Source organism: Cupriavidus yeoncheonensis, from assembly GCF_905397275.1.
In the GTDB taxonomy this organism is placed as follows: Bacteria; Pseudomonadota; Gammaproteobacteria; order Burkholderiales; family Burkholderiaceae; genus Cupriavidus; species Cupriavidus yeoncheonensis.
Window position 1 is genome coordinate 1 of record NZ_CAJPUY010000021.1, and the last position, 55,549, is coordinate 55,549.

The window sequence follows — 55,549 nt, forward strand, 5'->3', positions numbered from 1 at the left end:
CTCCGCGCCGATGATAGTGCGGATTACCCGTGTGAAAGTAGGTCATCGCCAGGCTCTTACAATGCAAAACCCCTCGACAGCGTGTGCTGCGAGGGGTTTTTGCTTTGTGGCTTCCCCCAAGTGCCGGGAAACGCCGTGTGCACCGCAGCGTCTTCGGCTGTTCTGAGGAGGCCCGTCAGGTCGTCTCCAGCGGCCTGCAGAGCCCCGATACGCGCCTCCCTATAGGGTGAGAACGCAGAAATTCAAACTGTGTTTGTGGGTTGCCATAGTCGGCGTCAGATCGCCTGGCAGTGGCCAGCTCGATGGTCCGGTCGATACACTCCGCAACGGAAAGTGCTTGACAGGCGAGGCGAGAGGTCCCATAATCGATAGTTCTCTGCGGAGAGGTGCCCGAGTGGCTAAAGGGGGCAGACTGTAAATCTGTTGGCTTACGCCTACGCTGGTTCGAATCCAGCCCTCTCCACCAGAATGCAAGACAGTGACCGGCTATCAGGCCGGTGAAGCAGAAAGAACCGGGCGGGTGTAGCTCAATGGTAGAGCAGAAGCCTTCCAAGCTTATGACGAGGGTTCGATTCCCTTCACCCGCTCCAAATCGCGTGGTTGCTGTCGACAAGTAGTACGTCTAGTTTTGCCCATGTGGCTCAGTGGTAGAGCACTCCCTTGGTAAGGGAGAGGTCGGCAGTTCGATCCTGCCCATGGGCACCAAATACCGCACTGGCAATATCGCTGCCGACACAGGAGTCGTGAAATGGCAAAGGAAAAGTTCGAGCGGACTAAGCCGCACGTGAACGTTGGTACGATTGGTCACGTTGACCATGGCAAGACCACGCTGACCGCAGCGATCGCCACGGTGCTGGCAGCCAAGTTTGGCGGTGCCGCCAAGAAGTACGACGAAATCGACGCAGCGCCGGAAGAGAAGGCACGCGGTATTACCATCAATACCGCCCACGTCGAGTACGAAACGGCCAACCGCCACTACGCGCACGTTGACTGCCCGGGCCACGCCGACTATGTGAAGAACATGATCACGGGTGCCGCCCAGATGGACGGCGCGATCCTGGTTTGCTCGGCCGCTGACGGCCCGATGCCGCAAACGCGCGAGCACATCCTGCTGGCCCGTCAGGTTGGCGTGCCGTACATCATCGTGTTCCTGAACAAGTGCGACATGGTGGACGACGCTGAACTGCTCGAGCTGGTCGAGATGGAAGTTCGCGAGCTGCTGTCGAAGTACGACTTCCCGGGCGACGACACCCCGATCATCAAGGGTTCGGCCAAGCTGGCGCTGGAAGGCGACAAGGGCGAACTGGGCGAAGTGGCCATCATGAACCTGGCCGACGCCCTGGACACCTACATCCCGACGCCGGAGCGCGCCGTGGACGGTACGTTCCTGATGCCGGTGGAAGACGTGTTCTCGATCTCGGGTCGCGGCACCGTGGTGACCGGCCGTATCGAGCGTGGCGTGGTCAAGGTCGGCGAAGAAATCGAAATCGTTGGTATCAAGCCGACGGTCAAGACCACCTGCACCGGCGTGGAAATGTTCCGCAAGCTGCTGGACCAGGGCCAGGCTGGCGACAACGTCGGTCTGCTGCTGCGCGGCACCAAGCGTGAAGACGTCGAGCGCGGCCAAGTGCTGTGCAAGCCGGGTTCGATCAAGCCGCACACCCACTTCACCGGCGAGGTGTACATTCTGTCGAAGGACGAAGGTGGCCGTCACACCCCGTTCTTCAACAACTACCGCCCGCAGTTCTACTTCCGTACCACCGACGTGACCGGCTCGATCGAGCTGCCGGCGGACAAGGAAATGGTGATGCCGGGTGACAACGTGTCGATCACCGTCAAGCTGATCGCCCCGATCGCCATGGAAGAAGGCCTGCGCTTCGCTATCCGCGAAGGTGGCCGTACCGTCGGCGCCGGTGTCGTGGCAAAGATCCTCGACTAAGCACGCAGCATCAGGCGAACGCGGCACCAACCGGTCGCGTTCGTTGCCAGAGGGGTTGGCTTCATTGCTGACCTCGCAGTAGTTTTAGGGGTATAGCTCAACTGGCAGAGCGTCGGTCTCCAAAACCGAAGGTTGGGGGTTCGATTCCCTCTGCCCCTGCCAAATCAATCAGCCGCGTCGCGAAAATCCTTCGTGACGCGGCTTAGTCTCGTTTGCGAAACATGGCCAATCCCAATGTCGAAACCGTAAACGCCAACAGCGGCAAGTGGTTGCTTGGCGTCGCGGTCATGCTTGTGGTTGCCGGCGTCATCGGTTTCTATGCACTGGCACAGCAACCGTCTTATGTACGTGGCGCCGCGCTGTTCGCAGGTATCGCGCTGGGCGTTGTCGTTGCGCTGGTGTCGGTGCCGGGTAAGGATTTCATTGGCTTCGCCAAGGAATCGTACCGGGAAGTTCGCAAGGTCGTCTGGCCGACGCGCAAGGAAGCCGGACAAATGACAGGTCTGGTGTTCGCCTTCGTCGTGGTCATGGCCTTGTTCCTGTGGTCGGCAGACAAGCTCATCGAGTGGGTCATCTTTTCGCTCGTACTGGGCTGGAAATAAGAGGTAGCGCATGACGGATAACGCCCAGCAGGAAAACATCGCCGCGGAATCGCCTTCGTCGAAGAAGCGCTGGTATGTCGTGCACGCATACTCCGGTATGGAGAAGAGCGTGCAGCGCGCGCTGCAGGAGCGCATCGAGCGCGCCGAGATGCAGGACAAGTTTGGCCGCATCCTGGTGCCTTCGGAAGAAGTCGTGGAAATCAAGGGTGGCCACAAGTCGGTCACCGAGCGTCGTTTCTTCCCGGGCTATGTCCTGGTCGAGATGGAAATGACCGACGAAACCTGGCACCTGGTGAAGAACACCAGCAAAGTGACCGGTTTCGTGGGTGGTGCCCGCAACCGCCCGAGCCCGATCTCGCAGCGCGAGGTCGACAAGATCATGACCCAGATGCAGGAAGGGGTCGAGAAGCCGCGTCCCAAGACGCTGTTCGAAGTGGGCGAAATGGTGCGCGTCAAGGACGGTCCGTTCACCGACTTCAACGGCAACGTGGAAGAAGTGAACTACGAGAAATCGCGCCTGCGCGTTTCGGTCACGATCTTCGGGCGCGCCACACCGGTCGAACTCGAGTTCGGTCAGGTCGAGAAGGTGTAAGGAATTTGCTGGTTGCCCGCGGCAAAGCGAGCAACCAGCAAAGGCACAGCCAAGCGGCTGAGCCAAGAGGAGCGTGAGGCCGCGCAGACAGTGCGGCGACAGCGCGTTACGACTCAACAGGATCATCTCCGTGAAACGGAGTGATCTGGATTGGAGTAGAGATGGCCAAGAAGATCATTGGCTTTATCAAGCTGCAGATTCCGGCTGGTAAGGCAAATCCCTCCCCGCCCGTTGGTCCCGCACTGGGTCAGCGCGGTCTGAACATCATGGAGTTCTGCAAGGCGTTCAACGCCCAGACCCAGGGTATGGAACCCGGTCTGCCGGTGCCGGTGGTGATTACCGCCTTCGCCGACAAGAGCTTCACCTTCGTGATGAAGTCGCCGCCCGCGACCGTGCTGATCAAGAAGGCCGCCGGCATCACCAAGGGTTCGCCGAAGCCGCACACCGACAAGGTCGGCAAGATCACCCGCGCCCAGGCTGAAGAAATCGCCAAGGCCAAGAACGCTGACCTGACCGCCGCCGATCTGGACGCCGCCGTGCGTACCATCGCCGGTTCGGCTCGTTCGATGGGCATCACCGTGGAGGGTCTGTAAATGGCTAAGGTTTCCAAGCGCGTCGCTGCCAACAAGGCAAAGATCGAGCGTACCAAGTTCTACCCGATCGACGAGGCCCTGGGCCTGGTGAAGGGCTGCGCCTCGGCGAAGTTCGACGAGTCGATCGACGTGGCCGTGCAACTGGGCATCGATGCCAAGAAGTCGGACCAGGTGGTTCGCGGCTCCGTGGTGCTGCCTGCCGGTACCGGCAAGTCGGTGCGCGTGGCTGTGTTCGCCCAGGGCGACAAGGCCGAGGCCGCCAAGGCCGCCGGTGCCGACATCGTTGGCATGGAAGACCTGGCTGAGCAAGTCAAGGCCGGTAACCTGAACTTCGACGTCGTGATCGCTTCGCCGGACACGATGCGTATCGTCGGTACGCTGGGTCAGATCCTGGGCCCGCGCGGCCTGATGCCGAACCCGAAGGTTGGCACCGTGACCCCGGACGTCGCCCAGGCTGTGAAGAACGCCAAGGCCGGTCAGGTTCAGTTCCGCGTCGACAAGGCCGGCATCATCCACGCCACCATCGGTCGTCGTTCGTTTGAAGACACCGCTCTGAAGAGCAACCTGGCAGCACTGCTGGACGCTCTGGTCAAGGCCAAGCCGGCTACGAGCAAGGGCGTGTACCTGCGCAAGATCGCTGTGTCGTCGACCATGGGTGTTGGCGTGCGTGTCGAGCAGGCTTCGCTGTCGGCCTGAGCTGACGGCACTCGGTTGACCGGAACCCGATAACGCCGGTCAGCGAAAGAATAGAAGGTTCCTGCCGACGGCAGGAACTGTCTCCGGACCGCAAGGAATGGAGCAAGGCTTTGGGCAGTGGTGCCCGCCGCAGGCGCAAGCCCCCGGCAGGTATTGCTGGTTATCAAAGACCGCTGGTGTCCGCGCTGCTGTTGTCAGGGAGCGTGGGCTTAATCGGACGGTACGTGCGCGTCGGGGCAACCCATCGCGACGATCTCCGGCCCGCCAGCGCAGATGGCGCACCCGAAGGGATTGATGAAGCCGGGCCAGACCCGGGTGATTCGGGCCAATCGGTCGCCGTTCGTATGGACTGATGCGCGTCGCAAGACAAGCATCGTTTTGGAGCTAAACCGTGCCACTCAATATTGAAGATAAGAAGGCCGTCGTTGCTGAGGTTTCGGCGCAAGTCGCCAAAGCCCAGACCATCGTCGTCGCCGAATATCGCGGCATCGCGGTTGGCGATCTGACCAAGCTGCGTGCTACCGCCCGCCAGCAAGGCGTCTACCTGCGCGTTCTGAAGAACACGCTGGCCCGCCGCGCTGTGGAAGGTACGCCGTTTGCTGGCCTCGCAGAGCAAATGACCGGTCCGCTGATCTACGGTATTTCCGAAGATGCAGTGGCCTCGGCCAAGGTTCTCAACGACTTTGCCAAGACCAACGACAAGCTGGTCCTGCGCGCTGGGTCGTATGACGGCCGTGTGCTCGATGCTGCCGCCGTCAAGGCGCTGGCCTCGATCCCGAGCCGCGACGAACTGATTGCTCAGCTGCTTGGCGTAATGCAGGCACCGGTGTCGGGCTTTGCCCGTCTGCTGGCCGCCCTGGCTGCCAAGAAGAGCGAAGGCGCTCCCGCGGAAGCGGAAGCCCCGGCTGCTTAAGGCTGCGTACAGATCGGGCATACCGATCGCAATACCGATACCGAATCAAATTTAGGAGTAATCCAAATGGCAATCACTAAAGACGACATCCTGGAAGCCGTTGGCGCGATGTCCGTGATGGAACTGAACGACCTGGTCAAGGCGTTCGAAGAGAAGTTTGGCGTGTCCGCCGCTGCTATGGCCGTGGCTGCTGCCCCGGGCGCTGGCGGTGCTGCTGCTGCCGAAGAACAGACCGAGTTCAACGTGATCCTGGCCGAAGTCGGCGCTAACAAGGTTGGCGTGATCAAGGCCGTTCGCGAAATCACCGGTCTGGGCCTGAAGGAAGCCAAGGACCTGGTCGATGGCGCACCGAAGGCCGTCAAGGAAGGCGTGGACAAGGCTGCTGCTGCCGAAGCCAAGAAGAAGCTGGAAGACGCTGGCGCGAAGGTCGACGTCAAGTAATGCATGTCTCGCGTGCCTTTTCGGCACGCGAACGGGGCTGGCAAAGGGAAACTCCCGGCGCCAGCCTTTTTGCGCTTGTGCGAGTGTGTTTGATCGTCCACTCGCCGCAGTGAAATGTGATGTACGGGTTGCGTGAGCCGGGATAAATCCCCGATGTCTCAGCAGACGCCAAACATCAGTGGCAAACTAACGTGTTGCTGCTGATGTTTGTCTTCTGAACCGACTGCAGAAGACAAGTTTGGTCGGGTGTCCCCCGGGCGAGTGCAGGCTTTGCGCCGATGCATTGACCACACCGCCCGCAGCGTGCGGACACCGTCAGCCAGAGGTTGGTAGCGGCCAACCGCCAAATCCCCTCCCAGTCGCTGAACACCTCAGGCGCGGCCAGGTCCAGCTGCCCTGCGATGATTCGGAGATCCCATGGCGTACAGCTTCACCGAAAAGAAGCGCATTCGCAAATCCTTTGCGAAGCGCGCGACGGTTCATCAGGTTCCATTCCTGCTCGCAACCCAGATTGAATCCTACACCCAGTTCTTGCAAGCGGAAACGCCGACCGCGCGTCGCAAGACCGAAGGCCTGCAGGCCGCTTTCAACGCGATTTTCCCGATTGCCTCCCATAACGGGCTTGCCCGTATGGAGTTTGTCTCGTATCACCTGTCTAACCCGCCGTTCGACGTCAAGGAATGCCAGCAGCGTGGCCTGACGTTCCACTCGGCCCTGCGCGCGAAGGTTCGCCTGATCATCAACGATCGCGAGAACCCGGGCAAGGTGAAGGAAGTGAAGGAGCAGGAAGTCTACATGGGCGAAATCCCGCTCATGACTTCCACCGGTTCGTTTGTGATCAACGGCACCGAGCGTGTCATCGTGTCGCAGCTGCACCGCTCGCCGGGCGTGTTCTTCGAGCACGACAAGGGCAAGACCCACAGCTCGGGCAAGCTGCTGTTCTCTGCTCGTATCATTCCCTACCGCGGTTCGTGGCTGGACTTCGAGTTCGACCCGAAGGACATCCTGTACTTCCGCGTCGACCGCCGCCGCAAGATGCCGGTGACGATCCTGCTGAAGTCGATCGGCCTGACGCCGGAGCAGATCCTCGCGCACTTCTTCGTGTTCGACAACTTCACGCTGCAGTCGGAAGGCGCGCAGCTGGAGTTCGTGCCCGAGCGCCTGCGCGGTGAAGTCGCGCGCTTCGACATCGCCGACAAGAACGGCCGTGTCGTGGTCGAGAAGGACAAGCGCATCAACGCCAAGCACATCCGTGACCTGGACTCGGCCGGCACCAAGCTGATCAGCGTGCCGGAAGACTACCTGGTGGGCCGCGTGCTGGCGAAGAACATCATCGACCCGGATACCGGCGAGGTGATCGCCAACGCCAACGACGAACTGACCGAGACGGTCCTCGAAAACCTGCGTGAAGCCGGCGTCAAGCAGATCCAGACGCTGTACACGAACGACCTGGACCAGGGCCCGTACATGTCGCAGACCCTGCGCGTGGACGAGACCGCCGACCAGACCGCTGCGCGTATCGCGATCTACCGCATGATGCGCCCGGGCGAACCGCCGACCGAAGACGCCGTGGAAGCGCTGTTCCAGCGCCTGTTCTACAGCGAAGAGTCGTATGACCTGTCGCGCGTTGGCCGCATGAAGGTCAACAGCCGTCTGTCGCGCCCGAGCGGCGAGGGCAGCATGGTGCTGCAGGACGAGGACATCCTCGAGACCATCAAGATCCTGGTCAACCTGCGCAACGGCAAGGGCGAGGTCGATGACATCGACCACTTGGGCAACCGCCGCGTGCGTTGCGTCGGCGAACTGGCGGAGAACCAGTTCCGTGCCGGCCTGTCGCGCGTGGAGCGCGCCGTCAAGGAGCGTCTGGGCCAGGCCGAGACCGAGAACCTGATGCCGCACGACCTGATCAACTCGAAGCCGATCTCGTCGGCGATCCGCGAGTTCTTCGGTTCGTCGCAGCTGTCGCAGTTCATGGACCAGACCAACCCGCTGTCCGAGATCACGCACAAGCGCCGTGTCTCCGCACTGGGCCCGGGCGGCCTGACGCGCGAGCGCGCGGGCTTTGAAGTCCGCGACGTGCACCCGACCCACTATGGCCGCGTGTGCCCGATCGAAACGCCGGAAGGTCCGAACATTGGCCTGATCAACTCGCTGGCACTGTACGCCCGCCTGAACGAGTACGGTTTCCTGGAAACCCCGTACCGCAAGGTCGAGAACAGCAAGCTGACCGACCAGGTCGACTACCTGTCGGCGATCGAGGAAGGCAAGTACGTGGTGGCCCAGGCTAACGCGACCGTCGATGCCGAAGGCAACCTCACCGACGAACTGGTGTCGTCGCGTGAAGGCTCCGAGCGGGAAACCCGCATGGTGACGCCGGACCGCGTGCAGTACATCGACGTGGCGCCGTCGCAGATCGTGTCGGCCGCTGCCTCGCTGGTGCCGTTCCTGGAACACGATGACGCGAACCGTGCACTGATGGGCGCCAACATGCAGCGCCAGGCCGTGCCTTGCCTGCGTCCGGACAAGCCGCTGGTCGGCACCGGCATCGAGCGCACCGTTGCGGTCGACTCGGGTACGGCCGTGCAGGCGATGCGTGGCGGCGTGGTCGACTACGTCGACGCGATGCGTATCGTGATCCGCGTGAACGACGACGAAGCCGTGGCCGGTGAAGTCGGCGTGGACATCTACAACCTGATCAAGTACACGCGTTCGAACCAGAACACGAACATCAACCAGCGTCCGATGGTCAAGGTGGGCGACCACGTGGCACGCGGCGACGTGGTGGCCGATGGCGCCTCGACCGACTTGGGCGAGCTCGCGCTCGGCCAGAACATGCTGGTCGCGTTCATGCCCTGGAACGGCTACAACTTCGAGGATTCGATCCTGATCTCGGAGCGCGTGGTGGCTGAAGACCGCTATACCTCGATCCACATCGAGGAACTGTCGGTCGTTGCCCGCGACACCAAGCTCGGACCTGAAGAAATCACGCGCGACATCTCGAACCTGGCCGAAGCCCAGCTGGCTCGCCTGGACGAGTCGGGCATCACCTACATCGGCGCCGAAGTCGAAGCCGGCGACGTGCTGGTGGGCAAGGTCACGCCGAAGGGCGAGACCCAGCTGACGCCGGAAGAGAAGCTGCTGCGCGCAATCTTCGGCGAGAAGGCTTCGGACGTGAAGGACACCTCGCTGCGCGTGCCGTCGGGCATGAGCGGCATCGTGATCGACGTCCAGGTCTTCACCCGCGAAGGCGTGACCCGCGACAAGCGTGCCCAGTCGATCATCGACGACGAACTGAAGCGCTACCGTCTGGACCTGAACGACCAGCTGCGTATCGTGGAAGGCGACGCTTTCCAGCGTCTGGAGCGTCTGCTCGTTGACAAGACTGTCAACGGCGGTCCGAAGAAGCTGGCCAAGGGTGCGAAGCTGACCAAGGAATACCTGGCGGACATCGACAAGTACCACTGGTTCGACATTCGTCCGGCCGACGAGGAAGTCGCTGCCCAGCTGGAAGCCGTCAAGGAAGCCATCGAGCAGAAGCGCCACGAGTTCGACCTGGCCTTCGAAGAGAAGCGCAAGAAGCTCACGCAGGGCGACGAACTGCCGCCGGGCGTGATCAAGATGGTCAAGGTGTACCTGGCCGTCAAGCGCCGCCTGCAGCCTGGCGACAAGATGGCAGGCCGTCACGGCAACAAGGGCGTCGTGTCCAAGATCACCCCGATCGAAGACATGCCCTACATGGCCGACGGTACTCCCGCCGACATCGTGCTGAACCCGCTGGGCGTGCCTTCGCGGATGAACGTGGGCCAGATTCTCGAGACGCACCTGGGCTGGGCCGCACGCGGTCTCGGCGAGCGCATCGGCAACATGCTGAAGGCGCAAGCCAAGGCAGCCGAATTGCGCAAGCTGCTCACGCAGATCTACAACGAGAGCGGCAAGGTCGAAGACCTCGATAGCCTGTCGGATTCGGAAGTCCTGGAACTGGCCGAGAACCTGAAGAAGGGCGTGCCGTTCGCGACGCCGGTGTTCGATGGTGCGCATGAGGACGAGATCCGCCGCATGCTGGACCTCGCCTACCCGGAAGAGATCGCGAAGGAGAAGGGCCTGACCGCTTCCAAGCAGCAGGTCACGCTGTTCGACGGCCGCACCGGTGAAGCGTTCGAGCGTCCGGTCACGCTGGGCGTGATGCACATGCTGAAGCTGCACCACCTGGTCGACGACAAGATGCACGCGCGTTCGACCGGCCCGTACTCGCTCGTCACGCAGCAGCCGCTGGGTGGTAAGGCGCAGTTCGGTGGTCAGCGTTTCGGTGAGATGGAAGTGTGGGCGCTGGAAGCGTACGGCGCATCGTACGTGCTGCAGGAAATGCTGACCGTCAAGTCCGATGACGTGAACGGCCGTACCAAGGTGTACGAAAACATCGTCAAGGGCGAGCACTCGATCGATGCCGGCATGCCGGAATCGTTCAACGTGCTGGTGAAGGAAATCCGCTCGCTGGGTATCGACATCGACCTCGATCGCTACTGATCGAGACGATCGGGCGCCGGCCACGGCGGGCGCCCACCAGCGCAGGATTTCCCACAGGATTGAATGCCGCTACTCCGGACAGACTCCGGAGCAGCGGCGAAACAAGGAGTTGCAATGAAAGCATTGCTCGATCTCTTTAAGCAGGTACAGCAGGAAGAGCAGTTCGACGCGATCAAGATCGGCCTGGCATCGCCCGACAAGATCCGTTCGTGGTCGTATGGCGAAGTGAAGAAGCCGGAAACGATCAACTACCGTACGTTCAAGCCGGAACGCGACGGCCTCTTCTGCGCCAAGATCTTCGGCCCGATCAAGGACTACGAGTGCCTGTGCGGCAAGTACAAGCGCCTGAAGCACCGCGGCGTCATCTGCGAGAAGTGCGGCGTTGAAGTGACGCTGGCCAAGGTGCGCCGCGAGCGCATGGGTCACATCGAACTGGCCGCACCGACCGCGCACATCTGGTTCCTGAAGTCGCTGCCGTCGCGTCTGGGCATGGTCCTGGACATGACGCTGCGCGACATCGAGCGCGTGCTGTACTTCGAGGCATTCGTGGTGCTCGAACCTGGCATGACCCCGCTCAAGAAGAGCCAGATCATGTCGGAAGACGACTACCTGGCGAAGTGCGACGAGTACGGCGAGGGCGAGTTCGTCGCCATGATGGGTGCCGAGGGCATCCGTGAACTGCTGCGCGGCATCGACATCGAGAAGCAGATCGAACAGATCCGCGCCGAACTGCAGGCCACCGGCTCCGAAGCCAAGATCAAGAAGTTTGCCAAGCGCCTGAAGGTGCTCGAGGCCTTCCAGCGTTCGGGCATCAAGCCCGAGTGGATGATCCTCGAAGTGCTGCCGGTGCTCCCGCCCGAGCTGCGCCCGCTGGTGCCGCTGGACGGCGGCCGCTTCGCGACCTCGGACCTGAACGACCTGTATCGCCGCGTCATCAACCGTAACAACCGCCTGAAGCGCCTGCTGGAGCTGAAGGCGCCTGAGATCATCGTGCGCAACGAAAAGCGCATGCTGCAGGAAGCGGTTGACTCGCTGCTGGACAACGGCCGTCGCGGCAAGGCGATGACCGGCGCCAACAAGCGTCCGCTGAAGTCCCTGGCCGAAATGATCAAGGGCAAGGGCGGCCGTTTCCGTCAGAACCTGCTGGGCAAGCGCGTCGACTACTCGGGCCGTTCGGTCATCGTGGTGGGCCCGACGCTCAAGCTGCACCAGTGCGGTCTGCCCAAGCTGATGGCGCTCGAGCTGTTCAAGCCGTTCATCTTCCACAAGCTGGAAACGATGGGCATCGCCACCACGATCAAGGCGGCGAAGAAGGAAGTCGAAAGCCAGACGCCGGTGGTGTGGGACATCCTCGAAGAGGTGATCCGCGAGCACCCGGTGATGCTGAACCGCGCGCCGACGCTGCACCGCCTGGGCATTCAGGCGTTCGAGCCGGTGCTGATCGAAGGCAAGGCCATCCAGCTGCACCCGCTGGTCTGCGCGGCGTTCAACGCCGACTTCGACGGTGACCAGATGGCTGTTCACGTCCCGCTGTCGCTGGAAGCGCAGATGGAAGCCCGCACCCTGATGCTGGCCTCCAACAACGTGCTGTTCCCGGCCAACGGTGACCCGTCGATCGTGCCGTCGCAAGACGTGGTGCTGGGTCTGTACTACACGACCCGGGACAAGATCAACGGCAAGGGCGAGGGCATGACCTTTGCCGACATCAGCGAAGTGATCCGCGCCTACGAGAACAAGGAAGTCGAACTGGCTTCCCGCGTGAACGTGCGTATCACCGAGTATGAGCTGGTCGACAAGGACGCCGAGGGCGACGCGCGTTTCGCGCCGAAGACCACGCTGCAGGCGACCACGGTCGGCCGCTCGATCCTGTCGGAGATCCTGCCGAAGGGGCTGCCGTTCTCGGTGCTGAACAAGCCGCTGAAGAAGAAGGAAATCTCGCGCCTGATCAACACCGCGTTCCGCAAGTGCGGCCTGCGCGAGACCGTGATCTTTGCCGACAAGCTGCTGCAGTCGGGCTTCCGCCTGGCTACGCGTGCCGGTATCTCGATCGCGATCGACGACATGCTGGTGCCCCCGCTGAAGGAGAAGATCATCTCCGAGGCCTCGGCCAAGGTGAAGGAATACGACAAGCAGTACATGTCGGGTCTGGTGACGGACCAGGAGCGTTACAACAACGTCGTGGACATCTGGGGCGCCGCCGGCGACCAGGTGGGCAAGGCGATGATGGAGCAGCTCCAGCACGAAGACGTGGTCGACCGCAACGGCAACACCGTCAAGCAGGAGTCGTTCAACTCCATCTACATGATGGCCGACTCTGGCGCACGGGGTTCCGCCGCGCAGATCCGCCAGCTTGCCGGTATGCGTGGCCTGATGGCCAAGCCGGATGGCTCGATCATTGAAACGCCGATTACGGCGAATTTCCGTGAAGGCCTGAACGTTCTGCAGTACTTCATCTCGACCCACGGCGCACGTAAGGGCCTGGCCGATACGGCACTGAAGACCGCGAACTCGGGTTACCTGACCCGTCGTCTGGTCGACGTGACGCAGGATCTGGTCGTGGTGGAAGATGATTGCGGCACCTCCAACGGCGTGGCCATGAAGGCCCTGGTCGAAGGCGGTGAAGTGATCGAAGCCCTGCGCGACCGTATTCTGGGCCGTGTGACCGTGGCCGACGTGGTGAACCCTGAAACCCAGGAAACCGCGATCGAAACCGGCACGCTGCTGGACGAAGACCTGGTCGACCTGATCGACGCTCTTGGCGTGGACGAAGTCAAGGTGCGCACTCCGCTGTCGTGCGATACGCGCTACGGCCTGTGCGGCAAGTGCTATGGCCGCGACCTGGGCCGCGGCGTACTGGTGAACTCCGGCGAAGCGGTTGGCGTGATTGCCGCCCAGTCGATCGGCGAGCCGGGCACGCAGCTGACCATGCGTACGTTCCACATCGGTGGTGCGGCATCGCGTGCGGCAGTGGCGTCGAGCGTGGAAGCGAAGGCAACCGGTACCGTGCGTTTCACGGCGACCATGCGCTATGTGACCAATGCGAAGGGCGAGCTGATCGTCATCTCGCGTTCGGGCGAGGCGCTGATCACCGACGACCATGGCCGCGAGCGCGAGCGCCACAAGATCCCGTACGGCGCCACGCTGCTGGTGCAGGACGGCCAGGCCATCAAGGCTGGCACGCAGCTGGCCACGTGGGACGCGCTGACGCGCCCGATCGTTTCGGAATACACCGGTACGACCAAGTTCGAGAACGTCGAAGAAGGCGTGACCGTCGCCAAGCAGATGGACGAAGTCACCGGCCTGTCGACCCTCGTGGTGATCGACGCCAAGCGCCGCACGGCTGCCACCAAGGGCATTCGCCCGCAGGTGAAGCTGCTCGACGCGAACGGCCAGGAAGTCAAGATCCCGGGCACGGACCACTCCGTGACCATCGGCTTCCAGGTTGGCGCGCTGATTACCGTGAAGGACGGCCAGCAGGTTCACGTCGGTGAAGTGCTCGCACGTATCCCGACCGAATCGCAGAAGACCCGCGACATTACCGGTGGTCTGCCGCGCGTGGCCGAGCTGTTCGAGGCGCGTTCGCCGAAGGACGCCGCCGTGCTGGCGGAAGTCACCGGCACGACCTCGTTCGGCAAGGACACGAAGGGCAAGCAGCGCCTGGTCATCACCGACCTGGACGGCAATGCCCACGAGTTCCTGATCGCGAAGGAAAAGCAGGTGCTGGTGCACGACGGCCAGGTGGTGAACAAGGGCGAAATGATCGTGGAAGGTCCGGCGGATCCGCACGACATCCTGCGCCTGAAGGGCATCGAAGAGCTGGCGCACTACATCGTGGACGAAGTCCAGGACGTGTACCGTCTGCAGGGCGTGAAGATCAACGACAAGCACATCGAGGTGATCGTTCGCCAGATGCTGCGTCGTGTTCAGGTCGCCGACGTGGGCGACACCAAGTTCATCCCGGGTGAACAGGTGGAGCGTTCGGAACTGCTTGACGAGAACGATCGCGTGATCGCCGAAGGCAAGCGTCCGGCGACCTACGAGAACCTGCTGCTGGGTATTACCAAGGCGTCGCTGTCGACCGACAGCTTCATCTCGGCGGCATCGTTCCAGGAAACCACGCGCGTGCTGACCGAAGCCGCGATCATGGGCAAGACCGACGACCTGCGTGGTCTGAAGGAAAACGTGATCGTGGGCCGTCTGATCCCGGCCGGTACCGGCCTGGCCTACCACCGTGCCCGCAAGGCACGCGAGGCTGCCGAACGCGAACGCGCCCAGGCGATCTCCGAAGAAGAGCAGTCGCTCTTCATCGAGCCGCCGCCGGTGGTGCAGGCGACGACCGAGGGTGAAGGCGACAACGTCTGATCCATGCAGTAGCGCTCCGCCGCCAAGGCGGACAGGAAGCCCGGCTGATCCAGCCGGGCTTTTTTTTTGTCTGCGATCCGGTGTGACCGCCTGGTAACAGGGTCACCGGAAGCCTGCGCCGCCGTGGCCGTTGCAGTGCGGCATAAAGAAACCGGCACAGTCGCGGCTGCCGGCCATCTGCCGGGCACTCGCTGACCTATAGTTTTAGCACCCCGGATAACTGTCGCGATGATCGCGTCGGAGGTTGCAATCATGACCATGGCTACCACGCTGGCGAGCTGCCTGGACAAGAGGCAGGCCCAGTTCGACACCGTTCGTCATCCGTATAGCCTCAGCAGCATGGCCACTGCCCACGCCGCGCATATTCCCGGCGATCGCCTGGCCAAGACGGTGCTGCTGGAAGACGAAAAGGGCTACGTCGCCGCCGTGATCCCTTCTACCCACCACCTGAAGCTGTCGGAAATCTGCGAGCAGACCGGCCGCAAGCTGTCGCTGGCGCACGAGGATGGCGTGCGCGAAGTCTTCAGGGACTGCGACCTCGGCGCGATTCCGCCGGTTGCCATGGCGTACGGCACGCAGACCTGGCTCGACGACAGCCTGCTCGCGCATTCGGACGTCTACTTTGAGGCGGGCGACCACCAGGAACTGGTGCACATGAGCACCGAGCAGTTCATGGCGCTGATGGCCGACGCGCGGCGCGGGCACTTCGCGCATCGCATGATGTAGACCGGCATCACGCCCTGACGGCCCAGGCGGCCGGCGCTTGCCGGCCGCTTTGCTTTGCGGCATCGCGACACACGTAAGAAACTTCGGACTCTTGGTCCGGCAAGGACGGTCAGCGGCGTTCTTAGTGGTATGGTTACGGCTTTTCCGGCTTCAGCAATTCCGTTGTCCATGTCGCAAGCACTGGCGATCCTCAAGGATGTCTTCGGCTACCACGCCTTCCGGGGACGCCAGGGCGAAATCATCGATCATGTCGCATCGGGTGGCGATTGCCTGGTGCTGATGCCGACCGGCGGCGGCAAGTCGCTGTGCTACCAGATCCCGGCGCTGCTGCGGCAGCGTGCCGGCGAGGGCGTCGGCATCGTGGTGTCGCCCCTGATCGCGCTGATGCAGGACCAGGTCGCGGCGCTGACCGAAGCCGGCGTGCGCGCCTGCGTGCTCAATTCCACGCTGACGGGGTCAGAGGCTTCCGCGGTCGAGCGCGACCTGCTGGCGGGCCGGCTGGAGGTTCTCTACGTCGCGCCGGAGCGTCTGATGACGCCGCGCTTCCTCGACCTGCTTGAGCGCACGCGTGTCGGACTGTTCGCGATCGACGAGGCGCACTGCGTGTCGCAGTGGGGCCATGATTTCCGGCCCGAATACATCCAGCTGTCGGTGCTGCACGAGCGTTTCCCGCACGTGCCGCGCATCGCGCTGACCGCCACGGCCGACGCGGTGACGCGCGACGAGATCATCGAACGCCTGGCGCTTGATGACGCACGTGTCTTCGTCTCCAGCTTCGACCGCCCGAATATCCGCTACCGGATCGTCGAGAAGGACAATGCCCGGCAGCAGTTGCTGGCCTTCATCAAGGCCGAGCACACGGCCGCCGATGGCACGCATGACAGCGGCATCGTCTATTGCCTGTCGCGCAAGAAGGTGGAGGACACCGCCGAGTGGCTGCGGGGCCACGGCGTCAATGCGCTGCCCTATCACGCCGGCATGGACGCGGCCACGCGACAGCGTCACCAGGCGCGCTTTCGTGAAGAGGAAGGCGTGGTGATGGTCGCTACCATCGCTTTCGGCATGGGCATCGACAAGCCGGACGTACGTTTCGTCGCTCACCTGGACCTGCCCAAGAGCATGGAGGGCTACTACCAGGAAACCGGTCGCGCCGGCCGTGACGGGCTGCCGGCCAATGCCTGGATGGCCTATGGTCTCGGCGACGTGGTGCAGCAAAAGCGCATGATCGACGAATCCGAGGCCGACGATGCCTTCAAGCGCGTGTCATCGTCGAAGCTCGATGCGTTGCTGGGATTGTGCGAGACCGCGGGCTGTCGGCGCGTGCGCATCCTGGCCTACTTCGACGAGGCCAGCGAACCCTGCGGCAATTGCGATACCTGCCTGGAGCCGCCTGCCACCTGGGACGGCACGCGCGAGGCGCAGATGGCGCTGTCGTGCGTCTACCGCACGGGCCAGGCCAGCCGGCTGCACTTCGGTGCCACCCACCTGATCGACGTGCTGCGTGGCAATGCCTCGGAAAAGATCAAGCAGTGGGGCCATGACAAGGTCTCGACCTTCGGCATCGGCAAGGACCGCACGGTCCATGAATGGCACACCGTCTTTCGCCAGTTGATCGCCCAGGGTTTGCTGGTGATCGATCATGGCGGCCACGGCGCGCTGCTGCTGGGGGAGGGCGCGCGCGACGTGCTCAAGGGGGGGCGGCAGATCATCCTGCGCCGGCAGGCGATGAAGCCAGGCAAGTCCGGCGAACGCGCCGCGCGTGGCACCCGCACCGACCACACCGCGGACATGGACGCCGACACGCTGGCCAACTGGGAAGCGCTGCGCCGGTGGCGCACCGAGGCTGCGCGCGAGCACGGCGTGCCGGCCTACGTCATCTTCCACGATGCCACGCTGGCCGAACTGGCCCGGACCGCGCCAGACTCACTGGCGGCCATGGAAGGCATTCCCGGGATTGGCGCATCCAAGCTCGAGCGCTACGGCCAGGCCATCGTCGACACCCTGAGCAGGGTCTAGGCACATCGGGTGACACGTCGGGTATACGGCTTGACCGTATACGATTCCGCTGCTACCATGCCAGATTCGAGTTTTTGGCTTTGGATTTCGCTCGCCCGTCGGATATGTGGACTTTGATCCGCAGCCGGCAAGCCTTCCGGATGACTTCTTGCAGTCCGGCGGCGGCAGATGCGGGATCCGGGTGCCGGCTCGCGCTCTTTGGAATGCTGTTACCGCACAGTCCCCTCCCTTGAGCGCCCGCTCACCTCTCCCGCCCAAAACCCGTAGTTGCCTCTTTCCCCGGTCCTGCCGGCGTGAGGGGTGTTTTTCGTAAAACCAAGCTGGATTGAACAATGCCAACTATCAACCAACTGGTTCGCAAGCCGCGCGTCTCTGAAGTCATCAAGAGCAAGAGCCCGGCACTTGAGAACTGCCCGCAGCGTCGCGGCGTGTGCACCCGCGTGTACACCACGACGCCGAAGAAGCCGAACTCGGCACTGCGTAAGGTCGCCAAGGTGCGCCTGACCAACGGTTTCGAAGTGATTTCGTACATCGGCGGTGAAGGCCACAACCTGCAGGAACACTCGGTCGTGCTGATCCGCGGCGGCCGTGTGAAGGATCTGCCGGGTGTGCGTTACCACATCGTCCGTGGCTCGCTGGACCTGCAAGGCGTGAAGGACCGCAAGCAGGCCCGTTCGAAGTACGGTGCGAAGCGTCCGAAGGCTGCCTAAGCTTTCAGAGCAAGCAACAAGCGATGGCCGCAGGCGATGTTCGTCATGCAGCTGTCAACAGGCGGCGGTACAACGGAGCGTTTTTGTGCACCGTGCCGTCGAGTAAGTGGTCACCCGGCGAATTTGCTGCAAATGAATGCAAGCTAGTTGGTGGCCGGAGAGCGGGAACAATTGACCGCGCTCTCAACTGAATCTAAAGGAAAAAAGATGCCACGTCGTCGTGAAGTCCCCAAGCGGGATGTTCTGCCTGATCCGAAGTTCGGTAACGTTGAAGTTGCCAAGTTCATGAACGTGCTGATGCTGGACGGCAAGAAGTCGGTTGCCGAACGTATCGTGTACGGCGCGTTCGACCAGATCGAAAAGAAGGCAGGCAAGGCCCCCATCGAAGTGTTTTCCGTTGCGATCAACAACGTGAAGCCGGTGGTGGAAGTGAAGAGCCGTCGCGTGGGCGGCGCCAACTATCAGGTTCCGGTCGAAGTCCGTCCGTCGCGTCGTTTGGCATTGGCGATGCGTTGGTTGCGCGAGGCCGCGAAGAAACGCAGCGAGAAGTCGATGGCGCTGCGCCTGGCAGGTGAGCTGCTGGAAGCATCGGAAGGCCGTGGCGGCGCGATGAAGAAGCGCGACGAAGTGCACCGCATGGCCGAAGCCAACAAGGCGTTCTCGCATTTCCGCTTCTAAAGCGCGCGAAAACACTGTTGGTTGCCGGGCGGGCTGTGTTTGTACACATCTCGCCCGTTTGTGTTAAGGGCGCGCGGCATGAGATGCCGGCGCCTCATGGACGAATAGAGGATTAAAGTGGCTCGTAAGACTCCTATTGAGCGTTACCGTAACATCGGTATTTCGGCTCACATTGACGCGGGTAAAACCACCACGACCGAGCGGATCCTGTTCTACACCGGTGTGAACCACAAGATCGGTGAAGTGCATGATGGCGCGGCCACCATGGACTGGATGGAGCAGGAGCAGGAGCGCGGCATCACGATCACGTCTGCTGCGACCACTGCCTTCTGGAAGGGAATGGGCGGCAACTACCCCGAGCACCGCTTCAACATCATCGACACCCCGGGCCACGTGGACTTCACCATCGAGGTGGAGCGTTCCATGCGCGTGCTGGACGGCGCGTGCATGGTGTACTGCGCCGTGGGTGGTGTGCAGCCGCAGTCTGAAACCGTCTGGCGTCAGGCCAACAAGTACGGCGTGCCGCGTCTGGCATTCGTCAACAAGATGGACCGTACCGGCGCGAACTTCTTCAAGGTCTACGACCAGCTGAAGACCCGCCTGAAGGCCAACCCGGTGCCCGTGGTGGTGCCGATCGGCGCCGAAGACGGCTTCCAGGGCGTCGTCGATCTGCTGGAAATGAAGGCGATCATTTGGGACGAAGCCAGCCAGGGCGTGAAGTTCGAGTACCAGGACATCCCGGCCGAGCTGCAAGCCACCGCTGACGAATGGCGCGAGAAGATGGTCGAGTCCGCCGCCGAAGCCAGCGAAGAGCTGATGGAAAAGTACCTGGGCGGCGAAGAGCTGACCCGCGCCGAGATCGTCAAGGCGCTGCGTGACCGTACCATCGCCTGCGAAATCCAGCCGATGCTGTGCGGCACCGCGTTCAAGAACAAGGGCGTGCAGCGCATGCTCGACGCCGTGATCGACTTCCTGCCGTCGCCGGTCGACATTCCGCCGGTTACGGGCACGGACGAGGACGACAGCGAGAAGAAGCTCGAGCGCAAGGCTGATGACAACGAAAAGTTCTCGGCACTGGCGTTCAAGATCATGACCGACCCGTTCGTTGGCCAGCTGATCTTCTTCCGCGTCTACTCGGGCAAGATCAATTCGGGCGACACCGTGTACAACCCGGTCAAGAGCAAGAAGGAACGCCTCGGCCGTATTCTGCAGATGCACGCCAACCAGCGCGAAGAAATCAAGGAAGTGCTGGCCGGCGACATCGCCGCTGCGGTGGGCCTGAAGGATGCCACCACGGGCGATACGCTGTGCGATCCGGCTGCCCCGATTGTGCTCGAGCGCATGGTGTTCCCGGAGCCGGTGATCTCGCAGGCTGTCGAGCCGAAGACCAAGGCTGACCAGGAAAAGATGGGCATCGCCCTGAACCGCCTGGCCGCTGAAGATCCGTCGTTCCGCGTGCGTACCGATGAAGAATCGGGTCAGACCATCATTTCGGGCATGGGCGAGCTCCACCTCGAAATTCTGGTCGACCGCATGAAGCGCGAATTCGGCGTGGAAGCCAACATCGGCGCGCCGCAGGTGGCCTACCGCGAAACCATTCGCAAGACGGCCGAAGGCGTCGAAGGCAAGTTCGTCAAGCAGTCGGGCGGCCGCGGCCAGTACGGTCACGCCGTGATCACGCTGGAACCGCAAGAGCCGGGCAAGGGCTTCGAGTTCATCGACGCCATCAAGGGCGGTGTGATTCCTCGCGAATACATCCCGGCGGTCGAAAAGGGTATCGTCGACACGCTGCCGAACGGTATTCTGGCTGGCTTCCCGGTGGTGGACGTGAAGGTCACGCTTACGTTCGGTTCGTACCACGACGTGGACTCGAACGAAAACGCGTTCCGCATGGCCGGCTCGATGGCTTTCAAGGAAGCCATGCGCAAGGCCAGCCCGGTTCTGCTCGAGCCGATGATGGCCGTGGAAGTGGAAACGCCGGAAGACTACACGGGTACCGTGATGGGCGACCTGTCGTCCCGCCGCGGCATCGTGCAGGGCATGGACGACATGGTGGGCGGCGGCAAGATCATCAAGGCCGAAGTCCCGCTGTCGGAGATGTTCGGTTATTCCACGTCGCTGCGCTCGGCCACGCAAGGCCGCGCCACGTACACCATGGAATTCAAGCACTACGCTGAGGCACCGAAGAACATCGCCGAAGCCGTGATGACGGCCAAGGGCAAGTAATTGGAAGTTTGCCGCCGCGCCAGCCGGTGCGGCGGCGCGATGAAACAACAAGATTGCATTCCTATCAGGAGCTGAAAAATGGCAAAGGAAAAGTTCGAGCGGACTAAGCCGCACGTGAACGTTGGTACGATTGGTCACGTTGACCATGGCAAGACCACGCTGACCGCAGCGATCGCCACGGTGCTGGCAGCCAAGTTTGGCGGTGCCGCCAAGAAGTACGACGAAATCGACGCAGCGCCGGAAGAGAAGGCACGCGGTATTACCATCAATACCGCCCACGTCGAGTACGAAACGGCCAACCGCCACTACGCGCACGTTGACTGCCCGGGCCACGCCGACTATGTGAAGAACATGATCACGGGTGCCGCCCAGATGGACGGCGCGATCCTGGTTTGCTCGGCCGCTGACGGCCCGATGCCGCAAACGCGCGAGCACATCCTGCTGGCCCGTCAGGTTGGCGTGCCGTACATCATCGTGTTCCTGAACAAGTGCGACATGGTGGACGACGCTGAACTGCTCGAGCTGGTCGAGATGGAAGTTCGCGAGCTGCTGTCGAAGTACGACTTCCCGGGCGACGACACCCCGATCATCAAGGGTTCGGCCAAGCTGGCGCTGGAAGGCGACAAGGGCGAACTGGGCGAAGTGGCCATCATGAACCTGGCCGACGCCCTGGACACCTACATCCCGACGCCGGAGCGCGCCGTGGACGGTACGTTCCTGATGCCGGTGGAAGACGTGTTCTCGATCTCGGGTCGCGGCACCGTGGTGACCGGCCGTATCGAGCGTGGCGTGGTCAAGGTCGGCGAAGAAATCGAAATCGTTGGTATCAAGCCGACGGTCAAGACCACCTGCACCGGCGTGGAAATGTTCCGCAAGCTGCTGGACCAGGGCCAGGCTGGCGACAACGTCGGTCTGCTGCTGCGCGGCACCAAGCGTGAAGACGTCGAGCGCGGCCAAGTGCTGTGCAAGCCGGGTTCGATCAAGCCGCACACCCACTTCACCGGCGAGGTGTACATTCTGTCGAAGGACGAAGGTGGCCGTCACACCCCGTTCTTCAACAACTACCGCCCGCAGTTCTACTTCCGTACCACCGACGTGACCGGCTCGATCGAGCTGCCGGCGGACAAGGAAATGGTGATGCCGGGTGACAACGTGTCGATCACCGTCAAGCTGATCGCCCCGATCGCCATGGAAGAAGGCCTGCGCTTCGCTATCCGCGAAGGTGGCCGTACCGTCGGCGCCGGTGTCGTGGCAAAGATCCTCGACTAAGCAACTTCCTGGGACATGCCCGTGGGCATGTCCCCTTTGAACCGGGCACATTGCCCATCGCTCTTTTAAGGAAATATCATGCAGAACCAGAAGATCCGTATCCGCCTGAAGGCTTTCGACTATCGCCTGATTGACCAGTCGGCTGCCGAAATCGTGGATACCGCCAAGCGTACCGGCGCGATCGTCAAGGGCCCGGTGCCCCTGCCGACCCGCATCCAGCGCTTTGACATCCTGCGTTCGCCGCACGTCAACAAGACCAGCCGCGATCAGTTCGAGATCCGCACCCACCAGCGCCTGATGGACATCGTCGACCCGACCGACAAGACCGTTGACGCGCTGATGAAGCTCGACCTGCCGGCAGGCGTGGATGTCGAGATCAAGGTGTAATCATGCTTCGGGCCGCGCCAGCGGCCTGCTGCAGGAAGAAACGGCGAACTTCGGTTCGCCGTTTTTGTTTTGCGGCTGACAGACGCGCCTCGCGTGGGTCAGCCTCGCCCGCGCCGCCGCAAGGTCTCGGCCTCGTCGAGCGCGCGGAGCCGGTAGGCGACCACCTGCTGATCGTTGGGGCCGTCGAAGACGTCGCGGCATCAGACGGCGAACCGCTGGTGTTTTACGGCGGGGATTTCGTTCGCCTCGCGGCCTGAACGGAGTGCATCGGCGGCTATCGCGCCGCCGAAAGTCTGCTTCGCGCCGCAATTTGCCCGGATGCTGTGGTTGAAGGCGCAACTCCAGGCGGAATTCGGCAATTCATGTTGCCCTTTCCAAAGCACTGGGCTATAGTGTAAGGCTACCCGTTTCTCCGGGTGGTGGGTTGGCCGTTTTGGCCTCGCGCAGTCTTTTTAGCGCAACCCGACAGCGCAACTGCGCAAACACAGTTTTCGTGTATCAATCAGCCCCGGCCAATCGCAGCTGGGAATGGAGCAAACCATGAGCCTTGGCCTTGTAGGTCGCAAGGTTGGCATGACCCGTATTTTCACGGACGACGGTGATTCGATTCCCGTTACCGTGGTCGAGGTCGGCGACAACCGCGTGACGCAAATCAAGACGGACGAGACCGACGGTTACACCGCCGTTCAAGTCACCTTCGGCGCCCGACGCGCAAGCCGCGTTACCAAGCCGCTGGCGGGTCATCTCGCCAAAGCCGGCGTGGAAGCTGGCGAAATCATCCGCGAATTCCGTATCGATGCAGCCAAGGCTGCCGAACTGCAAGCTGGCGGTTCGCTGTCGGTCGACCTGTTCGAAGTCGGTCAGAAGATCGACGTGCAGGGCGTGTCCATCGGTAAGGGCTACGCCGGTACCATCAAGCGCTATCACTTCGCCTCCGGCCGTGCCTCCCACGGTAACTCGCGCTCGCACAACGTGCCGGGCTCGATCGGTATGGCGCAGGATCCGGGCCGCGTGTTCCCGGGCAAGCGCATGACCGGTCACCTGGGCGATGTCACCCGCACCGTGCAGAACCTGGAGATCGCCAAGATCGACGCAGAGCGCAAGCTGCTGCTGGTCAAGGGCGCGATCCCCGGCTCCAAGGGCGGCAAGGTCATCGTTACCCCGGCCGTCAAGGCCAAAGCCAAAGCTTAAGGAGCGCATGTAATGGAACTCAAGCTCCTCCAGGACAATGGCCAGATCGGCGCGGGCGTAGACGCTTCGCCCGAAGTGTTCGGCCGTGACTACAACGAGGCCCTCGTTCACCAGATCGTCGTCGCTTACCAGGCCAACGCTCGCAGCGGTAACCGTAAGCAGAAGGATCGTGAAGAGGTCAAGCACACGACCAAGAAGCCGTGGCGCCAGAAGGGTACGGGCCGTGCTCGTGCCGGTATGTCTTCCTCGCCGCTGTGGCGCGGGGGCGGCCGTATCTTCCCGAATTCGCCGGAAGAGAACTTCACCCAGAAGGTCAACAAGAAGATGTTCCGTGCCGGCATGCGCTCGATTTACTCGCAGCTCGCACGTGAAGGCCGTATCAATGTGGTGGACGGTTTCACCGTCGACGCGCCCAAGACCAAGCTCTTGGCCGACAAGTTCAAGGCCATGGGCCTGGACTCGGTGCTGATCATCACCGACAGCCTCGACGAAAACCTCTACCTGGCTTCGCGCAACCTGCCGCACGTGGCAGTTGTCGAGCCGCGCCAGGCTGACCCGCTGTCGCTCGTGCACTACAAGAAGGTGCTGGTGACCAAGGCAGCCGTCGCGCAGATCGAGGAGTTGCTGAAATGACGCAAGTAGCCAAGAACGATCATCGTTTGATGCAGGTGCTGCTCGCGCCGGTGGTTTCCGAAAAGGCAACCCTGGTCGCCGACAAGAACGAACAAGTCGTGTTCGAAGTGGCTCGCGATGCCAACAAGGCAGAAGTGAAGGCCGCCGTCGAACTGCTGTTCAAGGTCGAGGTGCAGTCCGTTCAGATCCTGAACCAGAAGGGCAAGCAAAAGCGCTTTGGCCGTTTCATGGGGCGTCGCAACCACGTGAAGAAGGCCTACGTTTCGCTGAAGCCGGGTCAGGAAATCAATTTTGAAGCGGAGGCCAAGTAATCATGGCACTCGTCAAGACCAAGCCGACTTCCCCGGGTCGTCGCTCGATGGTGAAGGTGGTCAACAAGGACCTTCACAAGGGCGCTCCCCACGCTCCGCTGCTGGAAAAGCAATTCCAGAAGTCGGGTCGTAACAACAATGGTCATATCACCACCCGCCACAAGGGCGGTGGTCATAAGCACCACTACCGCGTGGTCGACTTCAAGCGCAACGACAAGGACGGCATCGCCGCCAAGGTCGAGCGCCTGGAATACGATCCGAACCGCAGCGCGAACATTGCGCTGGTGCTCTTCGCCGACGGCGAGCGCCGCTACATCATCGCCACCAAGGGCATGGTTGCTGGCCAGGCGCTGCTGAACGGCGCGGAAGCCCCGATCAAGGCTGGCAACAACCTGCCGATCCGCAACATTCCGGTTGGTACCACGATCAACAACGTGGAAATCCTGCCGGGCAAGGGCGCCCAGATCGCCCGTGCTGCTGGCGGTTCCGCCGTGCTGCTGGCTCGCGAAGGCCTGTACGCTCAGGTGCGTCTGCGCTCCGGTGAAGTGCGTCGTGTGCACATCGAGTGCCGCGCCACCATCGGTGAAGTGGGCAACGAAGAGCACAGCCTGCGCGTCATCGGCAAGGCCGGTGCGACCCGTTGGCGCGGTATCCGCCCGACGGTCCGCGGCGTTGTGATGAACCCGGTCGACCACCCGCACGGTGGTGGCGAGGGCAAGACCGCTGCCGGTCGCGATCCTGTGTCGCCGTGGGGTACCCCGGCCAAGGGCTACCGCACCCGCAGCAACAAGCGCACGGACAGCATGATCGTCCAGAAGCGCCACAAGCGCTAATCGGTAGGTAGGAGCTAAAGATATGACTCGTTCCGCTAAAAAGGGTCCGTTCTGCGACGCCCACCTGCTGAAGAAGGTGGAAACGGCCGCAGGCGGCAAGGACAAGAAGCCCATCAAGACGTGGTCGCGCCGCTCGACCATCATGCCGGAATTCATTGGCCTGACGATCGCCGTGCACAACGGCCGTCAACACGTGCCGGTGTATGTCACGGAAAACATGGTTGGCCACAAGCTCGGCGAATTTGCGCTCACCCGCACGTTCAAGGGCCACGCGGCTGACAAGAAAGCGAAGAGGTAAGGTGCCATCATGGAAGTGAAAGCGATTCATCGCGGTGCCCGCATCTCCGCCCAGAAGACGCGCCTGGTCGCTGACCAGATCCGTGGTCTGCCGATCGAGCGCGCGCTCAATGTCCTGGCTTTCAGCCCGAAGAAGGCTGCTGGGATCGTGAAGAAGGTGGTCGAATCGGCCATCGCCAACGCCGAGCACAACGAAGGCGCCGACATCGACGAACTGAAGGTCAAATCGATCTTCGTCGACAAGGCAACCTCGCTCAAGCGCTTCACGGCACGGGCAAAGGGCCGCGGCAACCGTATCGAGAAACAAACTTGTCACATCACTGTGACGCTCGGCAACTAAGGAGTCACGATGGGACAGAAGATTCATCCGACTGGCTTCCGTCTGGCCGTCAGCCGTAACTGGGCTTCGCGTTGGTACGCCAACAATACGAAGTTCGCCGGCATGCTGAAAGAAGACATCGAGGTTCGCGAGTTTCTGAAGAAGAAGCTCAAGAACGCATCGGTTGGCCGCGTGGTCATCGAGCGTCCGGCCCGCAATGCCCGTATCACCATTTACAGCTCGCGTCCGGGCGTGGTGATCGGCAAGAAGGGTGAGGACATCGAACTGCTGAAGGCTGAACTGCAGCGTCGCATGGGCGTGCCCGTGCACGTGAACATCGAGGAAATCCGCAAGCCGGAAACCGATGCTCAGCTGATCGCCGATTCGATCACCCAGCAGCTCGAGCGCCGCATCATGTTCCGCCGCGCCATGAAGCGCGCCATGCAGAACGCGATGCGTCTTGGCGCCCAGGGCATCAAGATCATGAGCTCGGGTCGTCTGAACGGTATCGAAATCGCACGTACCGAGTGGTACCGCGAAGGCCGTGTGCCCCTGCACACCCTGCGCGCCGACATCGACTACGGCTTCTCCGAGGCAGAAACCACCTACGGCATCATCGGTGTCAAGGTGTGGGTCTACAAGGGTGATCACCTCGGCCGCAATGACGCGCCGGTGGTGGAAGAGCCGCAAGACGACCGTCGTCGTCGTCCGGGTCGTCCGGAAGGCCGCCGCCGTGAAGGCGAAGGCCGCCCGGGTGGCAACCGTCGCGGTGGCGCCGGTGCCGGTCGCCGCGCTGCGCCTGGCGCAGATGCGAAGAGTGGAGAATAACGATGCTGCAACCGAAGCGCAGAAAATACCGCAAGGAGCAGAAAGGCCGCAACACGGGTAAAGCTACCCGTGGCAACGCCGTGTCTTTCGGCGAATTCGGCCTGAAGGCCATGGGCCGTGGCCGCCTGACGGCTCGCCAGATCGAGTCGGCACGTCGTGCGATGACCCGTCACATCAAGCGTGGCGGCCGCATCTGGATCCGGATTTTCCCGGACAAGCCGATCTCGAAGAAGCCCGCCGAAGTCCGTATGGGTAACGGTAAGGGCAATCCGGAGTACTACGTGGCTGAAATCCAGCCGGGCAAGATGCTCTACGAGATGGATGGTGTGAGCGAAGATCTGGCACGTGAGGCGTTCCGCCTCGCGGCTGCCAAGCTGCCGATCGCCACCAATTTCGTGGTGCGCCAGGTCGGGACGTAAGGAGAGCAGGGATGAAAGCATCCGAACTTCGCGGCAAGGACGCCGCAGGCCTGAATCAGGAGCTCTCCGAGCTGCTGAAGGCCCAATTTAGCCTGCGCATGCAAAAGGCAACCCAACAGCTGCAGAACACCAGCCAGCTGAAGAAGGTTCGCAAGGACATCGCGCGAGTGCAAACCGTGCTGACTGAGAAGGCCAACGCGAAATGACTGAAGCTGCAAAAACGGAAACGTCGCTTCGCCGCACCCTTGTCGGTCGTGTGGTAAGCGACAAGATGGACAAGACCGTTACGGTCTTGGTTGAAAACCGCGTCAAGCATCCTCTGTACGGCAAGTACGTGCTGCGTTCCAAGAAGTACCACGCACACGACGAAGCCAACCAGTACAAGGAAGGCGACAAGGTCGAAATCCAGGAAGGCCGTCCGCTGTCGCGGACCAAGTCCTGGGTGGTTTCCCGGCTGGTAGAGGCTGCACGCGTCATCTAAGAACAACAGGTTCTTAGCTTGACTTGCAAGTCCAGGATTATGTGGTTATAATCCTGGACTTCCGCTTTATTGCGTTCGCCTTAGTTGTACCACCCGGGCGGACCTGTTGAGCGAGCCAGGGCCAGGTGGCCTCGACGTCTGTCGGGAGTGCCAGGTTCCTACCGACTCAAAGTTGATCAACCCATACGGAGCTGGCGCAAAGCCGGAGCCGACGGGACCAAGACTGACCGACGGGCGTTTTTTGCACCTGGCGGATTAAGTTGGGAAGACAAACACCATGATTCAGACAGAAAGCCGGCTCGAAGTGGCCGATAACACTGGTGCGCGCGAAGTGCTGTGCATCAAAGTGCTGGGTGGGTCCAAGCGCCGCTACGCGAGCGTGGGCGACATCATCAAGGTGACCGTCAAGGACGCAGCGCCGCGCGGTCGCGTGAAGAAGGGCGACATCTACAACGCCGTTGTCGTGCGTACTGCCAAGGGCGTTCGCCGCGCGGACGGTTCGCTCGTCAAGTTCGACAGCAATGCCGCCGTCCTGCTGAACAACAAGCTCGAGCCGATCGGCACCCGTATCTTCGGGCCGGTGACTCGTGAACTCCGTACCGAGCGCTTCATGAAGATCGTGTCGCTCGCTCCGGAAGTGCTGTAAGGAGCCGCCATGAACAAGATTCGCAAGGGCGACGAAGTCATCGTCCTGACCGGCAAGGACAAGGGCAAGCGCGGTACCGTGCAAGCCGTGCTTGGCGACAAGGTTGCAGTGGAAGGCGTGAACGTTGCGAAGAAGCACGCCCGCCCGAACCCGATGCTGGGCACCACCGGTGGTGTGGTCGACAAGGTCATGCCGCTGCATATTTCCAACGTTGCGCTCGTGGATGCCAATGGCAAGCCGTCGCGCGTCGGCATCAAGGTGGAAGACGGCAAGCGTGTGCGCGTGCTGAAGACCACCGGCGCCGTCGTGGCAGCTTGATTCTGGGCACGTTTAGGAGTTGAGCATGGCAGCACGTCTGCAAGAGTTCTACAAAGATAAGGTTGTGCCGAAGCTGATCGAACAGTTCGGTTACAAGTCGGTCATGGAAGTGCCGCGTATCACCAAGATCACCCTGAACATGGGCCTTGGCGAAGCGATCAATGACAAGAAGATCATTGAAAATGCTGTCGGCGACCTGACCAAGATCGCTGGTCAGAAGCCCGTGGTGACGAAGGCCAAGAAGGCCATCGCCGGCTTCAAGATCCGCCAGGGCTATCCCATCGGTGCGATGGTGACCCTGCGTGGCGAGCGCATGTTCGAATTCCTCGATCGTTTCGTCACCGTGGCCCTGCCGCGCGTGCGTGACTTCCGTGGTGTGTCGGGCCGTTCGTTCGACGGTCGTGGCAACTACAACATCGGTGTGAAAGAGCAGATCATTTTCCCCGAAATCGAGTACGACAAGATCGACGCACTGCGTGGTCTGAACATCAGCATCACGACGACGGCAAAGAACGATGAGGAAGCGAAGGCGCTGCTCGGCGCGTTCAAGTTCCCGTTCCGCAATTAAGGGGTAACCGTGGCTAAACTGGCTCTGATTGAACGTGAGAAGAAGCGCGCCAAGCTGGTGGCGAAGTATGCCGCCAAGCGCGCCAACCTCAAGGCCATTATTGACGACCAAGAAAAGTCGGAAGAAGAGCGTTACAGCGCGCGTCTCGAGCTGCAACAGCTCCCGCGCAACGCGAACCCGACCCGCCAGCGTAACCGCTGCGCGATCACCGGTCGTCCCCGCGGTACCTTCCGCAAGTTTGGCCTGGCGCGTAACAAGATCCGCGAAATCGCCTTCAAGGGCGAAATCCCGGGTCTGACGAAAGCCAGCTGGTAATTACGCACAGGCTACAGGAGAAACAGTATGAGCATGAGCGATCCTATCGCCGATATGCTGACGCGCATCCGCAACGCCCAGGGCGTGCAGAAAGCGTCGGTTGTCATGCCGTCGTCGAAGCTGAAAGTGGCAATCGCCAAGGTCCTCAAGGACGAAGGCTACATCGACGACTACGCCGTCCAGGAAGATGGCGGCAAGGCACAACTGAGCATCGGCCTGAAGTACTACGCCGGCCGTCCGGTCATCGAGCGCATCGAACGCGTCTCGAAGCCCGGCCTGCGCGTGTACAAGGGCCGCAGCGACATCCCGCAAGTGATGAACGGCCTCGGTGTGGCGATCATCTCGACCCCGCAGGGTCTGATGACCGACCGCAAGGCTCGCGCAACTGGCGTGGGCGGCGAAGTTCTCTGCTACGTCGCTTAAGGAGAGAACATGTCCCGTGTAGGTAAGGCTCCCATCGCGCTGCCCAAAGGCGCGGAAGTGAACGTGGCGGCTGGCGTGCTCTCCATCAAGGGTCCGCTGGGTACGCTGTCGCAGCCGATTCACAGCCTGGTCAAGGTCAATGTCGAAAACGACACGCTGACCTTCGCGCCGGCTGACGAATCGCGTGAAGCAAACGCCCTGCAAGGCACCATGCGCGCCCTGGCGGCGAACATGGTCAAGGGTGTGACCACCGGTTTCGAGCGCAAGCTGAACCTCGTTGGCGTGGGCTATCGTGCCCAGCTGCAAGGCGCTGCGCTGAAGCTCCAGCTTGGTTTCTCGCACGACGTGATCCATGAGATGCCGGAAGGCGTGAAGGCGGAAACGCCGACGCAGACCGAGATCATCATCAAGGGTGCGGACAAGCAGAAAGTCGGTCAGGTTGCCGCGGAAGTTCGCGCGTACCGTCCGCCTGAGCCCTATAAGGGCAAGGGTGTTCGCTACAGCGACGAGCGCGTCATCCTGAAGGAAACCAAGAAGAAGTAAGGGGTGCAATGATGAACAAGAAAGACGCTCGTTTGCGCCGTGCACGTCAGACCCGCGCCAAGATCGCGGAGATGAAAGTCAATCGTCTGACCGTGTTCCGTACGAATTCGCATATTTACGCCCAGGTCTTCTCGGAGTGCGGCACCAAGGTGCTGGCTTCGGCTTCGACCGCCGAGGTGGAAGTGCGCAAGGAACTGGATGGCAAAGGCGCTACCGCCGCTGCCGCTACCGCGGTTGGCAAGCGCATCGCCGAAAAGGCGAAGGCTGCCGGCGTGGAAACCGTCGCGTTCGATCGCGCCGGCTTCCGTTTCCATGGCCGCGTGAAGGCCCTGGCAGACGCCGCCCGCGAAGCCGGCCTGAAGTTCTAAGCGCATAAAGAGAGATACGTCATGGCAAAGATGCAAGCAAAAGTCCAACAGGACGAACGCGACGACGGCCTCCGCGAGAAGATGATCTCGGTCAACCGTGTCACCAAGGTGGTGAAGGGTGGCCGGATTCTCGGTTTCGCTGCGCTGACCGTGGTTGGTGACGGCGATGGCCGCATCGGCATGGGCAAGGGCAAGGCCAAGGAAGTGCCGGTGGCAGTTCAGAAGGCAATGGACGAAGCCCGTCGCAAGATGGTCAAGGTCTCGCTGAAGAACGGCACGCTGCAACACGAAGTCGTTGGCAAGCACGGCGCCGCCAAGGTGCTGATGATGCCCGCGAAGGAAGGTACCGGCGTGATCGCCGGCGGCCCGATGCGCGCGATCTTCGAAGTGATGGGCGTCACCAACGTGGTGACCAAGTCGCACGGCTCCACCAACCCGTACAACATGGTTCGCGCCACGCTGGACGGCCTTCAGAAGATGAGCACGCCGGGCGAAATCGCCGCCAAGCGTGGCAAGTCGGTCGAAGACATCCTGGGTTAAGGTGAACGCAATGTCGCAGAAAACCGTAAAAGTGCAACTCGTGCGCAGCCTGATCGGCACGCGCGAGGATCATCGCGCCACTGTGCGTGGTCTGGGCCTGCGCCGCATCAACTCGGTGTCGGAGCTGCAGGACACGCCCGCCGTGCGCGGCATGATCAACAAGGTCTCGTACCTGGTCAAGGTTCTGGCCTGATACCGGGACTTCGGAGAGCAAGATGCAACTGAACAACCTGAAACCGGCCGCCGGTTCGAAGCACGCCAAGCGTCGCGTCGGCCGCGGTATCGGCTCCGGCCTGGGCAAGACTGCCGGTCGCGGTCACAAGGGTCAGAAGTCGCGTTCGGGCGGCTTCCACAAGGTGGGCTTCGAAGGCGGTCAAATGCCGCTGTACCGTCGTCTGCCGAAGCGCGGCTTCACGTCGCTGACCAAGGCCTTCACGGCCGAAGTCTCGCTGCGTGACATCGAGCGCCTGGAAGCGACCGAAGTCGACCTGCTGGTCCTGAAGCAAGCTGGCCTGGTAGGCGAGCTGATCAAGAGCGCCAAGGTCATCAAGGCCGGTGAACTGACCCGCAAGGTGTCGATCAAGGGTCTGGGCGCCACTGCTGGCGCCAAGGCAGCGATCGAAGCCGCCGGCGGCCAGATCGCAGCCTGACAGGCATTTATCGCAGCATAGGCAGTTATAGTCGGAGCATCGTTTGGCCACGGCGAAACCCAATGCAAGCGCGCAAGCCAGGAACACGGCTAAGTACGGCGACCTCAAGCGCCGGCTGATGTTCCTGGTGATGGCCCTGATCGTTTACCGCATCGGCGCACATATTCCGGTGCCGGGCATCGATCCGGACCAGCTCGCGAAGCTTTTCCAGAGTCAGTCGGGTGGCATCCTCGGGATGTTCAACCTGTTCTCGGGCGGGGCGCTGTCGCGCTTTACCGTCTTCGCGCTCGGCATCATGCCGTACATCTCGGCGTCGATCATCATGCAATTGCTGACGATCGTGCTGCCGCAGCTGGAGTCGCTGAAGAAGGAAGGGCAGGCAGGGCAGCGCAAGATCACGCAATACACGCGTTACGGCACCGTGGTTCTGGCCACGTTCCAGGCGCTGTCGATTGCGGTCGCACTGGAGTCGCAGCCAGGGCTGGTAATCGATCCGGGCCTGATGTTCCGGGCTACGGCGGTGATCACGCTGGTGACCGGCACGATGTTCCTGATGTGGCTGGGTGAGCAGATCACTGAACGTGGTCTGGGCAACGGCATCTCGATCATCATTTTCGGCGGTATCGCGGCGGGCCTGCCCAACGCGATCGGCGGACTGTTTGAACTGGTCCGCACGGGTTCCATGAGCATCATCGCGTCGATCTTCATCGTCGCGATCGTGATCGCTGTGACCTTCGCCGTGGTGTTTGTCGAGCGTGGCCAGCGCAAGATCCTGGTGAACTATGCCAAGCGTCAGGTCGGCAACAAGGTGTACGGCGGTCAGTCGTCGCACCTGCCGCTGAAGCTGAACATGGCAGGGGTGATTCCGCCGATCTTCGCATCGTCGATCATCCTGTTCCCGGCGACGATTGCGGGCTGGTTCACGTCCCAGTCGACGGGCGCGGTTGGCAGGTTCATCAAGGACCTGGCTGCCACGCTGTCGCCGGGCCAGCCGGTCTACATCCTGCTGTACGCTGCTGCGATTGTATTTTTCTGCTTCTTCTATACGGCTCTGGTGTACAACAGTCGTGAAGTGGCGGACAACCTGAAGAAAAGCGGTGCCTTCATTCCGGGCATTCGTCCGGGCGAGCAGACGACGCGCTACATCGACAAGATTCTGGTGCGTCTGACGCTGGCTGGTGCGATCTACATCACACTGGTCTGCCTGTTGCCGGAATTCCTGGTGCTGCGCTGGAACGTTCCGTTCTATTTTGGCGGGACCTCGCTGCTGATCATCGTGGTCGTCACGATGGACTTCATGGCCCAGGTTCAGTCCTACGTCATGTCGCAGCAGTATGAATCGTTGCTGAAGAAAGCGAACTTTAAGGGCAACCTGACCCTGCGCTGATTCAGATCGGTACAGACAAGGTATGGCTAAAGACGACGTCATCCAGATGCAGGGGGAGGTCCTGGAAAGCCTTCCGAACACGACGTTCCGCGTCAAACTGGAGAATGGCCACGTAGTACTCGGCCACATCTCCGGCAAGATGCGAATGCATTACATCCGGATCCTTCCGGGTGACAAGGTGACGGTCGAACTGACCCCATATGATCTGTCACGCGCACGGATCGTCTTCCGGACGAAGTGAGCGAACAGGAATTGAAGGAAGAGGAAAATTATGAAAGTGCTGGCTTCTGTTAAGCGCATTTGCCGCAACTGCAAAATCATCAAGCGCAACGGTGTCGTGCGCGTGATCTGCTCGTCGGATCCCCGCCACAAGCAACGCCAAGGCTAATCGGAAAGAGGATTGACGAATGGCACGTATCGCAGGGGTTAACATCCCGAACCACAAGCACACCGAAATCGGCCTGACGGCCATTTATGGTGTCGGCCGCTCGCGCGCTCGCAAGATTTGCGAGGCCACCGGTGTACCGTTTGACAAGAAGGTCAAGGATCTGACCGACGCCGACCTGGAAAAGCTTCGTGACGAAGTGGGTAAGGTCACGGTCGAGGGTGACCTGCGTCGTGAAACCACGATGAACATCAAGCGTCTGATGGACCTTGGTTGCTATCGTGGCATGCGTCACCGCAAGGGCCTGCCCATGCGCGGTCAGCGTACCCGTACCAACGCCCGTACCCGCAAGGGTCCGCGCAAGGCCGGCGTGGCTCTGAAGAAGTAAAGCCGAAGGCAGAGGAAGAAACTAATGGCAAAAGGTCCGAATAACGCCGCTCGCGCGCGTAAAAAGGTCAAGAAGAACGTTGCCGACGGCATTGCGCACGTCCACGCCTCGTTCAACAACACCATCATCACGATCACCGACCGCCAGGGCAATGCCCTGTCGTGGGCGACCGCCGGTGGCCAGGGCTTCAAGGGTTCGCGCAAGTCGACCCCGTTCGCTGCCCAGGTTGCTGCCGAGAACGCCGGCCGCGTGGCACAAGACCAGGGTATCAAGAACCTGGAAGTGCGCATCAAGGGCCCGGGCCCGGGTCGTGAGTCGGCTGTCCGTGCGCTGAACGCGCTGGGCATCAAGATCGCGATCATCGAAGACGTCACGCCGATTCCGCACAACGGCTGCCGTCCGCCGAAGCGCCGCCGCATCTAAGCGTTGGCGTGTCCGGACCGGCGGGTTTACCTGCCGGTTTCGGATATGGTAGTATCGCGCGCTGACCTGCTGCATCTGATGCGGCAGGTTTTCGTTTTGCGCGGCGAGAATGCTGCATCAAGCGCATTGCACGCCTGCGCATTGAACAATGCTTTTCGCGTCGCACCCGGCAACGGGGCACGCTTCATAAGCCCACCGTCCGTCACGGTCTCCGGGGATTCCCGGTAGCACAGCGTTGGCGGACTCGCGGCGCGTCAAGAAGGCGCCGTGATCGAACAAAGGAAGACAACGTGGCACGTTATATCGGCCCGAAGGCCAAACTTTCCCGCCGTGAAGGCACCGACCTGTTCCTGAAGAGCTCGCGCCGCTCGCTGGCCGACAAGTGCAAGCTGGACAGCAAGCCGGGCCAGCATGGCCGCACCTCGGGTGCCCGCACCTCCGACTACGGCAACCAGCTGCGCGAAAAGCAGAAGGTCAAGCGCATCTACGGTGTGCTCGAGCGCCAGTTCCGCCGCTATTTCGCTGAAGCCGACCGCCGCAAGGGCAACACCGGCGAAAAGCTGCTGCAACTGCTGGAATCGCGTCTGGACAACGTGGTGTACCGCATGGGCTTCGGCTCGACCCGCGCTGAAGCGCGCCAGCTGGTGTCGCACAAGGCGATCCTGGTGAATGGTCAGACCCTGAACGTGCCGTCGGCCCAGGTCAAGTCGGGCGACGTCATCGCCATCCGCGAGCAATCGAAGAAGCAATCGCGTATCGCTGAAGCGCTGTCGCTGGCCGAGCAGTCGGGTTTCCCGACCTGGGTCGCTGTGGATGCCAAGAAGTTCGAAGGCACCTTCAAGCAGGCTCCGGATCGCGCCGACATCGCGGGCGACATCAACGAAAGCCTGATCGTCGAACTGTACTCGCGTTAATCAGCCGAACCGCCGAACAGAACGGTTCGAGCTTGCGATTCCCGCAAGGCCTCTCTTTCAGCCCGCCGCGCTATACGCGCGGTCGGGCTTATTGCCCATCGCACGATGGGTCTTTCAGGTTCCAAACGTCAGCCTTATCGGTGTAACGAGCCGAGGGTATTGAAAAGGACAACCTAATGCAAACAGCACTCCTCAAGCCAAAAATCATCGCCGTCGAGCCGTTGGGCGATCATCACGCCAAAGTCGTGATGGAGCCGTTCGAGCGCGGCTACGGCCATACGCTCGGTAACGCCCTGCGTCGCGTGCTGCTGTCATCGATGGTCGGTTATGCCCCGACCGAAGTGACGATCGCTGGGGTGGTCCATGAGTATTCCACCATCGACGGCGTGCAGGAAGACGTCGTCAACCTGCTGCTCAATCTGAAGGGCGTTGTGTTCAAGCTGCACAACCGCGACGAAGTCACGGTTTCGCTGCGCAAGGACGGTGAAGGCATCGTAACCGCGGCCGATATCGAGCTGCCGCACGATGTCGAGATCATCAACCCGAACCACGTCATCGCCCACCTGTCTGCCGGCGGCAAGCTGGATATGCAGATCAAGGTCGAGCAAGGCCGTGGCTATGTGCCGGGCAACGTGCGCAAGTTCGGCGACGAGTCGGGCAAGGTGATCGGCCGTATCGTGCTGGACGCCTCGTTCTCGCCGGTGCGCCGCGTGTCGTACGCCGTCGAGTCCGCTCGCGTGGAGCAGCGTACCGACCTGGACAAGCTGGTGATGAACATCGAAACCGACGGCGTGATCTCGCCCGAGGAAGCGATTCGCCAGTCGGCCCGCATCCTGGTTGACCAGTTGTCGGTGTTCGCCGCGCTGGAAGGCACCGAGTCCGCCGCCGAGGCCGCTTCGAGCCGCGCACCGCAGATCGATCCGATCCTGCTGCGCCCGGTCGACGACCTGGAGCTGACGGTGCGTTCGGCCAACTGCCTGAAGGCCGAAAACATCTACTACATCGGCGACCTGATCCAGCGTACCGAGAACGAGCTGCTGAAGACCCCGAACCTGGGTCGCAAGTCGCTCAACGAGATCAAGGAAGTCCTCGCCTCGCGTGGCCTGACTCTGGGCATGAAGCTCGAGAACTGGCCGCCTGCAGGTCTGGACAAGTAATTGCGGCGCGAGGCATTGTCCTCGCGTTGCGGTAACCGCCCCGGTTCCGGCCGGGGCACGTATGACTACCGGCCCGCGTCCCGAGGTTTGCGCCAGGGGGCGATAGAAGAGCTGGTCAAACACTTAATCTGAAAGGAATCATCATGCGTCACCGTCATGGTTTGCGGAAACTGAACCGCACCTCGTCGCACCGTCTCGCGATGCTGCGCAACATGTCCAACTCGCTGTTCCAGCACGAGCTGATTAAGACCACCCTGCCCAAGGCCAAGGAACTGCGCAAGGTTGTCGAGCCGCTCATCACGCTGGCCAAGAAGGACACCGTTGCCAACCGCCGTCTGGCCTTCGCCCGTCTGCGCGATCGCGACATGGTCACCAAGCTGTTCACCGAACTGGGCCCGCGCTACAACGCTCGTCCGGGCGGCTACACCCGTATCCTGAAGTTCGGTTTCCGTCAGGGCGACAACGCGCCGATGGCGCTGGTCGAGCTGGTGGATCGTCCGGAAATCACCGAAGCTCCGGCTGAAGAAGCTGCTGAGTAAGGTTGAGTTCCAACCCGTCTTCCGACGGGTTCGGACACACCGCTTACAATCGAGCCAGGCAATTTGCCTGGCTCTTTTGTTTTGTGCGCCAGGATTCGGAGGGCCGGATGCAAGCCAGTGCCAGTTCACAACAAGCCGCCGATGGCGACGATGCGGCGGTCATCGCCGTGCTGACCAACCTGCCCGACGCGGACACCGCGACGCGGCTTTCGCGGGCCTTGCTCGAGGCACGCGTGTGCGCATGCGTGAACCGTCTCGCGCCCGTGCAATCCGAGTACTGGTGGCAGGACAAGCTGGAACAGGCGACGGAATGGCCGCTGCTGGCCAAGACGACGCGGGCACGCTATGCGGCGCTTGAGGCGGTCATCCGGGCGAACCATCCCTATGATGTGCCGGAGATCATCGCGTGGCCCGTTAGTCAGGGTTTTGGCCCTTATCTCGCGTGGGTGCGTGACGAAGTGGGGGGCGCCGCACATGGTGCGGAATGACGGCGGCGCCCGGGATTACGGAAGCGACAAAAGGATTCGGGACGGTCTATGAATATGGGTTTTGCTCTGTCAGAGCGGTCACACCGGTTGGGCTGGGCGCGGCATATTGCCGCAGCGCTGGCGATGTTGGCGGCGTGGTTGTGCCTGGCTGCAGCTGCTGGCGCGGCCACGGAAGAGGATTTCCTGCCACCCGATCAGGCCTTCCGCTTCGCCGCACGGCAGATCGACCCACAGACCATCGAAGTGCGCTTCGATGTGGCGAGCGGCTACTACCTTTACCGCGAGCGCTTTGCCATTGCCGCCCAGCCCGATACCGTCCGCCTGGGCAAGCCTGAATTTCCCGCCGGCAAGGTCAAGTTCGATGAGACTTTCGGCAAGGAGATGGAGACCTATCGGGACACCGTCGTGATCCGGGTGCCGGTGCAGTCTGCGCCAGCCGACGGCAAGTGGTCGCTGGTCGTGACGTCTCAGGGCTGCGCCGACAAGGGGTTGTGCTATCCGCCGATGGAGAGCGTCTACAAGGTGGGCGCCGTGTCGCTGGGCAGCCTGTTAGGCAACAGCCCGCGCAGCGAGGCGACGACTCGGCCGCCGGCGGCGGGACCGGGCACGGACGCCGCCGCACCTTCCGCACGCATTGATGAAAACGACCGCATTGCCGGTGTGCTCGCCAGCCGCAACCTCGCCATCGTCGTGGCGCTCTTCTTCGGCCTGGGCCTGCTGTTGACCTTTACGCCGTGCGTCCTGCCGATGGTGCCGATCCTGTCGTCCATCGTTGTCGGAGAGCACGCCACGCGCAGCCGGGCGCTGGTGGTGTCGCTGGCTTATGTCCTTGGGATGGCCGTGGTGTACACGGCGATCGGCGTGGCCGCGGGTCTGCTCGGCGAAGGTCTGGCCGCGGCCTTGCAGACGCCGGCGGTGCTCGCTGCATTCGCCGCGCTGATGGTGGCGCTGTCGCTGTCGATGTTCGGCCTCTATGAGCTCCAGCTTCCACAGCAATGGCAGAACCGCCTGACGGCTACGTCGAACCGCCGGCGCGGCGGCCAGGTGATCGGTGCCGCCGCCATGGGCGCGATTTCCGCACTGATCGTAGGCCCGTGCGTGACGGCGCCGCTGGCCGGTGCACTGGCCTACATCGCCCAGACGCGCGATGCGGTGACCGGCGGCAGCGCGCTGCTGGCGATGGCGCTGGGCATGGGAGTTCCGCTGGTGCTGGTCGGGGTCGGGGCGGGCAACCTGCTGCCGCGCGCCGGGCGCTGGATGGAAGCCACCAAGCGCTTCTTCGGCTTCCTGCTGCTGGGCGTGGCGATCTGGATGGTCACGCCTGTGCTGCCGGCGTGGCTGATCATGGCCTTGTGGGCGGCGCTGCTGCTCGTGGCGGCGGTATTCCTCGGCGCGTTTGATGCGCTGGGCGCCGAAGCGCGTGGCGTGGCAAGGCTCGGCAAGGGGCTCGGCGTGCTGGCTGCGCTCGCGGGCGCCATCTTGCTGCTGGGCCTGGCTTCCGGCGGGCGGGACCCGCTGCAGCCGCTGGCGCATCTGAACCTGGCGCGCGTGACAGGCGCCGCCGCCGAAGCGCCGGCTGGTCCTCGGGCCGTGCATTTCGAGCGCGTTCGCAGCGTCGCGGAGCTGGATGCGCGCGTGGCGCAGGCCGCGGCCGCAGGCAAGCCGGTGCTGCTCGATTTCTACGCGGACTGGTGTGTGAGCTGCAAGGAGATGGAGCGGATGACGTTCACGGATGCCCGGGTGCGCTCGCGTATGTCCGAGATCGTACTGCTGCAGGCCGATGTCACGGCCAACAACGCCGACGACAAGGCCTTGCTCAAGCGCTTCGGCCTGTTCGGACCGCCGGGCATCATCCTGTTCGGCGCCGACGGCCGCGAACGGCCGGTGCGCGTGATCGGCTACCAGTCCGCCGGCCGTTTCCTGGACAGCCTGGAGCGCGCGCTTGGCACGCGCCCCAGCACCTGAGACTTGGTGTCCTGAATTACAAGGTCGTTGCATAAGTCTGCCGATAAGGCGCACGATCCGTCGTCGCGAATGCTCGCAAGGCTCCAGCCTTGCTGCGCTTCACTCCTAGGCTCGCACGCCTTCTCGACAGACTTATTCCTGCAACGAACTTCCAACTCAGGACACTAGCGCTCCAGCTGTCGTCCGAGCGCCCATACGGCGCCCAGTACCACCACCACCGCGCCCATCAGGCCGAGCGACCACCAGAAGCCGTCGGGCTCGCGCAGCCACGGCATGCGTTCGAAGTTCATGCCGAAGATGCCGGTGATCAGCGTCAGCGGCATGAACAGCGCCGTGATCAGCGTCAGCGTGCGCATGGTGCGGTTGGTCCGGTGGGCGACCGCCGAGAAATGGATCTGGACGGCGGACTCGATCGAATCTTCGAGCCGCCGCGCGTGCGCGAGCACGCGCTGGATGTGCTCCATCAGATCGTTGATGCGGACCAGCAACATTTCGTCCCGCCCTGGCGCCTTGTCCGCGGGCTCGGTCGGATCGGCGCTAAGGCGATTGTCCAGCACACTGTCGCGGAATTCCTGCAAGGCATCGCGCTGCTCTTCGCTCAGATGTTCGAGCTTGCGCAGCTGGATGCGGGCATCGAGCAATCCTTCCCAGCTTGAGAAGCCTCGCCGCGCATTGAGCAGCGCACGCTGCCAGCGGTCGAGCTGCCGCGTGAGCGGCGCGCGCAGATCCAGGTAGCGGTCGACCATGGCGTTGAGCAGGCGCAGCATCAGGTCCTCGGGCCGGCTCGGTGGCCGCACACCATGCAATAGCGGTGCCTGTCCGTTCGCCCTTGACGCGGCTTGTGGCCGTGGCTCCTGGCAAAGCTCCAGCAGGCGTTGGCGGACCTGGTCGACGGTGCGCGACGGACCGGGCCGGACGGTGACCAGCACGTTGTCGAAGACGAAGAAAGTGACCGGCTGCGTGTCGATCCGGGCCAGTGCTGGCAGGAAGCCGGGCGGATGGCGGCGCGGCTTTGGTGCAGCCTCTGTCGCAGGCGGTGCCGAGCCGGCCGCCTCGGCAATGGCGCGGCTGGTCTCGAAGGTCAGCTTGCGGAAGATCACCATGTCGTACGCATGCGTCGTGTCGAAGTACGACGGATGCGCGGTGTTGGTGGCATCCACCAGATGCAGGTCCAGGATGGGCGCGCCGGTGAGCTGGCGCATGCTCTCGCGCCAGCTTTCCGGGGCCGCCGAGACCTCTTCGATGGGAAAATCGGCCCAGACGAAGCGGGCCGCCGCATTACCGGCGAGGAACGTGCCCGCCTCGGCCAGCGAGGCGAGCGGGTGAACCTGGCTGGCCGAGAAGCCTAGCAACTCCATGCGCGCGGCGTGGCCTCAGCCTGCAAGCAGGCGCGCGGCATCGCGCGCGAAATAGGTCAGGATGCCGTCGGCACCGGCACGGCGGAAGGCCAGCAGCGATTCCATCATGACCTTGTCGTGGTCCAGCCAGCCATTCTGCGCGGCGGCCTTGAGCATCGCGTACTCGCCGCTGACCTGGTAGACGTAGGTCGGAAAGCGGAACTCGTCCTTCACGCGGCGCACGATGTCCAGGTACGGCATGCCGGGCTTGACCATCACCATGTCGGCGCCTTCCATGATGTCCTGGGCGACTTCGCGCAGCGCTTCGTCGGTGTTGGCCGGGTCCATCTGGTAGGTCATCTTGTTGCCCTTGCCCAGGTTGGCGGCCGAGCCCACGGCATCGCGGAACGGGCCGTAGAACGCCGACGCGTACTTGGCCGAGTAGGCCATGATGCGCGTGTGGATCTGGCCGGCATCTTCCAGCGCCATGCGTACGGCGCCGATGCGGCCGTCCATCATGTCCGACGGGGCCACGATATCCACGCCGGCTTCGGCCTGGACCAGCGCCTGCCTGACCAGGATCTCGACAGTCTGGTCGTTGATCACATAGCCGTTCTCGTCAAGCACGCCGTCCTGGCCGTGGCTGGTGTACGGATCGAGCGCCACGTCGGTCAGCACGCCCAGTTCGGGGAAGCGGTCTTTCAGGGCGCGCACGGCGCGCGGCACCAGGCCTTCAGCGTTGGTGGCTTCAATGCCGTCGGGGGTCTTCAGCGAAGGGTCGATCACCGGGAACAGCGCGATCACCGGGATACCCAGCTTTACACAGTCTTCCGCGACCGGCAGCAGCAGATCGACGGAAACGCGCTCCACGCCCGGCATGGATGCCACGGACTGGCGCTGGTTCTGCCCGTCCAGGATAAAGACGGGGTAGATCAGGTTGTCCGGCGACAGGCGGTGCTCGCGCATCAGGCGCCGCGAGAAGTCATCGCGACGCATGCGGCGGGGACGGTACTCGGGAAAGGCAGACATGGCAGCTTGAAGGGGGGAGTTCAGGAGGGAATTATGCGGAAAGCGGCCCGTCGCCGGCAGGCGGCGGACGCGCCAGAGCGCGTTGTGCAGAAAAACTAAACTTTTGAGTGTGCCCGCTATCATACTCGCGGACACCTTGCGTTGCGCCTGGCGCGGCGTGGTGTCCCCCGCTACTCCTCCCTGAGCGGGTACCCGCCTTAACCGGCGGGAAAGTTTGTCCCCGTTGCTTGCAACGGGGCTTTTTTTGCTCGCTCGAAATGCTTGCGTTACTCCGGGGCGCCAGGATTCGCGGGCGGCTGGTCCGGCGTCGCGGCCTGCGCTTCAGGCAGCGACAGCCAGCCTGCGATGACGCGCTGCGCTTCTTCGATGCCGCGGCGCTTGAGGCTGGAGAACAGCTGCGCGGTGAGCGGCACCGGCGTTCCCAGTTGCTCCGAATAGCCGGCCAGTATCTGCCTTGTCTCGCGCAGGGCATTGGCGTTTTCGCTGTTGGTCAGCTTGTCGGCCTTGGTCAGCAACACATGAATCGGCTTTCCGGTGGGCAGGAACCACTCCACCATCTGGCAATCGAGATCGGTGAAGGGGCGGCGCGCATCCATCATCAGGATCAGGCCGGACAATTGGGTGCGGCTCTGCACATAGTCGCTGAGCAGTCCTTGCCAGTGGAACTTGGCTGAACCCGAGACCTCAGCGTAGCCATAACCCGGCAGATCGACCAGGAAGGCCAGCGGGTCCGGCGCCTTGACCGGGGCCACGGTGAAGTAGTTGATATGCTGCGTGCGGCCCGGCGTGCGCGACGAAAAGGCCAGGCGCTTCTGGTTGCACAGGATATTGATGGCCGTCGACTTGCCGGCGTTGGAGCGTCCGGCAAACGCGACTTCGGGCACCGCGGTGGCGGGCAGGTCGCGCAGATGGTTGACGGTCGTGAAGAAGCGGGCCTGGTGTAGGAGAGACATGCGTTGACGCAGGTGGGGCGGGCGGGTTGCGGCCGGCGCGAATCGCGCGGGAGTGCAACTACGGTCACGCCGAGGTGGTAAGGCTGGCGGCACGGAATCGGCCAGGCCACCGGAGGTTGATCTTGCGCAGCACAGGGGGCGCCATGGCATCAATCCGGCACATTATTTATTGTACAATACGCCGGTTTACGGTCTCCTGACCAGGTGACGCAGTGCATCCATGACCGCGTTGCCGGTGGCCCGATCCATCCGGACGGGAGCCGTGTTTGCCGTTCCATCGTGAGCGGCGCCAGGAAAGGCGGGGTCTGCTTGCCTGGCGCACCCGTCAGACCGGAATTCCCCGGTTGCCGCGACCACGATGCCAGGGCCTTGCATGGCGCGTCCTCACCGCCCGCAGAGCGCCCGCCGGCATGCACTACGGTATTCAAAACAATTCAGACAAGGTGTGCGAATGAACCGCATTGCGAAGCTTCTGGGTGTACTGGTGCTGGCCCTGCCTGCAACCGCCATGACCGGTCTGGCTTCTGCCTCGGAGCAGGCCGCCGCGAAGGCGGATCCGGCAAAGGGCGAAACGCTTTATACGCAGGGTGCGCCCGATCGCAATGTCCCAGCCTGCCTGAGCTGCCACGGCGCCAACGGCAACAGCGGCGCCGCCGCCAACCCCAAGCTGGCCGCGCAGCATCCTGAATACGTCCACAAGCAACTCGCCAACTTCAAGGACAAGTCGCGCAACAACGCGATCATGTCGCCGCTGGCCGGCTCGCTGAACGACCAGGAAATGAAGGACATCGGCGCCTATCTCGCCAAGCAGCCGATCAAGCCGGCCACGGCCAAGAACAAGGACACCATCGAGGCCGGCCAGAAGATCTATCGTGCCGGCATCGCGGCCAAGGGCGTGCCGGCCTGCGCCGCCTGCCATGGTCCGACCGGCGCCGGCATTCCGGCCCAGTACCCGCGCATCGGCGGCCAGTGGTCGGATTACACCGAAGCCCAGCTCGTGGCATTCCGCCAGGGCACCCGCAAGAACAATCCGGTGATGACGACTATCGCCGCCAAGATGTCGGACGCCGAGATCAAGGCCGTGGCGGACTACGTCGCCGGCGTTCGCTAAGTCGTTCCGCGCCGGCCCGACGGTTGGCCTGCCGCTCCGCGAACGCGGGGCACGAAGCAGGATGCAACCGATGGCGTCGGCAACAATCGAAGAGGGTGGCCTGCTTGCCAAGCATGTCCACCCTTTTTTATTTCAAAGCTTATAGCTGCACATCACATGTCGACCGCTTCCACTTCAGGCCTGCACCTGAAGACCCCACACCGCGTGTTGCGCGACGCGGTCGAATTACTGTCTTCGATGCGATTCGCGATCACCCTGCTGACGGTGATCGCCATCGCCAGCGTGGTCGGTACCGTACTCAAGCAGAACGAGCCGTACCCGAACTACGTCAACCAGTTCGGGCCGTTCTGGGCCGATGTCTTCCACGCGCTGTCGCTGCAGAAGGTTTATGGATCGTGGTGGTTCCTGCTGATCCTGGCCTTCCTGGTGGTGTCGACGTCCCTGTGTCTCGTGCGCAACGCGCCCAAGATGATCGTCGACATGCGGTCCTGGAAGGATCATGTGCGCGAACGCAGCCTGCGCGCCTTCCATCACCGCGGCGAATTCGACGCGGCCCGCCCGCGTACCGAAGCCGTGGCCCGCGTGAATGCGCTGCTGCACAACCGCGGCTATCGAACCCGGCAGGTCGAGCATGATGGCGCCACACTGCTGGCAGCGAAGGCCGGCGCCGCCAACAAGCTCGGTTATATCCTGGCGCACACCGCGATCGTGGTGATCTGCATCGGTGGCCTGCTCGACGGCGACATGCTGATCCGCGCCCAGATGTGGTTCGGCGGCAAGACGCCGATCAGCGGCAACGCTGTCATCAGCGAGATCCCGCCGGAGCATCGACTGTCGGCGGCCAACCCGGGCTTCCGCGGCAATGCCTTCGTGCCCGAAGGCTCGACGGTATCCACGGCCATCCTGAACATCGCCGATGGCGCGCTGGTACAGGACCTGCCGTTCAACATCACCCTCAAGAAGTTCACGGTCGACTTCTACCCGACCGGCATGCCCAAGCTGTTCGCGTCGGATGTGATCGTGACCGACCGCGCCACCGGCAAGCAGACGCATGCCACGGTGAAGGTCAACGAGCCGCTGATCGTCGATGGCGTTGCGATCTACCAGTCGAGCTTCGAGGACGGCGGTTCGCAGCTCAAGTTCGTCGGCTACCCGATGCAGGGCAGTGCCCACGGGACCTTTCCGTTCGCCGGTACTGTCGGCGGCAATGCGCCGCTGACCGCCACGGGCACGGCCGCCGACGCGGACGGCCTGACGGTCGAATTCAGCGACTTCCGACTGATGAACATCGAGAACGTCACCGATGCCTCGGGCAAGCCCGATGCACGCGGCGTGGCGCGCAAGTCGTTCAACGAGACGCTCGAGTCGCACCTGGGCGCCGCGGCCAACACGCAGAAGGAAAAGGCGCTGCACAACGTCGGCCCGTCGGTGCAGTACAAGCTGCGCGACCGCAACGGCCAGGCGCGCGAGTACAACAACTACATGGTGCCGGTGCAGCTCGACGGCCAGTCGGTGTTCCTGGCCGGCATGCGCGAGTCGCCGAACGAGCCATTCCGTTACCTGCGCATCCCGGCCGACGACCAGGGCAGTGTGGCTGACTGGATGCGCCTGCGAGCCGCGTTGCAGGACCGCGGCCTGCGCGGCGAGGCGGCACGCCGCTTCGCGCTGGCGTCGATGCCCGGCGCGGACAAGGCCGAGCTTCGCGGCCAGCTGGCAGAAAGTGCGCTGCGCGCGCTGGATCTCTTTGCCGGTGCCACCCGCCCCAGCCCGGACTCTCCGCCGGGCGGCTTCACGGCGATCGCGGCTTTCCTCGAGAAATCGGTTCCCGCGACCGAGCAGCAGAAGGCTGCCGATGTCCTGCTGAAGATCCTCAATGGCTCGATGTGGGAGCTGTGGCAGCTCGCACGCGCGCAAGACAAGCAGCCGGTGGTGCCCAACAGTGTCCAGAGCGGAGCGTTCCTGCAGCAGTCGATCAACGCGTTGTCGGACAGCTTCTTCTATGGCGCGCCGGTTTTCCTGCAGCTCGACGACTTCAAGCAAATCAAGGCCAGCGTGTTCCAGATGACCCGTGCGCCGGGCAAGAACATCGTGTATCTTGGGTGTCTGCTGCTGGTGCTGGGCGTGTTCTCGATGTTCTATATCCGCGAGCGCAGAGTGTGGGTCTGGATCAAGGATCCGGGACATCATGCGGGCTCCGCTGCACCGGCCGCGCCGACCGCGCCAACCGATGCGACAGCGCCTGGCAGCCATGTGCTGATGGCCATGTCGACCCAGCGCCGCACGCTCGACTTCGAGAAGGAATTCGTCGCCTTGCGCGACGACATCGGCCGCGCGGCCGGGGCCGACCAGGACGCCCCGGCGCAGGCGCGGCATTGAATCCGTCGGGCCGGGCAATGGCGATCTTCGCCGGTAGCCGCCCCGTCTTCGTTGCGCAGCCAAGGGCTGTGCGCAGATCGCAGGTAACGCTATGTCTTCAAACGTGAACCAGGCCGCCCGGCCGGCCATGCGGCCGGCAACCCCTGCCGATTCCGGCGCGGTGGACGAGGCCTACCTTGAACCCTCCTTCCTGCGCCGCCTCACTTGGCTGGACTGGGCTTTTGCGGTGCTGCTGGCCGTTGGTGCCGGCGTGGCGCTGTCGCGCTATGGCCAGTGGATGAACGGCTACGACAAGGCCGTACTGATTGCCTCGGTGCCGACTTTCGCCTTGCTCGGCTGGCACTGGAAGCCGGTGCGCGCCCTGATGCCAGGGCTGGCCATCCTGTCGCTGTTCGCCGTGCAGCTCTATCAGGGACAGCTCGCGCGCGCCGACCAGGCCTTCTTCCTGAAGTACTTCCTGTCCAGCCAGTCGGCCATTCTGTGGATGAGCGCGCTGGTGTTCCTGTCCACGCTGTTCTATTGGGTGGGGCTGGCGACGCGCGCGGCGACCGGCTACAGCATCGGCAGCAAGCTATGCTGGGCTGCCGTGGTGCTGGGCTTCACCGGGCTCCTGGTGCGCTGGTACGAGTCGTATCTGATCGGCACGGACATCGGGCATATCCCGATCTCGAACCTCTATGAAGTGTTCGTGCTGTTCACGCTGATCACGTCGCTCTTCTACCTCTACTACGAAGGGCGCTACAGCACGCGCGCGCTCGGGCCTTTCGTCATGCTCGTGGTATCGGCCGCGGTGGGCTTCCTGCTGTGGTACACGGTCAGCCGCAATGCGCAGGAGATCCAGCCGCTGGTGCCGGCGCTGCAGAGCTGGTGGATGAAGATTCACGTCCCGGCCAACTTCATCGGCTACGGCACGTTCGCGCTGGCGGCGATGGTCTCGGTGGCCTACCTGCTCAAGCAGCGCGGCATCCTGGCCGAGCGCCTGCCTTCGCTCGAAGTGCTGGATGATGTGATGTACAAGGCTATCGCGGTCGGCTTTGCCTTCTTCACCATCGCGACGATTCTCGGCGCACTGTGGGCCGCGGAGGCCTGGGGCGGCTACTGGAGCTGGGATCCGAAGGAGACGTGGGCGCTGATCGTCTGGCTGAATTACGCAGCCTGGCTGCACATGCGGCTGATGAAGGGCCTGCGCGGCACGGTCGCGGCCTGGTGGGCGCTGACCGGCCTGCTGGTGACCACGTTCGCGTTCCTGGGCGTCAACATGTTCCTGTCGGGCCTGCACAGCTACGGCGAGTTGTGAGGATTGCGCTCCCATAGGCAAAGAAAACCTGCCCCATGGGCAGGTTTTTTTTCGTCCTCGGGGAATAAATGCATCACATTCGGTGTTTACTGGAGGAACGGTGCCGGTTGGCGGCACCGGCTTGCATGGAGAAGAACATCATGGCACTTCTGCGTCGTCCTATCGCTGCATCGCTGTTTCGTCCTGCCGCACTGGCCCTGGGCTGTGCATCCGTCCTGCTGACCGCCTGTTCGGGCATGGGCATGGGCGGCATGGGTGGTGCCGGCAACATGCCTCCCACCGTCAAGGTGACCGACGGCGTGCTGACCGATCCGCAAGGCCTGACGCTGTACACGTTCGACCGCGATGCGAAGGACAGCGGCAAGAGCGCCTGCAATGGCCCATGCGCGAACAACTGGCCGCCGCTGATGGCGGCACCCGGTACGAACGCTTCGGGCAGCTACACCATCATCACGCGTGACGATGGCGGCAAGCAGTGGGCCTACCGCGGCATGCCGCTGTATCGCTTTGCCAAGGACACCAAGGCGGGCGATCGGGCCGGCGACAACTTCAACAACGTCTGGCACGTCGCCAAGCCCTGAACGGTCAGGGGCGGATTGAGTCCGGCAAGGCATGGACGGGTTTGAGGGCCAACTGGTGGCGCTGGCGCCGCGCCTGCGGCGCCACGCGCGTGGCCTGACCAGGGACACGGCGCTGGCTGACGACCTGGTGCAGGACACGCTGGAGCGCGCGTTGCGCTACCGCTGGCGTTTTCGCCTGCGCCCGGGAGCCTGGTGGGGCGATGGTGCCGATGGCCTGCTGCCCTGGCTGCTCACGCTGATGCACCGTTTGCGCCTGAACACGGTACGGCGCAAGGAGCTGGTGGTGACCACCGATACCCTGCCGGACGTCAGTGCCCCGGTTACCGACCCTGGCCTGCGGCGCGACCTGCTGCAGGCACTCGCGGAACTGCCCGAGACCCAGCGCGCGGTGTTGTTGCTGGTCAGCCTGGAGCAGTTCACCTATGCCGAGGCCGCCCACGTGCTGAACGTTCCGGTCGGCACCGTGATGTCCCGCCTGGCACGGGCTCGCGAACACATGCGAGCCCTGCTGGACGGCACGCGTCAGCCGGCACCGGCCGCGGAGGCCGGTACGACGCTGCAGCGAGTGAAATGATGTCCCCGATCCACGAAGCCGACCTGCACGCCTACGCCGACGGCCAACTGAGCGGCCGCCGCCGCGCGGCCGTGGAGGCGTATCTCGCCGAACGGCCCGAGGTCGCGGCACGCGTAGCGGCGTGGCGCCGCCAGGCCGAGGCCATGCATGGCGCGCTCGATGGCGTGCTCAACGAGCCCGTGCCACTCGCGGCACTCCCTGAACCGCTGCGCGATGGCACCCCAAGGCGTGATGGCGTGGGCAGTGGCTGGCGCACGGTATGGGTCGCCGCGTGCGCCTCGCTTGCCTCGCTGGCCGTGGGCGGCGCAGTTGGCTGGCTTGCGCATGGCCGCATGGCTGACGGTGTCAGCGTTGCCATGGCCCCGGGCGAGCGCTTCGCGCGCGATGCGTTGGTGTCACACGTAGTCTATGCGCCCGAAGTCCGACATCCGGTGGAGGTGCCCGCCAGCGACGAGGCCCACCTGATCGCATGGTTGTCCAAGCGCCTGGGTGCTCCGCTTCACGTGCCGGACCTGCGTCCACAGGGCTTTCATCTGATCGGCGGCCGCCTTGGCGTGGCCGAGGGCGGGCCGTCCGCGATCCTGATGTACGAAGCCGACGACGGCACGCGCCTGTCGCTGCAGTTGCGCCGCATGGCGCAAGGCACGCCGGATACAGGCTTCCGGCTCGAGCGGATGCCGCAGGCCGCCCCCGCCAAGGGCGCGGGTGCCATGGCGTTCTACTGGATCGACCGCAGCCTCGGCTTCGCGCTGGCCGGGCAGGTCGATCGCGCGCGGCTGCTGACGGTTGCGCAGTCCGTGTACCAGCAATACCAGAGCCAGGGCGGATAAGCGCCCACGATCCGGCAGCAAAAAAGACTGTCAGGAATGGCCTGCACTATCCGACCAAGGGAAAGTCCAATCCCCGGGCCGTTCGAAGCATCCCAGGAACAACCATGCTGATTCCCTCCCCGAAGTGGCTGCGCGGCGACGATATCGCCGCCTCCGAAATCACGCCGCGCCACGTGTTCGCCGCGCGCCGCCGCTTGCTCGCGCTTGCGGCTGCCGGAACTGCCGGTGCAGCGCTGAGCCCATGGTTCGCGCGTGAAGCCCGCGCCCAGCAGGGCCAGCACGGGGCGAAGCTGGCCGCCACGGCCAACCAGGCCTACGTGGTGACGGAAAAGCGCACACCCTTCGAGGACGTGACGACCTACAACAACTTCTACGAATTCGGCACCGACAAGTCCGACCCGGCGCGCAATGCCGGCACGCTGCGGACGCGACCCTGGCAGGTAGCGGTGGAAGGGCTGGTGAAGAAGCCCAAGGTCTATGACCTCGATGAGCTGCTGAAGCTCGCGCCAATGGAAGAACGCGTGTACCGCCTGCGCTGCGTCGAGGGCTGGTCGATGGTGATCCCGTGGATCGGCTATCCGCTGGCCGAGTTGATCCGCCGCGTGGAACCGCAGCCCGGCGCAAAGTACGTGCAGTTCATCACGCTTGCCGACAAGAAGCAGATGCCCGGCGTCAGCAGCTCGGTGCTGGACTGGCCCTACAGCGAAGGCCTGCGCATGGATGAGGCCATGCACCCACTCGCGCTGCTGACGTTCGGCCTGTATGGCGAAGTGCTGCCGAACCAGAACGGCGCGCCCGTGCGCATGGTGCTGCCGTGGAAATATGGCTTCAAGAGCGCCAAGTCGATCGTGAAGATCCGCTTCCTCGACAAGCAGCCGCCGACGAGCTGGAACCTGGCTGCGCCGCAGGAGTATGGCTTCTACTCGAACGTGAACCCGGAGGTGGACCACCCGCGCTGGAGCCAGGCCACCGAGCGGCGCATCGGCGAGGACAGCCGCGGTGGCGGCTTTGCCGCGTTGTTCGCGCCCAAGCGCAAGACGCTGCCGTTCAACGGCTACGGCCAGCAGGTGGCGTCGCTGTACCAGGGCATGGATCTGAGGAAGTTCTTCTGATGGGCCGCGCCGACATGACGGTCGCGCAACCGGCTTCCCCGCATTCGGCGGGTGCACGGGGCGGCAAGGCCAGCGGCCTGGCGGCGCTGCCGCAGTCGCAGGTGAGCATCGTCAAGGTAGCCATCTGGCTGCTGGCGATGTTGCCGTTCGTGCGTTTGCTGTACCTGGGTTCGACCAGCCAGTTTGGCGCCAACCCGCTGGAGTTTGTCACACGATCCACCGGCACGTGGACGCTGGTGATGCTGTGCGTGACGCTGGCGGTCACGCCGCTGCGCCGCCTGACGGGCTGGAACTGGCTCGTGCGGATGCGGCGCATGCTGGGGCTGTTTGCGTTCTTCTATGGCCTTCAGCACTTCCTGCTGTGGATCGGCGTCGACCGTGGGTTTGACCTCGCCTACATGCTCAAGGACGTGGCCAAGCGGCCGTTCATCACGGTCGGCTTCACGGCCTTCGTGCTGATGGCCCCGCTGGCGCTGACGTCGACCAGCGGCATGGTGCGGCGCCTGGGCGGCAGGCGCTGGCAGGCGCTGCACAAGGCGGTTTATGCCATTGCGGTGCTGGCCATCCTGCACTACTGGTGGCACAAGGCCGGCAAGAACGACTTCGGCGAGGTGTCGATCTATGCCGCGGTGGTGTTCGTACTGCTGGGGCTGCGCCTGTGGTGGCGCTGGAGGCCGGCCGCCCGCTGAGGGGGCCGGCCGGGCCCGCCGGCAGGGTCAGTCCTGCAGCAGGCGTTCGTCGCGGAACAGGTCTTCAACCAGTTCGCGCTCGCGCACCACGTGGACCTTGTTGCCGTCGACCATCACTTCGGCGGCGCGCGGACGGGTGTTGTAGTTGGAGCTCATCGTGAAGCCGTAGGCACCCGCCGACATCACCGCCAGCAGGTCGCCGGGCTGCACGGCCAGCGCGCGGTCGCGGCCAAGCCAGTCGCCCGATTCGCACACGGGACCCACAATGTCGTAGGTGAGCGCCGACGCGCTGCTTGCCAGCACCGGCTCGATGCGGTGGAAGGCCTCGTACATGGCCGGGCGTGCCAGGTCGTTCATGGCAGCATCGACGATGCAGAAGTTCTTGGCCGCGCCGGGCTTGAGGAATTCGACCTGGGTCAGCAGCACGCCGGCATTGCCGACGAGCGAGCGGCCCGGCTCGAACAGCACTTCGCGATGACCATGGCCGCGTGCGGCCACGCGGTCCAGCAGCGTGGTGGCAAAGCCCGTGATGTCCGGCGGGGTCTCGTCATCGTAGGTGATGCCAAGGCCGCCGCCGACGTCGATGTGCTGGAGGACGATGCCCTCGCGTTCCAGCGCTTCCACCACGTCGAGCACCTTGTCGAGTGCCTCCAGGTACGGCGCCACCTCGGTGATCTGCGAACCGATGTGGCAGTCGATACCGGTGATCTCGATATGCGGCAGCGCCGCGGCGGCCCGGTACGTGGGCAGCACGTCCTCGAACGCGATGCCGAACTTGTTGCCCTTCAGGCCCGTGGAGATATACGGGTGCGTCTTGGCGTCCACATCCGGGTTGATGCGCAGCGATACGCGCGCGCGCTTGCCCACCTGGCCGGCGACCGCATTGAGGCGGTCCAGTTCAGGAATCGATTCGACGTTAAAGCAGCGCACGTCGTGCGCCAGCGCCAGTTCCATCTCCGCCGCGCTCTTGCCCACGCCGGAGAACACCACCTTGCGCGGATCGCCGCCGGCGGCCAGCACGCGCTTGAGTTCGCCGCCCGAGACGATGTCGAAGCCGGCCCCGAGCTTGGCGAATACCTGCAGCACCGCCAGGTTCGAGTTGGCCTTCATGGCGTACTGCACCTGCGCCTTGCGGCCCTTGCAGGCTGCGGCATAGCCCTGGTAGGCGGCAGTCAGCGCCGCACGCGAGTACACGTAGGTCGGCGTGCCGAACTCTGCGGCGATCTGCGCCAGCGGCACCTGTTCGGCAACAAGGGCGCCGTCCTGGCGATGGAAAAATGCGGTCATGGTTACCTGGTGGTGGGGGCGTCGGAAGTGGCCGGGGGCGTCGCGGGGGCTGCCGGGACGGGCAGCGTCGCGTCCGCATGACCCAGGCCAGGATCGGGCACGGCCGGAGCGGTCGGCTCAGGCGGCACCTTGGGCATGGTCAGCGGCCCGCGAATGCCGCATCCGCCCAGCAGGGGCATCGCAAGGCCGGCGGCAAACGCCGATACAATCGCAACACGACGGAGCATCGGGTCGTCCTTGAAAGCGGTTGGGAAAGCTGTCGGACTGGCAGCCGGCGTGTCGTCCGCGGCCGCCGCCAGAATTCCAGGGCACGGCCGGAATCCGGAAATCCTCAACAAAAAAGCCGGTCACTGCAAGTGCTCCATGCGATGTCCCATGTGGCATAGCAAGGCGGACAGCGCTGGCGCCGGCGGTCTTGGAGTTTAGCATGCCCCCCATGAGCGAAAGCGAGTTCCTGGCCCTGGCGGTCAAGGAGCTGGACCGCATCGAAGCCGCAGTGGAAGCCGCCGCGGACGCGGCCGACGCCGACATCGAAATCAGCCGGACCGGCAACGTGATGGAGCTGGAATTCGAGAACGGCTCCAAGATCATCATCAACAGCCAGGCGCCGATGCAGGAGCTGTGGGTCGCGGCGCGCTCGGGCGGCTTCCATTTCCGCCGCGACGGCGAGCGTTGGGTCGATACGCGCAGCGGCAACGAGTTGTACGCCGCGCTGTCCGGCTACGTGAGCCAGCAGGCGGAAGCGACGCTCACGCTCGGCTGACGCGCCGCCAAGCGCGTTTCTGTCAAGTCCCCAATGAAAAAGCCGGCCCAGTGGCCGGCTTTTCCTTGCCTGGGCAGCTGCGCTCAGGCGCCGCCGAACATCTCCAGGATCTTCTTCTTCTCCGCCTCGACATCGGCCGGCGAGCGCGTGCTTTCCTCCGGCTTGCCCGGCCACGGATCGCCCAGGCCGACCGAAGCGACGCCGGCGCCGCTGGCGTTCTCCTCGAAGGTCCAGTCGCCACCGACCATCAGCACGCCTTCCGGCGCCGGGCGTTCCGGGCTTTCCGGCACGCCCTTGAGCATCTTGCCCATGTAGCCAACCCAGATCGGCAGGGCCAGGCCGCCGCCGGTCTCGCGCACACCGAGGCTCTTGGGCTGGTCGTAGCCCATCCAGGCGATCGCCACCAGGTTCGGGGTGTAGCCGGCGAACCAGGCATCCACGGCGTCGTTGGTGGTGCCGGTCTTGCCGGCCAGGTCGTTGCGGCCCAGGCGCTGCTTGGCTGCATTGGCCGTGCCCATGCGCACCACGTCGCGCAGCATGGTGTCGGCGATGAACGCCGTGCGTGCATCGAGCACGCGCACCGCATCGCTGCCGGCGCGCTGCGGCTGCGTTTCGGAGAGGACCTTGCCGCGCGCATCGACCACCTTCTGGATCAGGTACGGGTTGATGCGGTAGCCACCGTTGGCAAACACCGAGTAGGCGCCCGCCATCTGCAGCGGCGTCACGCTGCCCGCGCCGAGCGCCATCGGCAGGTAGGCCGGGTGCTTGTCGGCTTCGAAGCCGAAGCGGGTGATGTAGTCCTGCGCGTATTGCGTGCCGATCGCACGCAGGATGCGCACCGAGACCAGGTTCTTCGACTTCGCCAGCGCGCGGCGCATGGTCATGGGGCCTTCGAACTTGCCGTCGTAGTTCTTCGGCTCCCACACCTGGCCGCCGGTGTCCGGGCCGATCGTCAGCGGTGCGTCATTGATGACGGTGGCCGGGGAGAAGCCCTTTTCCAGCGCGGCCGAATAGATGAACGGCTTGAAGCTGGAACCCGGCTGGCGCCAGGCCTGCGTCACATGGTTGAACTTGTTGCGGTTGAAGTCGAAGCCGCCGACCATCGAGCGGATCTCGCCGTCCTGCGGGTTGATCGAGACGAAGGCCGCCGAGACTTCAGGGAGCTGCGTAACCGTCCACTGGCCCTTTTCGTCCTGCGTCACGCGGATGATGGCGCCGGGGCGGATCTTGGTCTTCGGCTGCGCGTTTGCCGACAGCGATGGCGCGATAAAGCGCAGCGCCGACCCTTCGATGGTGGCCACTTCGCCCGACAGCAGCGTGGCCTTTACCTCGCGCGAAGACACGCTGGTCACCACGGCGGAACGCAGGTCGTCGCTGCCCGGGTGCTCGACCAGCGCGTCGTCGATGGCCTGCTCGCGTTCAGCCTGGTCCGAGGGCAGGTCGATAAAGGCCTCCGGGCCGCGGTAGCCGTGCTTGCGCTCGTAGTTCATGATGCCCGAGCGCACGGATTCGTACGCCGCGTCCTGGTCGGGCTTGGCCAGCGTGGTGTAGACGGTGAGGCCGCGCGTGTAGGTTTCCTCGCGGTATTGCGCGTACATCAGCTGGCG

At 63.3% G+C, this 55,549-nt stretch carries 60 protein-coding genes and 4 tRNA genes (1 of these 64 cut by a window edge); 59 read left to right on the top strand and 5 right to left on the bottom strand.

From position 1 onward, the window contains the following. Positions 1-380: 380 nt before the first annotated feature. The 50 genes from KHO22_RS24715 (at position 381) to dsbD (ending at position 40,003) form a co-directional block, all read left to right on the top strand. Positions 381-466 (top strand) — tRNA-Tyr (locus KHO22_RS24715). A 50-nt stretch (positions 467-516) separates the two neighbouring features. Then, positions 517-590, top strand: a tRNA-Gly gene (locus KHO22_RS24720). 40 nt (positions 591-630) lie between these two features. Further along, a tRNA-Thr gene (locus KHO22_RS24725) sits at positions 631-705 on the top strand. 43 nt (positions 706-748) lie between these two features. Beyond that, positions 749-1,939, top strand: a complete 1,191-nt coding sequence (gene tuf / locus KHO22_RS24730) for an elongation factor Tu (RefSeq protein WP_211949827.1) — start codon at positions 749-751, stop codon at positions 1,937-1,939. Positions 1,940-2,025: 86 nt separating this feature from the next. Further along, a tRNA-Trp gene (locus KHO22_RS24735) sits at positions 2,026-2,101 on the top strand. A gap of 59 nt (positions 2,102-2,160) precedes the next feature. Next, positions 2,161-2,541: a preprotein translocase subunit SecE gene (gene secE / locus KHO22_RS24740; protein WP_211949828.1), complete on the top strand. Its 381-nt coding sequence runs from the start codon at positions 2,161-2,163 to the stop codon at positions 2,539-2,541. 10 nt (positions 2,542-2,551) lie between these two features. Further along, complete coding sequence (gene nusG, locus KHO22_RS24745) at positions 2,552-3,133, top strand: transcription termination/antitermination protein NusG (protein WP_211949829.1); 582 nt, start codon at positions 2,552-2,554, stop codon at positions 3,131-3,133. A 161-nt stretch (positions 3,134-3,294) separates the two neighbouring features. After that, on the top strand, positions 3,295-3,726 hold the full coding sequence (gene rplK, locus KHO22_RS24750; protein ID WP_010810467.1) for a 50S ribosomal protein L11: 432 nt from the start codon (positions 3,295-3,297) through the stop codon (positions 3,724-3,726). Next, positions 3,727-4,422: a 50S ribosomal protein L1 gene (gene rplA, locus KHO22_RS24755; protein WP_011299322.1), complete on the top strand. Its 696-nt coding sequence runs from the start codon at positions 3,727-3,729 to the stop codon at positions 4,420-4,422. Between the two features lie 391 nt (positions 4,423-4,813). Next, positions 4,814-5,335, top strand: a complete 522-nt coding sequence (gene rplJ, locus KHO22_RS24760) for a 50S ribosomal protein L10 (RefSeq protein ID WP_211949830.1) — start codon at positions 4,814-4,816, stop codon at positions 5,333-5,335. 66 nt (positions 5,336-5,401) lie between these two features. Next, positions 5,402-5,776: a 50S ribosomal protein L7/L12 gene (rplL, locus tag KHO22_RS24765; protein ID WP_011299320.1), complete on the top strand. Its 375-nt coding sequence runs from the start codon at positions 5,402-5,404 to the stop codon at positions 5,774-5,776. 417 nt (positions 5,777-6,193) lie between these two features. Further along, positions 6,194-10,300 carry a DNA-directed RNA polymerase subunit beta gene (gene rpoB / locus KHO22_RS24770; protein WP_211949831.1) on the top strand — a complete coding sequence of 1,369 codons (4,107 nt, stop codon included), beginning with the start codon at positions 6,194-6,196 and terminating at the stop codon, positions 10,298-10,300. A 114-nt stretch (positions 10,301-10,414) separates the two neighbouring features. Next, positions 10,415-14,662, top strand: coding sequence for a DNA-directed RNA polymerase subunit beta' (gene rpoC, locus KHO22_RS24775; protein ID WP_211949832.1), 4,248 nt, complete (start codon positions 10,415-10,417; stop codon positions 14,660-14,662). Between the two features lie 252 nt (positions 14,663-14,914). Then, positions 14,915-15,388 (top strand): aminoacyl-tRNA deacylase, encoded by a 474-nt coding sequence (locus KHO22_RS24780; RefSeq protein WP_211949833.1) that lies wholly within the window; start codon positions 14,915-14,917, stop codon positions 15,386-15,388. A gap of 168 nt (positions 15,389-15,556) precedes the next feature. After that, on the top strand, positions 15,557-17,404 hold the full coding sequence (recQ, locus tag KHO22_RS24785; RefSeq protein ID WP_211949834.1) for a DNA helicase RecQ: 1,848 nt from the start codon (positions 15,557-15,559) through the stop codon (positions 17,402-17,404). Positions 17,405-17,736: 332 nt separating this feature from the next. Further along, the gene (gene rpsL / locus KHO22_RS24790; protein ID WP_006576501.1) at positions 17,737-18,114 is read left to right on the top strand and encodes a 30S ribosomal protein S12; all 378 of its coding nucleotides are present in this window, start codon (positions 17,737-17,739) and stop codon (positions 18,112-18,114) included. A gap of 207 nt (positions 18,115-18,321) precedes the next feature. Then, positions 18,322-18,792: a 30S ribosomal protein S7 gene (rpsG, locus tag KHO22_RS24795; protein WP_010810459.1), complete on the top strand. Its 471-nt coding sequence runs from the start codon at positions 18,322-18,324 to the stop codon at positions 18,790-18,792. A gap of 117 nt (positions 18,793-18,909) precedes the next feature. Further along, the gene (gene fusA, locus KHO22_RS24800) at positions 18,910-21,018 is read left to right on the top strand and encodes an elongation factor G (RefSeq protein WP_211949835.1); all 2,109 of its coding nucleotides are present in this window, start codon (positions 18,910-18,912) and stop codon (positions 21,016-21,018) included. Between the two features lie 78 nt (positions 21,019-21,096). After that, the gene (gene tuf, locus KHO22_RS24805; protein WP_211949827.1) at positions 21,097-22,287 is read left to right on the top strand and encodes an elongation factor Tu; all 1,191 of its coding nucleotides are present in this window, start codon (positions 21,097-21,099) and stop codon (positions 22,285-22,287) included. A gap of 78 nt (positions 22,288-22,365) precedes the next feature. Next, a complete protein-coding gene (rpsJ, locus tag KHO22_RS24810) occupies positions 22,366-22,674 on the top strand; it encodes a 30S ribosomal protein S10 (RefSeq protein ID WP_006160488.1) in 309 nt (102 codons plus the stop codon). A 540-nt stretch (positions 22,675-23,214) separates the two neighbouring features. After that, entirely contained in the window at positions 23,215-23,865 is a 651-nt protein-coding gene (gene rplC, locus KHO22_RS24815; RefSeq protein ID WP_078198156.1) for a 50S ribosomal protein L3, read from the top strand. A gap of 12 nt (positions 23,866-23,877) precedes the next feature. Then, positions 23,878-24,498 (top strand): 50S ribosomal protein L4, encoded by a 621-nt coding sequence (gene rplD / locus KHO22_RS24820; protein WP_010812396.1) that lies wholly within the window; start codon positions 23,878-23,880, stop codon positions 24,496-24,498. After that, positions 24,495-24,809, top strand: coding sequence for a 50S ribosomal protein L23 (rplW, locus tag KHO22_RS24825; RefSeq protein WP_006576245.1), 315 nt, complete (start codon positions 24,495-24,497; stop codon positions 24,807-24,809). Before rplD ends, rplW begins: the two co-directional genes overlap by 4 nt. A 2-nt stretch (positions 24,810-24,811) precedes the next feature. Further along, positions 24,812-25,642, top strand: coding sequence for a 50S ribosomal protein L2 (gene rplB, locus KHO22_RS24830; protein ID WP_211949836.1), 831 nt, complete (start codon positions 24,812-24,814; stop codon positions 25,640-25,642). Positions 25,643-25,664: 22 nt separating this feature from the next. Continuing rightward, positions 25,665-25,940: a 30S ribosomal protein S19 gene (gene rpsS / locus KHO22_RS24835; RefSeq protein WP_211949837.1), complete on the top strand. Its 276-nt coding sequence runs from the start codon at positions 25,665-25,667 to the stop codon at positions 25,938-25,940. Between the two features lie 9 nt (positions 25,941-25,949). Further along, positions 25,950-26,279 (top strand): 50S ribosomal protein L22, encoded by a 330-nt coding sequence (gene rplV, locus KHO22_RS24840; RefSeq protein ID WP_019451022.1) that lies wholly within the window; start codon positions 25,950-25,952, stop codon positions 26,277-26,279. Between the two features lie 9 nt (positions 26,280-26,288). Then, positions 26,289-27,086: a 30S ribosomal protein S3 gene (gene rpsC, locus KHO22_RS24845; protein WP_211949838.1), complete on the top strand. Its 798-nt coding sequence runs from the start codon at positions 26,289-26,291 to the stop codon at positions 27,084-27,086. A gap of 2 nt (positions 27,087-27,088) precedes the next feature. Next, positions 27,089-27,505: a 50S ribosomal protein L16 gene (gene rplP, locus KHO22_RS24850; RefSeq protein ID WP_010812391.1), complete on the top strand. Its 417-nt coding sequence runs from the start codon at positions 27,089-27,091 to the stop codon at positions 27,503-27,505. Positions 27,506-27,516: 11 nt separating this feature from the next. After that, positions 27,517-27,711, top strand: a complete 195-nt coding sequence (rpmC, locus tag KHO22_RS24855; protein ID WP_008642937.1) for a 50S ribosomal protein L29 — start codon at positions 27,517-27,519, stop codon at positions 27,709-27,711. Beyond that, a complete protein-coding gene (rpsQ, locus tag KHO22_RS24860) occupies positions 27,708-27,986 on the top strand; it encodes a 30S ribosomal protein S17 (protein WP_011299307.1) in 279 nt (92 codons plus the stop codon). Before rpmC ends, rpsQ begins: the two co-directional genes overlap by 4 nt. Before the next feature lie 277 nt (positions 27,987-28,263). After that, complete coding sequence (gene rplN, locus KHO22_RS24865; RefSeq protein ID WP_019451025.1) at positions 28,264-28,632, top strand: 50S ribosomal protein L14; 369 nt, start codon at positions 28,264-28,266, stop codon at positions 28,630-28,632. A gap of 9 nt (positions 28,633-28,641) precedes the next feature. Then, complete coding sequence (gene rplX / locus KHO22_RS24870; protein WP_011299306.1) at positions 28,642-28,950, top strand: 50S ribosomal protein L24; 309 nt, start codon at positions 28,642-28,644, stop codon at positions 28,948-28,950. Positions 28,951-28,975: 25 nt separating this feature from the next. Further along, a complete protein-coding gene (gene rplE, locus KHO22_RS24875) occupies positions 28,976-29,518 on the top strand; it encodes a 50S ribosomal protein L5 (RefSeq protein WP_211949839.1) in 543 nt (180 codons plus the stop codon). A 9-nt stretch (positions 29,519-29,527) separates the two neighbouring features. After that, a complete protein-coding gene (gene rpsN, locus KHO22_RS24880) occupies positions 29,528-29,833 on the top strand; it encodes a 30S ribosomal protein S14 (RefSeq protein WP_010812385.1) in 306 nt (101 codons plus the stop codon). A 27-nt stretch (positions 29,834-29,860) separates the two neighbouring features. Then, complete coding sequence (gene rpsH, locus KHO22_RS24885) at positions 29,861-30,256, top strand: 30S ribosomal protein S8 (RefSeq protein WP_010812384.1); 396 nt, start codon at positions 29,861-29,863, stop codon at positions 30,254-30,256. A gap of 9 nt (positions 30,257-30,265) precedes the next feature. Continuing rightward, a complete protein-coding gene (gene rplF / locus KHO22_RS24890; protein WP_211949840.1) occupies positions 30,266-30,799 on the top strand; it encodes a 50S ribosomal protein L6 in 534 nt (177 codons plus the stop codon). Between the two features lie 11 nt (positions 30,800-30,810). Next, positions 30,811-31,167, top strand: a complete 357-nt coding sequence (rplR, locus tag KHO22_RS24895; RefSeq protein WP_211949841.1) for a 50S ribosomal protein L18 — start codon at positions 30,811-30,813, stop codon at positions 31,165-31,167. 21 nt (positions 31,168-31,188) lie between these two features. Further along, entirely contained in the window at positions 31,189-31,707 is a 519-nt protein-coding gene (rpsE, locus tag KHO22_RS24900; protein WP_006160449.1) for a 30S ribosomal protein S5, read from the top strand. A gap of 10 nt (positions 31,708-31,717) precedes the next feature. Further along, a complete protein-coding gene (gene rpmD / locus KHO22_RS24905) occupies positions 31,718-31,900 on the top strand; it encodes a 50S ribosomal protein L30 (RefSeq protein WP_010812381.1) in 183 nt (60 codons plus the stop codon). Between the two features lie 22 nt (positions 31,901-31,922). After that, the gene (rplO, locus tag KHO22_RS24910; RefSeq protein WP_211949842.1) at positions 31,923-32,357 is read left to right on the top strand and encodes a 50S ribosomal protein L15; all 435 of its coding nucleotides are present in this window, start codon (positions 31,923-31,925) and stop codon (positions 32,355-32,357) included. 43 nt (positions 32,358-32,400) lie between these two features. After that, positions 32,401-33,744 (top strand): preprotein translocase subunit SecY, encoded by a 1,344-nt coding sequence (secY, locus tag KHO22_RS24915; RefSeq protein WP_211949843.1) that lies wholly within the window; start codon positions 32,401-32,403, stop codon positions 33,742-33,744. A gap of 22 nt (positions 33,745-33,766) precedes the next feature. Next, the gene (infA, locus tag KHO22_RS24920; RefSeq protein ID WP_211949844.1) at positions 33,767-33,985 is read left to right on the top strand and encodes a translation initiation factor IF-1; all 219 of its coding nucleotides are present in this window, start codon (positions 33,767-33,769) and stop codon (positions 33,983-33,985) included. Between the two features lie 30 nt (positions 33,986-34,015). Then, positions 34,016-34,132 (top strand): 50S ribosomal protein L36, encoded by a 117-nt coding sequence (gene rpmJ, locus KHO22_RS24925; protein WP_008642959.1) that lies wholly within the window; start codon positions 34,016-34,018, stop codon positions 34,130-34,132. A gap of 19 nt (positions 34,133-34,151) precedes the next feature. Continuing rightward, positions 34,152-34,517, top strand: coding sequence for a 30S ribosomal protein S13 (gene rpsM / locus KHO22_RS24930; protein ID WP_010812377.1), 366 nt, complete (start codon positions 34,152-34,154; stop codon positions 34,515-34,517). A 24-nt stretch (positions 34,518-34,541) separates the two neighbouring features. Beyond that, a complete protein-coding gene (gene rpsK / locus KHO22_RS24935) occupies positions 34,542-34,940 on the top strand; it encodes a 30S ribosomal protein S11 (RefSeq protein ID WP_010812376.1) in 399 nt (132 codons plus the stop codon). Positions 34,941-35,230: 290 nt separating this feature from the next. Beyond that, positions 35,231-35,854, top strand: a complete 624-nt coding sequence (gene rpsD / locus KHO22_RS24940; RefSeq protein WP_211949845.1) for a 30S ribosomal protein S4 — start codon at positions 35,231-35,233, stop codon at positions 35,852-35,854. A gap of 176 nt (positions 35,855-36,030) precedes the next feature. Continuing rightward, the gene (locus tag KHO22_RS24945) at positions 36,031-37,011 is read left to right on the top strand and encodes a DNA-directed RNA polymerase subunit alpha (RefSeq protein ID WP_211949846.1); all 981 of its coding nucleotides are present in this window, start codon (positions 36,031-36,033) and stop codon (positions 37,009-37,011) included. A gap of 143 nt (positions 37,012-37,154) precedes the next feature. Continuing rightward, positions 37,155-37,550 (top strand): 50S ribosomal protein L17, encoded by a 396-nt coding sequence (rplQ, locus tag KHO22_RS24950; RefSeq protein ID WP_011299296.1) that lies wholly within the window; start codon positions 37,155-37,157, stop codon positions 37,548-37,550. 107 nt (positions 37,551-37,657) lie between these two features. After that, positions 37,658-38,038, top strand: coding sequence for a divalent-cation tolerance protein CutA (gene cutA, locus KHO22_RS24955; RefSeq protein WP_211949847.1), 381 nt, complete (start codon positions 37,658-37,660; stop codon positions 38,036-38,038). 48 nt (positions 38,039-38,086) lie between these two features. After that, positions 38,087-40,003, top strand: coding sequence for a protein-disulfide reductase DsbD (gene dsbD, locus KHO22_RS24960; RefSeq protein WP_211949848.1), 1,917 nt, complete (start codon positions 38,087-38,089; stop codon positions 40,001-40,003). A 164-nt stretch (positions 40,004-40,167) separates the two neighbouring features. Here the strand turns inward: dsbD and KHO22_RS24965 are convergent, their stop codons facing one another. The 3 genes from KHO22_RS24965 to yihA all read right to left on the bottom strand — a co-directional run bounded on the left by KHO22_RS24965 (position 40,168) and on the right by yihA (position 43,322). Then, positions 40,168-41,361, bottom strand: coding sequence for a magnesium transporter CorA family protein (locus KHO22_RS24965; protein ID WP_211949849.1), 1,194 nt, complete (start codon positions 41,359-41,361; stop codon positions 40,168-40,170). A gap of 15 nt (positions 41,362-41,376) precedes the next feature. Further along, positions 41,377-42,369 (bottom strand): porphobilinogen synthase, encoded by a 993-nt coding sequence (hemB, locus tag KHO22_RS24970; RefSeq protein WP_211949850.1) that lies wholly within the window; start codon positions 42,367-42,369, stop codon positions 41,377-41,379. 266 nt (positions 42,370-42,635) lie between these two features. Further along, positions 42,636-43,322 (bottom strand): ribosome biogenesis GTP-binding protein YihA/YsxC, encoded by a 687-nt coding sequence (gene yihA, locus KHO22_RS24975; RefSeq protein ID WP_211949851.1) that lies wholly within the window; start codon positions 43,320-43,322, stop codon positions 42,636-42,638. Positions 43,323-43,773: 451 nt separating this feature from the next. Between yihA and KHO22_RS24980 the strand changes: the two genes are divergently transcribed. The 8 genes from KHO22_RS24980 to msrQ all read left to right on the top strand — a co-directional run bounded on the left by KHO22_RS24980 (position 43,774) and on the right by msrQ (position 51,892). Next, positions 43,774-44,433, top strand: coding sequence for a c-type cytochrome (locus KHO22_RS24980; protein WP_211949852.1), 660 nt, complete (start codon positions 43,774-43,776; stop codon positions 44,431-44,433). Positions 44,434-44,589: 156 nt separating this feature from the next. After that, entirely contained in the window at positions 44,590-46,809 is a 2,220-nt protein-coding gene (locus KHO22_RS24985; protein ID WP_211949853.1) for a cytochrome c biogenesis protein ResB, read from the top strand. Positions 46,810-46,900: 91 nt separating this feature from the next. Next, a complete protein-coding gene (ccsB, locus tag KHO22_RS24990) occupies positions 46,901-48,106 on the top strand; it encodes a c-type cytochrome biogenesis protein CcsB (protein WP_211949854.1) in 1,206 nt (401 codons plus the stop codon). Between the two features lie 140 nt (positions 48,107-48,246). Continuing rightward, complete coding sequence (locus KHO22_RS24995; protein ID WP_211949856.1) at positions 48,247-48,687, top strand: COG4315 family predicted lipoprotein; 441 nt, start codon at positions 48,247-48,249, stop codon at positions 48,685-48,687. A gap of 31 nt (positions 48,688-48,718) precedes the next feature. Then, complete coding sequence (locus tag KHO22_RS25000) at positions 48,719-49,261, top strand: RNA polymerase sigma factor (RefSeq protein ID WP_211949858.1); 543 nt, start codon at positions 48,719-48,721, stop codon at positions 49,259-49,261. Continuing rightward, a complete protein-coding gene (locus KHO22_RS25005; protein ID WP_211949859.1) occupies positions 49,258-50,091 on the top strand; it encodes an anti-sigma factor family protein in 834 nt (277 codons plus the stop codon). The genes KHO22_RS25000 and KHO22_RS25005 overlap by 4 nt, the downstream gene beginning before the upstream one ends. Before the next feature lie 104 nt (positions 50,092-50,195). After that, entirely contained in the window at positions 50,196-51,203 is a 1,008-nt protein-coding gene (msrP, locus tag KHO22_RS25010) for a protein-methionine-sulfoxide reductase catalytic subunit MsrP (RefSeq protein ID WP_211949861.1), read from the top strand. 14 nt (positions 51,204-51,217) lie between these two features. After that, a complete protein-coding gene (gene msrQ / locus KHO22_RS25015) occupies positions 51,218-51,892 on the top strand; it encodes a protein-methionine-sulfoxide reductase heme-binding subunit MsrQ (protein ID WP_211949918.1) in 675 nt (224 codons plus the stop codon). Positions 51,893-51,919: 27 nt separating this feature from the next. Here msrQ and lysA read toward each other — a convergent pair whose 3' ends face one another. After that, positions 51,920-53,179 carry a diaminopimelate decarboxylase gene (gene lysA / locus KHO22_RS25020; protein WP_211949862.1) on the bottom strand — a complete coding sequence of 420 codons (1,260 nt, stop codon included), beginning with the start codon at positions 53,177-53,179 and terminating at the stop codon, positions 51,920-51,922. 427 nt (positions 53,180-53,606) lie between these two features. On the opposite strand from lysA, the gene cyaY reads away from it, so the two are divergent. After that, the gene (cyaY, locus tag KHO22_RS25025; protein WP_211949863.1) at positions 53,607-53,942 is read left to right on the top strand and encodes an iron donor protein CyaY; all 336 of its coding nucleotides are present in this window, start codon (positions 53,607-53,609) and stop codon (positions 53,940-53,942) included. A gap of 83 nt (positions 53,943-54,025) precedes the next feature. Here cyaY and KHO22_RS25030 read toward each other — a convergent pair whose 3' ends face one another. After that, on the bottom strand, positions 54,026-55,549 hold the 3' portion of the coding sequence (locus KHO22_RS25030; protein ID WP_211949864.1) for a penicillin-binding protein 1A. Its footprint extends 852 nt past the window's final position; 1,524 of the gene's 2,376 nt are visible here — the last part of the coding sequence; its start codon lies off the right edge, out of view; it ends in the stop codon at positions 54,026-54,028.

Bases quoted from the DNA above. Each gene is read 5' to 3' on its own strand.
- tuf (WP_211949827.1), top strand. From the start codon at position 749: ATGGCAAAGGAAAAGTTCGAGCGGACTAAGCCGCACGTGAACGTTGGT.
- secE (WP_211949828.1), top strand. From the start codon at position 2,161: ATGGCCAATCCCAATGTCGAAACCGTAAACGCCAACAGCGGCAAGTGG.
- nusG (WP_211949829.1), top strand. From the start codon at position 2,552: ATGACGGATAACGCCCAGCAGGAAAACATCGCCGCGGAATCGCCTTCG.
- rplK (WP_010810467.1), top strand. From the start codon at position 3,295: ATGGCCAAGAAGATCATTGGCTTTATCAAGCTGCAGATTCCGGCTGGT.
- rplA (WP_011299322.1), top strand. From the start codon at position 3,727: ATGGCTAAGGTTTCCAAGCGCGTCGCTGCCAACAAGGCAAAGATCGAG.
- rplL (WP_011299320.1), top strand. From the start codon at position 5,402: ATGGCAATCACTAAAGACGACATCCTGGAAGCCGTTGGCGCGATGTCC.
- rpoB (WP_211949831.1), top strand. From the start codon at position 6,194: ATGGCGTACAGCTTCACCGAAAAGAAGCGCATTCGCAAATCCTTTGCG.
- rpoC (WP_211949832.1), top strand. From the start codon at position 10,415: ATGAAAGCATTGCTCGATCTCTTTAAGCAGGTACAGCAGGAAGAGCAG.
- KHO22_RS24780 (WP_211949833.1), top strand. From the start codon at position 14,915: ATGACCATGGCTACCACGCTGGCGAGCTGCCTGGACAAGAGGCAGGCC.
- recQ (WP_211949834.1), top strand. From the start codon at position 15,557: ATGTCGCAAGCACTGGCGATCCTCAAGGATGTCTTCGGCTACCACGCC.
- rpsL (WP_006576501.1), top strand. From the start codon at position 17,737: ATGCCAACTATCAACCAACTGGTTCGCAAGCCGCGCGTCTCTGAAGTC.
- rpsG (WP_010810459.1), top strand. From the start codon at position 18,322: ATGCCACGTCGTCGTGAAGTCCCCAAGCGGGATGTTCTGCCTGATCCG.
- tuf (WP_211949827.1), top strand. From the start codon at position 21,097: ATGGCAAAGGAAAAGTTCGAGCGGACTAAGCCGCACGTGAACGTTGGT.
- rpsJ (WP_006160488.1), top strand. From the start codon at position 22,366: ATGCAGAACCAGAAGATCCGTATCCGCCTGAAGGCTTTCGACTATCGC.
- rplC (WP_078198156.1), top strand. From the start codon at position 23,215: ATGAGCCTTGGCCTTGTAGGTCGCAAGGTTGGCATGACCCGTATTTTC.
- rplD (WP_010812396.1), top strand. From the start codon at position 23,878: ATGGAACTCAAGCTCCTCCAGGACAATGGCCAGATCGGCGCGGGCGTA.
- rplW (WP_006576245.1), top strand. From the start codon at position 24,495: ATGACGCAAGTAGCCAAGAACGATCATCGTTTGATGCAGGTGCTGCTC.
- rplB (WP_211949836.1), top strand. From the start codon at position 24,812: ATGGCACTCGTCAAGACCAAGCCGACTTCCCCGGGTCGTCGCTCGATG.
- rpsS (WP_211949837.1), top strand. From the start codon at position 25,665: ATGACTCGTTCCGCTAAAAAGGGTCCGTTCTGCGACGCCCACCTGCTG.
- rplV (WP_019451022.1), top strand. From the start codon at position 25,950: ATGGAAGTGAAAGCGATTCATCGCGGTGCCCGCATCTCCGCCCAGAAG.
- rpsC (WP_211949838.1), top strand. From the start codon at position 26,289: ATGGGACAGAAGATTCATCCGACTGGCTTCCGTCTGGCCGTCAGCCGT.
- rplP (WP_010812391.1), top strand. From the start codon at position 27,089: ATGCTGCAACCGAAGCGCAGAAAATACCGCAAGGAGCAGAAAGGCCGC.
- rpmC (WP_008642937.1), top strand. From the start codon at position 27,517: ATGAAAGCATCCGAACTTCGCGGCAAGGACGCCGCAGGCCTGAATCAG.
- rpsQ (WP_011299307.1), top strand. From the start codon at position 27,708: ATGACTGAAGCTGCAAAAACGGAAACGTCGCTTCGCCGCACCCTTGTC.
- rplN (WP_019451025.1), top strand. From the start codon at position 28,264: ATGATTCAGACAGAAAGCCGGCTCGAAGTGGCCGATAACACTGGTGCG.
- rplX (WP_011299306.1), top strand. From the start codon at position 28,642: ATGAACAAGATTCGCAAGGGCGACGAAGTCATCGTCCTGACCGGCAAG.
- rplE (WP_211949839.1), top strand. From the start codon at position 28,976: ATGGCAGCACGTCTGCAAGAGTTCTACAAAGATAAGGTTGTGCCGAAG.
- rpsH (WP_010812384.1), top strand. From the start codon at position 29,861: ATGAGCATGAGCGATCCTATCGCCGATATGCTGACGCGCATCCGCAAC.
- rplF (WP_211949840.1), top strand. From the start codon at position 30,266: ATGTCCCGTGTAGGTAAGGCTCCCATCGCGCTGCCCAAAGGCGCGGAA.
- rplR (WP_211949841.1), top strand. From the start codon at position 30,811: ATGAACAAGAAAGACGCTCGTTTGCGCCGTGCACGTCAGACCCGCGCC.
- rpsE (WP_006160449.1), top strand. From the start codon at position 31,189: ATGGCAAAGATGCAAGCAAAAGTCCAACAGGACGAACGCGACGACGGC.
- rpmD (WP_010812381.1), top strand. From the start codon at position 31,718: ATGTCGCAGAAAACCGTAAAAGTGCAACTCGTGCGCAGCCTGATCGGC.
- rplO (WP_211949842.1), top strand. From the start codon at position 31,923: ATGCAACTGAACAACCTGAAACCGGCCGCCGGTTCGAAGCACGCCAAG.
- infA (WP_211949844.1), top strand. From the start codon at position 33,767: ATGGCTAAAGACGACGTCATCCAGATGCAGGGGGAGGTCCTGGAAAGC.
- rpmJ (WP_008642959.1), top strand. From the start codon at position 34,016: ATGAAAGTGCTGGCTTCTGTTAAGCGCATTTGCCGCAACTGCAAAATC.
- rpsM (WP_010812377.1), top strand. From the start codon at position 34,152: ATGGCACGTATCGCAGGGGTTAACATCCCGAACCACAAGCACACCGAA.
- rpsK (WP_010812376.1), top strand. From the start codon at position 34,542: ATGGCAAAAGGTCCGAATAACGCCGCTCGCGCGCGTAAAAAGGTCAAG.
- KHO22_RS24945 (WP_211949846.1), top strand. From the start codon at position 36,031: ATGCAAACAGCACTCCTCAAGCCAAAAATCATCGCCGTCGAGCCGTTG.
- rplQ (WP_011299296.1), top strand. From the start codon at position 37,155: ATGCGTCACCGTCATGGTTTGCGGAAACTGAACCGCACCTCGTCGCAC.
- cutA (WP_211949847.1), top strand. From the start codon at position 37,658: ATGCAAGCCAGTGCCAGTTCACAACAAGCCGCCGATGGCGACGATGCG.
- dsbD (WP_211949848.1), top strand. From the start codon at position 38,087: ATGAATATGGGTTTTGCTCTGTCAGAGCGGTCACACCGGTTGGGCTGG.
- KHO22_RS24965 (WP_211949849.1), bottom strand. From the start codon at position 41,361: ATGGAGTTGCTAGGCTTCTCGGCCAGCCAGGTTCACCCGCTCGCCTCG.
- hemB (WP_211949850.1), bottom strand. From the start codon at position 42,369: ATGTCTGCCTTTCCCGAGTACCGTCCCCGCCGCATGCGTCGCGATGAC.
- yihA (WP_211949851.1), bottom strand. From the start codon at position 43,322: ATGTCTCTCCTACACCAGGCCCGCTTCTTCACGACCGTCAACCATCTG.
- KHO22_RS24980 (WP_211949852.1), top strand. From the start codon at position 43,774: ATGAACCGCATTGCGAAGCTTCTGGGTGTACTGGTGCTGGCCCTGCCT.
- KHO22_RS24985 (WP_211949853.1), top strand. From the start codon at position 44,590: ATGTCGACCGCTTCCACTTCAGGCCTGCACCTGAAGACCCCACACCGC.
- ccsB (WP_211949854.1), top strand. From the start codon at position 46,901: ATGTCTTCAAACGTGAACCAGGCCGCCCGGCCGGCCATGCGGCCGGCA.
- KHO22_RS24995 (WP_211949856.1), top strand. From the start codon at position 48,247: ATGGCACTTCTGCGTCGTCCTATCGCTGCATCGCTGTTTCGTCCTGCC.
- KHO22_RS25000 (WP_211949858.1), top strand. From the start codon at position 48,719: ATGGACGGGTTTGAGGGCCAACTGGTGGCGCTGGCGCCGCGCCTGCGG.
- KHO22_RS25005 (WP_211949859.1), top strand. From the start codon at position 49,258: ATGATGTCCCCGATCCACGAAGCCGACCTGCACGCCTACGCCGACGGC.
- msrP (WP_211949861.1), top strand. From the start codon at position 50,196: ATGCTGATTCCCTCCCCGAAGTGGCTGCGCGGCGACGATATCGCCGCC.
- msrQ (WP_211949918.1), top strand. From the start codon at position 51,218: ATGACGGTCGCGCAACCGGCTTCCCCGCATTCGGCGGGTGCACGGGGC.
- lysA (WP_211949862.1), bottom strand. From the start codon at position 53,179: ATGACCGCATTTTTCCATCGCCAGGACGGCGCCCTTGTTGCCGAACAG.
- cyaY (WP_211949863.1), top strand. From the start codon at position 53,607: ATGCCCCCCATGAGCGAAAGCGAGTTCCTGGCCCTGGCGGTCAAGGAG.